Origin of the sequence: Parabacteroides sp. PFB2-10, assembly GCF_029893085.1 — a bacterium.
Lineage (GTDB): Bacteria > Bacteroidota > Bacteroidia > Bacteroidales > Tannerellaceae > QVMG01.
In genome coordinates, this window is the sequence record NZ_JARXWI010000018.1 from 1 (window position 1) to 57,671 (window position 57,671).

General features: G+C 45.3%; 54 protein-coding genes and 2 pseudogenes (1 of these 56 running past the window's edge). 41 read left to right on the forward strand and 15 right to left on the reverse strand.

All coding sequences use genetic code 11. The features are described from left to right. The first annotated feature begins 434 nt into the window (after positions 1-434). From M2137_RS12710 to M2137_RS12790, 17 genes are all read left to right on the forward strand, one after another. Positions 435-1,913, forward strand: a complete 1,479-nt coding sequence (locus tag M2137_RS12710; RefSeq protein ID WP_280766882.1) for a family 10 glycosylhydrolase — start codon at positions 435-437, stop codon at positions 1,911-1,913. A gap of 12 nt (positions 1,914-1,925) precedes the next feature. Further along, a complete protein-coding gene (locus tag M2137_RS12715) occupies positions 1,926-2,780 on the forward strand; it encodes an AraC family transcriptional regulator (RefSeq protein WP_280766827.1) in 855 nt (284 codons plus the stop codon). A gap of 132 nt (positions 2,781-2,912) precedes the next feature. Then, positions 2,913-3,800 (forward strand): DUF5119 domain-containing protein, encoded by an 888-nt coding sequence (locus M2137_RS12720; RefSeq protein ID WP_280766828.1) that lies wholly within the window; start codon positions 2,913-2,915, stop codon positions 3,798-3,800. A gap of 71 nt (positions 3,801-3,871) precedes the next feature. Further along, the gene (locus M2137_RS12725) at positions 3,872-4,294 is read left to right on the forward strand and encodes a PH domain-containing protein (RefSeq protein WP_280766829.1); all 423 of its coding nucleotides are present in this window, start codon (positions 3,872-3,874) and stop codon (positions 4,292-4,294) included. Continuing rightward, the gene (locus M2137_RS12730; RefSeq protein ID WP_280766830.1) at positions 4,291-4,692 is read left to right on the forward strand and encodes a hypothetical protein; all 402 of its coding nucleotides are present in this window, start codon (positions 4,291-4,293) and stop codon (positions 4,690-4,692) included. The genes M2137_RS12725 and M2137_RS12730 overlap by 4 nt, the downstream gene beginning before the upstream one ends. Positions 4,693-4,706: 14 nt before the next feature. Next, on the forward strand, positions 4,707-5,444 hold the full coding sequence (locus tag M2137_RS12735; protein ID WP_280766831.1) for a DUF4271 domain-containing protein: 738 nt from the start codon (positions 4,707-4,709) through the stop codon (positions 5,442-5,444). Beyond that, the gene (locus M2137_RS12740) at positions 5,441-6,190 is read left to right on the forward strand and encodes a uroporphyrinogen-III synthase (RefSeq protein ID WP_280766883.1); all 750 of its coding nucleotides are present in this window, start codon (positions 5,441-5,443) and stop codon (positions 6,188-6,190) included. The genes M2137_RS12735 and M2137_RS12740 overlap by 4 nt, the downstream gene beginning before the upstream one ends. Continuing rightward, positions 6,187-6,576 carry a ribonuclease P protein component gene (gene rnpA, locus M2137_RS12745; protein WP_280766832.1) on the forward strand — a complete coding sequence of 130 codons (390 nt, stop codon included), beginning with the start codon at positions 6,187-6,189 and terminating at the stop codon, positions 6,574-6,576. Before M2137_RS12740 ends, rnpA begins: the two co-directional genes overlap by 4 nt. Further along, complete coding sequence (gene yidD / locus M2137_RS12750; RefSeq protein WP_280766833.1) at positions 6,573-6,794, forward strand: membrane protein insertion efficiency factor YidD; 222 nt, start codon at positions 6,573-6,575, stop codon at positions 6,792-6,794. Before rnpA ends, yidD begins: the two co-directional genes overlap by 4 nt. Continuing rightward, complete coding sequence (locus M2137_RS12755) at positions 6,778-7,452, forward strand: TatD family hydrolase (RefSeq protein ID WP_280766834.1); 675 nt, start codon at positions 6,778-6,780, stop codon at positions 7,450-7,452. Before yidD ends, M2137_RS12755 begins: the two co-directional genes overlap by 17 nt. A 453-nt stretch (positions 7,453-7,905) precedes the next feature. Then, positions 7,906-9,075, forward strand: coding sequence for a 6-bladed beta-propeller (locus M2137_RS12760; protein WP_280766835.1), 1,170 nt, complete (start codon positions 7,906-7,908; stop codon positions 9,073-9,075). Between the two features lie 281 nt (positions 9,076-9,356). Further along, positions 9,357-10,322: a BF3164 family lipoprotein gene (locus M2137_RS12765; protein WP_280766884.1), complete on the forward strand. Its 966-nt coding sequence runs from the start codon at positions 9,357-9,359 to the stop codon at positions 10,320-10,322. A gap of 172 nt (positions 10,323-10,494) precedes the next feature. Then, positions 10,495-11,793, forward strand: a complete 1,299-nt coding sequence (tyrS, locus tag M2137_RS12770; RefSeq protein ID WP_280766836.1) for a tyrosine--tRNA ligase — start codon at positions 10,495-10,497, stop codon at positions 11,791-11,793. A 137-nt stretch (positions 11,794-11,930) separates the two neighbouring features. Further along, the gene (locus tag M2137_RS12775; RefSeq protein WP_280766837.1) at positions 11,931-12,530 is read left to right on the forward strand and encodes a hypothetical protein; all 600 of its coding nucleotides are present in this window, start codon (positions 11,931-11,933) and stop codon (positions 12,528-12,530) included. A 158-nt stretch (positions 12,531-12,688) separates the two neighbouring features. Further along, the gene (gene ychF, locus M2137_RS12780) at positions 12,689-13,792 is read left to right on the forward strand and encodes a redox-regulated ATPase YchF (protein WP_280766838.1); all 1,104 of its coding nucleotides are present in this window, start codon (positions 12,689-12,691) and stop codon (positions 13,790-13,792) included. An 11-nt stretch (positions 13,793-13,803) separates the two neighbouring features. After that, positions 13,804-16,200, forward strand: a complete 2,397-nt coding sequence (locus M2137_RS12785; protein WP_280766839.1) for a TonB-dependent receptor — start codon at positions 13,804-13,806, stop codon at positions 16,198-16,200. A 5-nt stretch (positions 16,201-16,205) separates the two neighbouring features. Next, entirely contained in the window at positions 16,206-17,183 is a 978-nt protein-coding gene (locus M2137_RS12790) for a DUF4249 domain-containing protein (RefSeq protein ID WP_280766840.1), read from the forward strand. A gap of 1 nt (position 17,184) precedes the next feature. Here M2137_RS12790 and M2137_RS12795 read toward each other — a convergent pair whose 3' ends face one another. Next, positions 17,185-19,506 carry an amino acid permease gene (locus M2137_RS12795; RefSeq protein ID WP_280766841.1) on the reverse strand — a complete coding sequence of 774 codons (2,322 nt, stop codon included), beginning with the start codon at positions 19,504-19,506 and terminating at the stop codon, positions 17,185-17,187. A gap of 314 nt (positions 19,507-19,820) precedes the next feature. Here M2137_RS12795 and M2137_RS12800 point away from each other — a divergent pair, with 314 nt between their 5' ends. From M2137_RS12800 to M2137_RS12815, 4 genes are all read left to right on the forward strand, one after another. Continuing rightward, on the forward strand, positions 19,821-20,633 hold the full coding sequence (locus tag M2137_RS12800; protein WP_280766842.1) for an SDR family oxidoreductase: 813 nt from the start codon (positions 19,821-19,823) through the stop codon (positions 20,631-20,633). Positions 20,634-20,712: 79 nt separating this feature from the next. Beyond that, positions 20,713-21,891, forward strand: a complete 1,179-nt coding sequence (uxuA, locus tag M2137_RS12805) for a mannonate dehydratase (protein WP_280766843.1) — start codon at positions 20,713-20,715, stop codon at positions 21,889-21,891. Positions 21,892-22,000: 109 nt separating this feature from the next. Further along, on the forward strand, positions 22,001-23,044 hold the full coding sequence (locus tag M2137_RS12810) for a sugar kinase (protein ID WP_280766844.1): 1,044 nt from the start codon (positions 22,001-22,003) through the stop codon (positions 23,042-23,044). A gap of 96 nt (positions 23,045-23,140) precedes the next feature. Then, the gene (locus tag M2137_RS12815) at positions 23,141-23,809 is read left to right on the forward strand and encodes a bifunctional 4-hydroxy-2-oxoglutarate aldolase/2-dehydro-3-deoxy-phosphogluconate aldolase (RefSeq protein WP_280766845.1); all 669 of its coding nucleotides are present in this window, start codon (positions 23,141-23,143) and stop codon (positions 23,807-23,809) included. Here M2137_RS12815 and M2137_RS12820 read toward each other — a convergent pair. From M2137_RS12820 to M2137_RS12835, 4 genes are all read right to left on the reverse strand, one after another. Then, positions 23,793-25,025, reverse strand: a complete 1,233-nt coding sequence (locus M2137_RS12820) for a hypothetical protein (RefSeq protein WP_280766846.1) — start codon at positions 25,023-25,025, stop codon at positions 23,793-23,795. The genes M2137_RS12815 and M2137_RS12820 overlap by 17 nt on opposite strands. Beyond that, complete coding sequence (locus M2137_RS12825; protein WP_280766847.1) at positions 24,997-27,036, reverse strand: DUF349 domain-containing protein; 2,040 nt, start codon at positions 27,034-27,036, stop codon at positions 24,997-24,999. The genes M2137_RS12820 and M2137_RS12825 overlap by 29 nt, the downstream gene beginning before the upstream one ends. A gap of 129 nt (positions 27,037-27,165) precedes the next feature. Then, positions 27,166-27,723, reverse strand: a complete 558-nt coding sequence (gene ruvC, locus M2137_RS12830; protein WP_280766848.1) for a crossover junction endodeoxyribonuclease RuvC — start codon at positions 27,721-27,723, stop codon at positions 27,166-27,168. Further along, positions 27,716-28,036: a DUF4286 family protein gene (locus M2137_RS12835; protein ID WP_280766849.1), complete on the reverse strand. Its 321-nt coding sequence runs from the start codon at positions 28,034-28,036 to the stop codon at positions 27,716-27,718. Before M2137_RS12835 ends, ruvC begins: the two co-directional genes overlap by 8 nt. A 678-nt stretch (positions 28,037-28,714) precedes the next feature. On the opposite strand from M2137_RS12835, the gene nadB reads away from it, so the two are divergent. The 5 genes from nadB to M2137_RS12860 all read left to right on the forward strand — a co-directional run bounded on the left by nadB (position 28,715) and on the right by M2137_RS12860 (position 32,999). Further along, on the forward strand, positions 28,715-30,286 hold the full coding sequence (nadB, locus tag M2137_RS12840; protein WP_280766850.1) for an L-aspartate oxidase: 1,572 nt from the start codon (positions 28,715-28,717) through the stop codon (positions 30,284-30,286). Positions 30,287-30,583: 297 nt separating this feature from the next. Beyond that, a complete protein-coding gene (locus tag M2137_RS12845) occupies positions 30,584-31,102 on the forward strand; it encodes a sigma-70 family RNA polymerase sigma factor (protein WP_280766885.1) in 519 nt (172 codons plus the stop codon). Next, positions 31,089-31,592: a hypothetical protein gene (locus tag M2137_RS12850; protein WP_280766851.1), complete on the forward strand. Its 504-nt coding sequence runs from the start codon at positions 31,089-31,091 to the stop codon at positions 31,590-31,592. Before M2137_RS12845 ends, M2137_RS12850 begins: the two co-directional genes overlap by 14 nt. Before the next feature lie 18 nt (positions 31,593-31,610). After that, a complete protein-coding gene (locus tag M2137_RS12855) occupies positions 31,611-32,075 on the forward strand; it encodes a hypothetical protein (RefSeq protein ID WP_280766852.1) in 465 nt (154 codons plus the stop codon). Positions 32,076-32,096: 21 nt separating this feature from the next. Next, entirely contained in the window at positions 32,097-32,999 is a 903-nt protein-coding gene (locus tag M2137_RS12860; RefSeq protein ID WP_280766853.1) for an outer membrane beta-barrel protein, read from the forward strand. Between the two features lie 74 nt (positions 33,000-33,073). On the opposite strand, the gene M2137_RS12865 is transcribed toward M2137_RS12860, so the two are convergent. Beyond that, a complete protein-coding gene (locus M2137_RS12865; RefSeq protein ID WP_280766886.1) occupies positions 33,074-33,271 on the reverse strand; it encodes a HAMP domain-containing sensor histidine kinase in 198 nt (65 codons plus the stop codon). Positions 33,272-33,275: 4 nt separating this feature from the next. Beyond that, a pseudogene (locus M2137_RS14835) lies at positions 33,276-35,039 on the reverse strand (HAMP domain-containing sensor histidine kinase); the annotation flags it as partial. 200 nt (positions 35,040-35,239) lie between these two features. On the opposite strand from M2137_RS14835, the gene cysK reads away from it, so the two are divergent. Continuing rightward, positions 35,240-36,199 (forward strand): cysteine synthase A, encoded by a 960-nt coding sequence (gene cysK / locus M2137_RS12875; RefSeq protein ID WP_280766854.1) that lies wholly within the window; start codon positions 35,240-35,242, stop codon positions 36,197-36,199. 167 nt (positions 36,200-36,366) lie between these two features. Here the strand turns inward: cysK and xerD are convergent, their stop codons facing one another. After that, positions 36,367-37,275 carry a site-specific tyrosine recombinase XerD gene (gene xerD / locus M2137_RS12880; protein WP_280766855.1) on the reverse strand — a complete coding sequence of 303 codons (909 nt, stop codon included), beginning with the start codon at positions 37,273-37,275 and terminating at the stop codon, positions 36,367-36,369. 87 nt (positions 37,276-37,362) lie between these two features. Between xerD and aroQ the strand changes: the two genes are divergently transcribed. The 5 genes from aroQ (at position 37,363) to M2137_RS12905 (ending at position 41,571) form a co-directional block, all read left to right on the forward strand. Continuing rightward, positions 37,363-37,791, forward strand: coding sequence for a type II 3-dehydroquinate dehydratase (gene aroQ / locus M2137_RS12885; protein WP_280766856.1), 429 nt, complete (start codon positions 37,363-37,365; stop codon positions 37,789-37,791). 109 nt (positions 37,792-37,900) lie between these two features. Continuing rightward, positions 37,901-39,376: a pyruvate kinase gene (gene pyk, locus M2137_RS12890; protein WP_280766887.1), complete on the forward strand. Its 1,476-nt coding sequence runs from the start codon at positions 37,901-37,903 to the stop codon at positions 39,374-39,376. Continuing rightward, positions 39,377-40,003 (forward strand): O-methyltransferase, encoded by a 627-nt coding sequence (locus M2137_RS12895; RefSeq protein WP_280766857.1) that lies wholly within the window; start codon positions 39,377-39,379, stop codon positions 40,001-40,003. It abuts the gene before it with no gap. Between the two features lie 11 nt (positions 40,004-40,014). Further along, a complete protein-coding gene (rbfA, locus tag M2137_RS12900; RefSeq protein WP_280766858.1) occupies positions 40,015-40,350 on the forward strand; it encodes a 30S ribosome-binding factor RbfA in 336 nt (111 codons plus the stop codon). A 6-nt stretch (positions 40,351-40,356) separates the two neighbouring features. Next, the gene (locus tag M2137_RS12905) at positions 40,357-41,571 is read left to right on the forward strand and encodes an FtsX-like permease family protein (RefSeq protein WP_280766859.1); all 1,215 of its coding nucleotides are present in this window, start codon (positions 40,357-40,359) and stop codon (positions 41,569-41,571) included. Positions 41,572-41,627: 56 nt separating this feature from the next. On the opposite strand, the gene M2137_RS12910 is transcribed toward M2137_RS12905, so the two are convergent. Further along, complete coding sequence (locus M2137_RS12910; protein ID WP_280766860.1) at positions 41,628-42,710, reverse strand: mannose-1-phosphate guanylyltransferase; 1,083 nt, start codon at positions 42,708-42,710, stop codon at positions 41,628-41,630. A gap of 398 nt (positions 42,711-43,108) precedes the next feature. Between M2137_RS12910 and M2137_RS12915 the strand changes: the two genes are divergently transcribed. Next, positions 43,109-43,888, forward strand: coding sequence for a radical SAM protein (locus tag M2137_RS12915; protein WP_280766861.1), 780 nt, complete (start codon positions 43,109-43,111; stop codon positions 43,886-43,888). Here the strand turns inward: M2137_RS12915 and sulP are convergent. Beyond that, the gene (gene sulP / locus M2137_RS12920) at positions 43,859-45,562 is read right to left on the reverse strand and encodes a sulfate permease (RefSeq protein ID WP_280766862.1); all 1,704 of its coding nucleotides are present in this window, start codon (positions 45,560-45,562) and stop codon (positions 43,859-43,861) included. The two genes, M2137_RS12915 and sulP, sit on opposite strands and share 30 nt — an antisense overlap. A 245-nt stretch (positions 45,563-45,807) precedes the next feature. Between sulP and rbr the strand changes: the two genes are divergently transcribed. Then, a complete protein-coding gene (rbr, locus tag M2137_RS12925) occupies positions 45,808-46,389 on the forward strand; it encodes a rubrerythrin (protein ID WP_280766863.1) in 582 nt (193 codons plus the stop codon). 164 nt (positions 46,390-46,553) lie between these two features. On the opposite strand, the gene M2137_RS12930 is transcribed toward rbr, so the two are convergent. The 5 genes from M2137_RS12930 to M2137_RS12950 form a co-directional block, all read right to left on the reverse strand. Next, on the reverse strand, positions 46,554-47,345 hold the full coding sequence (locus M2137_RS12930) for a gluconate 5-dehydrogenase (protein ID WP_280766864.1): 792 nt from the start codon (positions 47,343-47,345) through the stop codon (positions 46,554-46,556). 82 nt (positions 47,346-47,427) lie between these two features. Continuing rightward, positions 47,428-48,270: a 5-dehydro-4-deoxy-D-glucuronate isomerase gene (kduI, locus tag M2137_RS12935; RefSeq protein WP_280766865.1), complete on the reverse strand. Its 843-nt coding sequence runs from the start codon at positions 48,268-48,270 to the stop codon at positions 47,428-47,430. Positions 48,271-48,430: 160 nt separating this feature from the next. Continuing rightward, on the reverse strand, positions 48,431-49,096 hold the full coding sequence (locus M2137_RS12940; RefSeq protein ID WP_280766866.1) for an ATP-binding cassette domain-containing protein: 666 nt from the start codon (positions 49,094-49,096) through the stop codon (positions 48,431-48,433). Next, the gene (locus M2137_RS12945; RefSeq protein WP_280766867.1) at positions 49,075-49,410 is read right to left on the reverse strand and encodes a hypothetical protein; all 336 of its coding nucleotides are present in this window, start codon (positions 49,408-49,410) and stop codon (positions 49,075-49,077) included. The genes M2137_RS12940 and M2137_RS12945 overlap by 22 nt, the downstream gene beginning before the upstream one ends. Positions 49,411-49,412: 2 nt before the next feature. Next, positions 49,413-49,589 carry a hypothetical protein gene (locus M2137_RS12950; RefSeq protein ID WP_280766868.1) on the reverse strand — a complete coding sequence of 59 codons (177 nt, stop codon included), beginning with the start codon at positions 49,587-49,589 and terminating at the stop codon, positions 49,413-49,415. Between the two features lie 579 nt (positions 49,590-50,168). On the opposite strand from M2137_RS12950, the gene M2137_RS12955 reads away from it, so the two are divergent. The 7 genes and pseudogenes from M2137_RS12955 to M2137_RS12985 form a co-directional block, all read left to right on the forward strand. Then, positions 50,169-50,540: a hypothetical protein gene (locus M2137_RS12955; protein WP_280766869.1), complete on the forward strand. Its 372-nt coding sequence runs from the start codon at positions 50,169-50,171 to the stop codon at positions 50,538-50,540. Positions 50,541-50,599: 59 nt separating this feature from the next. Then, positions 50,600-51,625, forward strand: coding sequence for a class I SAM-dependent methyltransferase (locus tag M2137_RS12960; protein WP_280766870.1), 1,026 nt, complete (start codon positions 50,600-50,602; stop codon positions 51,623-51,625). Positions 51,626-51,631: 6 nt separating this feature from the next. Then, the gene (locus M2137_RS12965; protein WP_280766871.1) at positions 51,632-52,663 is read left to right on the forward strand and encodes a DNA/RNA helicase domain-containing protein; all 1,032 of its coding nucleotides are present in this window, start codon (positions 51,632-51,634) and stop codon (positions 52,661-52,663) included. Between the two features lie 3 nt (positions 52,664-52,666). After that, on the forward strand, positions 52,667-54,850 hold the full coding sequence (locus tag M2137_RS12970) for a hypothetical protein (protein ID WP_280766872.1): 2,184 nt from the start codon (positions 52,667-52,669) through the stop codon (positions 54,848-54,850). Then, on the forward strand, positions 54,843-55,895 hold the full coding sequence (locus tag M2137_RS12975; RefSeq protein WP_280766873.1) for a DUF1848 domain-containing protein: 1,053 nt from the start codon (positions 54,843-54,845) through the stop codon (positions 55,893-55,895). The genes M2137_RS12970 and M2137_RS12975 overlap by 8 nt, the downstream gene beginning before the upstream one ends. Continuing rightward, a pseudogene (locus tag M2137_RS12980) lies at positions 55,896-57,230 on the forward strand (site-specific integrase); the annotation flags it as partial. A 181-nt stretch (positions 57,231-57,411) separates the two neighbouring features. Then, on the forward strand, positions 57,412-57,671 hold the 5' end (the start) of the coding sequence (locus M2137_RS12985; RefSeq protein WP_280766874.1) for an RNA-binding domain-containing protein. 1,225 nt of this gene lie beyond the right edge of the window; the window shows 260 of its 1,485 coding nt (coding positions 1-260); it begins with the start codon at positions 57,412-57,414; the stop codon falls past the right edge of the window.

Sequence of the window (57,671 nt, forward strand, 5' to 3'; positions counted from 1 at the left end):
TGATATAAAAAGGGATATGTAAAGTGGAACGAGAAATTCTTGTGTATATTGAAAGACACTACTGCCTAACTAAAATCTAAGAGCTAAAAGAGGGGAGCTACATCCATTGCGGTTTCACCCTTTATGAGCAATTTGGATAGTTTGTCCACTTGGAATGAAGAATAATCCACCTGCTTCCTTTGTGCATGCCGATCATACGGTTACGTTTCGTTATCTACTGCCCAACGCTAAGGAGGCAAAGGTTGACTCTCAGTTTATGGAGGGCATGGGTCGTATTGGCTTTGATTTACGTTTTTGCTGTAAATCCTTTGTTATCTGCTCAAAATCTGTTACTTTTGTTGATGCTTTTTAAGTTTTTCATGGAAAAGGTGCATAGGATGTGTCAACGATTTACTCCGGAGCGACTGGGGATTTTCTTGCTTTTTCTAACATGGATGTCCTGCTCGACGCAGCGTGTGATCCGACCGAACCTGTCGGATGAGCCTGCCAAACGGGAATTCCGTGGCGCATGGATACAGACAGCACACCAAAGTGAATATGCCACTATGACGGTGGATGAGCTTAAAAAGGATTTTATACGTAAACTGGATGTCCTGCAGGCGTGTGGGATAAACGCTATCATCTTTCAGGTACGGCCCGAAGCGGACGCATTTTATCGTTCCGAGTTGGAACCATGGAGCCGCTTTTACACAGGTGAGCAGGGACGTGCGCCTGAGGGAGACTTTGACGTGATGGAGTTTCTCATTACAGCGTGTCACCATCGCAACATGGAGTTTCACGCTTGGCTGAATCCGTACAGAGCATGCACTAATCACACAACCGTTGCTTTGGCCGAAGAACATTTGTATCATCGCGAACCGGAACGTTTTGTTGTTTACGACAAGCAAATTCTTTTCGACCCGGGTATTCCGGCTAACCGGCAGCACATCTGCCGCGTGGTGCGCGACATTCTGCTTCGCTACGACGTAGATGCGATCCATATGGACGATTATTTCTATCCCTATCCGGTGGTCGGCCTTCCTTTCCCTGACGACAGGAGTTTCCAGCGTTACGGACTGGCAAAAGGCTACAAGGAAGAAGAACGTGGAGACTGGCGGCGTGAGAATGTCAATCTTTTGATCAGCGAGTTGAAGCGAACGATTCTATTGGCAAAGCCCTGGGTGAGATTTGGCATCAGCCCTTTCGGCATATACCGCAACCAAAAGAGTACACCAGATGGTTCGGGCAGTGCCACAAACGGACTGCAAAACTACGACGACCTGTATGCGGATGTGCTTCATTGGGTGCAGCAAGGATGGATCGATTACAATATGCCTCAGGTATATTGGGAGATAGGACATACGGCGGCCGACTATACGACGCTGGTTCGTTGGTGGGATAAACAGGCCGGCGATCGCCACTTGTATATCGGACAAGACGTGGCCCGTACGATGAAAGCCGATCAGCTAACCCTGAAAATGAAGGAAGAGAAATCGCTGCCGCATGTAAAAGGACATTGTTTCTGGCCGGCCAACGAATTGTTGTGGAACAACGAAGGAGTGGCCGACAGTCTGCGGGTTCATTACCAAAAATACCCGGCTTTGATACCGCCTTACAGCCATTTACACGACCGTGCGCCCAAAGAGGTAAAGAAGCTAAAGGCCGAATGGACACCTGAAGGATACCTGTTGCATTGGGATGCACCCCAACATACGGCGAACCCGGAAACAGCTTCCTATTTTGTGGTTTACCGTTTTAAGAAAGGAGAAACAACAAACCTGGATGATCCTTCACATATCGTGGCCATCACAAGAGAAAAACAATATCAACTACCTTATCATAAGGGAACGGATACCTATATATATGTTGTAACAGCTGTTGATCGCTTTCACAACGAGAGTTTGAAAGGGAAAAGTAAAAAAGTAAAATTATAAGTCGATCAAGGTATGCTTGACCAGATCAGATGTACGAAATATACCGACTGTGCCTCTTGTTCGTTCTATCAGAAGCACATTTTTAAATATCGCTCTTACCCCAAAGGAGTGCTTATTCCGCAGGAGCGTGTTTTGCAAAACACGATGTATTTCTTGCTCAAGGGAGAGGTACGGGTAAACAGCGAAGAGCATCCCGACACCATATTCCGGGAAGGGCAGTTTATTCTGCAACCGGTAGGGTCGCGCGTCGAGTTTCAGATTCTGGAAGCAACCGAAGCCATTCTTTATCTGTTTGAACGCCCCCAAAACGTATGTAACGAACGATACAACAAAAGTATCTCTATGGCATCGGCCGGACATGTCGGCCCGGTGGTGATGGATACCGTCCAACCGTTGCATAACTTCCTCTACGGGATGAAAAGCTTTTTGGACAGCGACCTGCGTTGCTCTGTGTTCCTGCAGGCAAAACAGACGGAGTTGTTATTTCTGCTCAACTGCTATTACCCCATTAAGGATTTGGCGGCTTTCTATTCAACCATCTACCGTTACAGCAAGAGCTTCCAGTATTTCATATTACAGAACTACCAAAACGTCAAAGATGTGGAGGCCTTTGCCCAGTTGGGAGGCTACAGTGTGCCTACTTTCCGCCGGTTGTTTAAGGATACGTTTGGCGAACCGGCCTATCAGTGGATGCTGAAACGCAAATGCCAGGACATTCATGTCGACCTGCTTACGACCGACCTTTCCATCTCGGATATATGCTACAAATACGGATTCGAGTCGCTCTCGAACTTCTCCCACTTCTGCCGCTCGAACTTTGGGCAGTCGCCCCGTGCTATCCGTGCAGAACGGGAAGAGGGTGAATAAAAAAACGGGTATTCATCATTTACTATCGGACATTTAATATTTACAACTTATTGAACAGAATTCTCAATAAACGCAATTTAACTTCTGAATACCTTTGCTTCGAGTGAACTAATTTATTAAACCAGTTGGGGAATGTGCAATAATAATGCATACAGATGGTATGTTATTGCGTGTTGTTTGTTGGTATGCCTGCTCTTCTTTAGTTGTAAGAAACAAGCTGATAACTCCTCTTCTTCTCGCCAGTATGGTACGGTTACCTTTACCATCAACTGGGAGAGCATTGGAGTGGAATATGCTGAGCAGAATACGCTTTGTTACTGTTTTTATCCGTTGAATAACGGGCCGATGATACAAACCGAAAGCAGTACCGGGACATTGAAAATAGCCTTACCGCCGGGTAAATACGGCCTTTTGGTCTACAATAGTAATAACAACACCATTAAACTAAGAAACCGCAGTCAGTTTGACCATGCGGAAGCTTATTTTAACATTAAAGAAGAGGACGACGCTTCGTCGTCTCCGCTTTATGGCACAATCCATCATGATTTGCTTGTTGTTGCCGATAAACATGAAACAATCACCCTGACCCCCACCTACTTCACCAAATGCGTCTTGTTTGACATCAAACTGGACGAGAAGGATATGGGCAAAATCAAGGGATGTAAAGGCGTATTAACCGGGGTTACCCCGGCGCTGCACGTGTCCAACCGGAAAATGAACCGGACATCGACAACACAACTGCCTATCTTTTTACAAAAAACTTCCGACGGATTCGAGGGAAAGCTCTTCCTTTGGGATGGCGATACAAGTCAACAGGTGTCGCACGAACTGATCCTTACATTTACCCTTTTCGATGGTCAAAAAATGTCTTCCACCTTGGGAATTGGGCCGGCGCTTTTCGATATCAAAAAGCAAGATATCCGGATGAAGGTGAATGCCTCTGTCGACTCCCAGAGTTCCGCCGCACAAATACAGCTGAGATGTGACTCCATCACGCCTGAGCTGTTAAGTGCGAAATAATTGTATTCTTTCACTTTCTGCCCTTTTCAACTATTTTCACTAACTTGCGCCCTCAACTAATACAAGGTATAATGGATAGAGAGTTCCGCTCCAAAGTCGGTGGTTTATATCATATTTTTCTGCTTATTGTCGGTATCGGCTGCGTGGCTTCGTTCCTGCAATCGAACATCTGGTGGATGATCGGCATGACGCTGATTACGCTTATCACCATTCATGTGTTTCTGAACACCTGGTATCGAATCACAGCCGACGGAATATTGATTGCTCATTGCAGCTTCTTCCCGGAAAAGAAGATCGCCATCGCGGAGATCCGGACGATCGAACCTACGATCATGCCGGCCTGGAGTTATGCTCTTTCGTTCGACCGCTTATTGATCTTGACGGAGACCGGTCCCTGGATGATGCTTTCTCCCCGCAACAAAAAAGAGTTTATCAGCCTGTTGAAGAGTTTTAATTCCGATATAGAAATCAAAAAAGAAAGTTCGTTTATATGAAAGCAGCTTATGGTTTTGTAGAGTCTCGGGGAAACAAGATACTTATCGGGGTGGTCGTAGCGACATGGCTCATCTTGGTGGGCTCCCTCTTGTATAATAAGAATTGGGTGGGTGCAAGTTTCCAGCTGATCAATCTGGTGGCATTGTCGTATCTGTTCTATCAGAGAAGTCGCAATGCTATTCAGGTGACAGATAGTGACAAGCTGACTATCGGCTCCTTTCCTATTCCGATCAAAGACATTGTAGACCTGGAAAGAGTGGGTGAATACGGCATAAGAGTTCATTATTCCTATTACGGATCGCCTCGCAAAAGCCCCAAAGTGAATTTAAGAGAGGATGATATAACCTCTTTACTACTTGATCTGCAGCAAATAAATCCCGAAATAACGATTCGCTAAGTCATTTTTAATTCATGTTTGAAGGATATACAGGCATTCCTATAGGGCAGGAGCAATGGATAAACGATCTTATTTGGGGGATCATTTTCCTATTGTTCATATCCTTTTCTTTCATTTTCCATCGCTATTCCCCCGTATTCCTGCGTACGCTCAAAGACATTGTGCAGGTGAAGCACCGCCAAAGCCTGTTCGAAGTAGGGCAAGGGTCGAAAGGCGACGAACGGGTGTTTCATGTGTTTATGACCTTTCAGACCCTGCTTCTCTCCACACTATTTCTATTGATCTGGTGCGGAAAAGAGGGATGGATGCCGGATCATAACAGCGTAAATAGCGCAAAAATTCTTTTCTATGCGGGATCTTTATTCCTGTTATTGCTCCTGTTTTATTTCTTTAAAAGGGGCATCTACGCACTGATCGGGTGGACATTCTTTGAAAAAGAATCTTATCGGCTTTGGCAAGTAGGCTATCAGGCATCACTCGATCTATTGGGCGTGCTTTTTTATATTCCTCTTTTATGGATATTATTCATTGATACCGACCCAATCTATCCGTTTTGCCTGTTTTCCGCATTCTATCTACTGAGTCGTTGTGTTATTATTTATAAAACGATACGAATATTTCAAATCAAAAAAGGTGATTATCTGTATTTGTTTTTGTACCTTTGCGCCCAAGAAATAACGCCCTTGTTCCTATTCACTAACGGGGCAATATTATTGTATAATTTTATCGAGTTGAGTGCTTTATGGCGTTGACTATTAAAAAAATGCTGGTCTCACAACCGAAGCCTGCATCCGAGAAATCTCCTTATTTTGATATTGCTCAAAAATATGGAATCGATATTGACTTTCGCCCTTTTATTAAGGTTGAGCCTTTAAGTGCGAAAGAATTCAGACAACAAAAAATATCTATTCTGGATTTTTCAGCGATTATTTTTACGGCTCGTACAGCTATCGACCATTTCTTTAACTTATGCGAGGAGTTGCGGGTGACAGTGCCTGAGACTATGAAGTATTTCTGCACAACAGAGCAGATTGCTGTTTATTTGCAAAAGTATATCGTTTACAGAAAGAGAAAGATTTTCTACGGTTTAGGTAAGCCGGAAGAATTGGTAACTGTCGTTGCCAAACATGCAAAAGAAAAGTATTTGATTCCTGTTTCCGATGTGCATAAGAACGATTTGTTTGATATGTTGGATGCAAAGAAAATCGACTATACCAAGGCGGTGATGTACCGTACGGTGAGTAATGAATTCTCTAAAGACGAGACATTCGACTACGATATGTTGGTTTTCTTCAGTCCTTCCGGGATTTCTTCCCTGTTGAAGAACTTCCCTGACTTCAAACAGGAAGATATTAAGATAGGCTGTTTTGGCCCGACGACGGCCAAAGCAGTGAAAGATGCCGGGCTTCGCTTAGACGTGGAAGCCCCCACGTCTGAAGCCCCTTCCATGACAGCCGCTTTGGAGCAATATCTGAAGAAGGCGAATGGCAAGAAATGACAACTAAGAGGTATACCTTTACAAAACAAGAACGCCTGTCGTGGAAACGTCACATCGACCTTCTCTTTGCAGAAGGCAGTTCGTTTGTGGCATTTCCACTACGGGTTATTTTTTTGTTTTCAGAAGAGCCGATGCCGGTTCGCTCCTCGATCCTGATCAGTGTCCCCAAGAAAAAGTTTAAACGAGCCGTCAAACGCAACCGTATCAAACGGCTTGTGCGCGAGAACTACCGCTTGCAGAAAGAGCCGCTGATCGCCTCTTTGGAAGAAAAAGACAAACACCTATTGGTCGCTTTCCTCTTTATTGACCAGGAAGAGCCGACATTTCAATCGACCGGCAAGGCTATGTCGAAAGCAATCCGTATCTTGCAAGAGAAAATCGGATGAGAAAGTTTTTTACGACAATCCTACTCCTGCCGGTCTATTTCTATAAATATTGCATCTCCCCCCTGACACCGGCCTCCTGCAGGTACACGCCTACCTGTTCGGAATATGCCGTGCAAGCGCTCAAAAAACATGGTCCGATAAAAGGCCTCTGGCTGGCCGTGAAACGCATCGCCAGCTGTCATCCCTGGGGTGGCAGCGGATATGACCCCGTTCCCTAACCTCCATATGCCGCACCAGATGCTTTATTACAATATCCATACCCACCAATCGCCCTCTTCTCCCGACGAGGTTGCCATCCTGAACAGGATAATCCGCGAAGGAGAGCCATCGACCGATGCCCCTTTCCGCTCCTACGGCATCCACCCCTGGTATATAGAGGATAAAGACAAGCAATTGGAAGAGCTGCAACAGCGCCTATCGCAGCCCGAAACAGTCGCCCTGGGCGAAGCGGGGCTCGATAAATTAGTCGCAACTGATATGCGGCTTCAACAAGAGGTGTTCTATCAGCAAATCGAATTAAGCGAGACCTTTCAGAAACCCCTGATTATCCATTGCGTCAAGGCATGGCCGGAACTGCTGGCTGCTAAAAAGGAGTTTTCGCCCCACATACCCTGGATTATCCATGGTTTTCGTGGGAAAAAGGAACTGGCGGAGCAATTGATCGCCCATGGATTCTACCTCTCGTTCGGCGAAACTTTCCAAGCGGAAGCACTACGCGCCGCCTGGCCTTCACACGCCTTAGCCGAAACCGACGAAAGCCCCACCGGCATCCGCTCAATATACAATCGGATCGCCCAATCATTACGCCTCCCTATCGAGCAGGTCGCCGACACCTTAGCCAAAAACAGCCGCACTCTTTTCCCTTTCCATAAATAAAGTGGTATCCAAAAACTGCCATTACGTCAGCCGTCGCATCCTTCTCCAAACCGGATAAAACCCCAAAACGAAGTGTAAGCAATCGCTTCTTGTTTTCTAACTAAATGACCTATTTATACTTACTATTCGGAGTGTTAAAAAGTGTTTCTCCCGGGACTTTATCAAAATACTCCTTGCCTTTTGGCGAAATTCTCCTGCCGAAATATCAAAATGACAATTTGGGTTTCCGGGGGAAAGTTGCTCTTTGGCAATTAGACTACTATATTTTTATGTCAGAATGGCAGGAGATTGATGATCTGTTTCTCTCTGTGCATCCGTAGCTTTTAGAAGGTAAAAACGAAAACGATGGGGGAAGGGAATTCGTAAATTTCTTAGAGAAGGACATTCTTCAAATAGAAGAGTTGGTATTATGAAAGTAAAACATTATGTTTACGAAGCATAATAGTTAAATCTATGAAATTTAAATTTCTAATACTGTCGATGTTACCTCTGTTCGCATGTACTCAAAAAGAGGATACAGATCATGCTTTTGACTATTTAGATATAGATGACCATAAAATCGAAACTATATACAACATTTCCAACATATTTGAATCCGTAAAAATAGTAGAGTTGGAAACTACACCAGAATCATTGATTGCAGAGATTACCTCTTTGATTATTCATGAAGGGAATATTTACATATTAGACATCATTACCGAGTCGGTATTTGTGTTTGATCGAGATGGGAATTATGTTTCTAAAATACAAAATGTAGGTGAAGGCCCCGACGAATACCTAAACGTAAACAATTTTGATATTGATGCTCAAAAAAGACTTTTAGTGCTTTTCTGTGGAAACAAAATACAATACTACGATCTTGACAATTTGTCGATGGTTAAACAAGATCGGGATTCTTTCCCTGCCGCTCAAAAAAAGTACATAGGGAATGACGCTTTTGCAAGTTACGCTGCCAATATGCAGACTCGAAACAATGACAAAAATCTATTATTAGTAAAAGATAATAAAATAATAGACAGTAGCTTCCCGATAGAAAAAAACTTAACAGGATACAACCTCTCTCAAAACTACAATTTTGGAATGAAAAACGATATGAACTACACTTGGTTTGTTACTCCTTTTAGCAACGAAGTGTACTCGATAAACGATAAATCAATCAATAAAAATAAAAAGATTACGTTTACGTCAGGAGAGTTGCCAACTAATATTTTTTCAGAAAACCCCAAAGAAAAATTTACAGAAAAATTATTCTCTACTAATTACAGTTTTCTTATTGACTCATACTATGAATCGAAAATAAACAATATGGTATATTTCAATTTTAGAAAAAAAGAGAATATAGTCACCTGTTTTCACAAAGATAACGTTACCCATCTTGCTGCAAATTTGTTAAATGACCTAAACGGAGTGCCTATAAACCCTACCACCTTTTTGTACACAATGGAAGAAGAACGGTGTTTCGTTAATTACGGCTACTACCACTATGTCTACGAGATGCTCTCTCACATGGATATTTCCTCCGGTAGTATCGCAGAAACTATACTGAATGTAATTCCCATTTCGTTGGAAGAGGCTGATAAAAAGCAGGAAGATAATCCGTTTTTATTGTTTTTCTACTATTAGGAATCATGAAATATTGGGCTAAACTGTCACGCCAGATAAGAAAGAAAACTAAAATACACTAATTTTGATCAAATAATCGTCAGTTCTTTTTTATTATTATAGTTTTGTGGGAGGGAGCAAATCCCTCCCGTAATTGTAACGATAAATATATGAAATACTCATACATCCTTTTCCTTTTTGTGTGCATATCTTGTTCGTATAGCGAACGGGGTTCTTCTTTAGATAAATTAAAGAAGTTGAATAACACCAAGATCAGCTCTTCTATTCTGGAGTGTGATTCTATGATCTTGAGTGACTATTTGGTTGAGATGATAAACGACAAACTGATCGTTCAAAACTTTAAAACGGATCACGCTTTTACCATTTTTGCTATGAATGGCAATAAGCTGGTAAAAGAGAACGACTTGATACGGATAGGAAATGGTCCTTATGAAATGGTCTATCCTTCTTGTTTTGTGGATAAAGCCACACAGGATATTTATTTTTATGACTCCAAAGACAACAGCGTGGATTATTATAAAATAAACGCAGAATCAAGTAACCTGTATCAAAAAGAAAACTGGACAAAGTTTAAAAGCTCTTCTTTTAATGATTATTTCTTAGGAACCAATGGAGGTTTTGCAACAATGGGTGATAGCGCTTATGTTATAGTGGGAGGCGGTTTAGATAAAACCAATATGCTCTCCGTAGTGCATAAGGAGAAAGATATAATTATAGACACAAACGCTTCTTTCCCAGAAGATAACTGTTATGCGGAGATTATTACTAAAAGAGTAATATACAATAATGGTGGGATAAGGAGTAGAGGGATAGGAAATCAATATCTATACTACGGTTGGTCGGGTAATTATGCTGAAATTTTTTCCTTCAAAAACGTACATGAAGTATCTCGAAAATCGGTAGTAAATGACTTTACAATCTATACAACCTCAGACGATGGGATGAATCCAAAAGGGGATATTGAAAATTTAAGAGGATTAAAAGCCTACACAACGAATAAGTACATCTATCTCATGCCCTACCCCCTAAGGAATAAGGATTTTATTGATAAGAACGATTACAAGGGGTATCCCAATTTTTATAATGAAGATATTTTTGTTTTTGATTGGGAGGGTAACTTTGTCAAATCATACACATTAGACAAGTTGATAAACACATTTGTCATAAGCGAAGATGATTCATCCCTTTTCGGTATTACAGCAGATGAAAACGGCGAGTATCAGATTTTGAAATGTAATCTCGATTAGCAAATGTGGAAGCGATTGCAATTACAGAAAGGATTCCAGACGAGGTGAACGTGTTTTAAAGAGTATTATGATGATTTGGTGTTAACTCCCTTTCTAACAAACTACTTTGCGGTATTAGTTTTAAGTCGTACCTTTGACGCCATTCTTTTAGTAAAAAATAATATTTAATTCGATGAATTTTGTAGAAGAACTTAGATGGAGGGGCATGATCCATGATATGATGCCCGGAACGGAAGAACAGTTACAAAAAGAGATGACTTCAGCTTATGTTGGTATCGACCCAACAGCCGATTCGTTGCATATCGGCCACCTGGTGAGCGTGATGATGCTTCGCCATTTTCAGCGGGCTGGCCATCGTCCGATCGCTTTGATCGGTGGGGCAACCGGTATGATTGGCGACCCTTCGATGAAGTCTGCGGAACGTAACTTGTTGGACGAAGCAACACTCCGTCACAATCAGGAGAGTATCCGGAAACAGTTGGCGAAGTTTCTTGACTTCGATTCGGACGCGCCTAACGCGGCCAAGTTGGTAAACAACTACGACTGGATGAAAGATTATTCTTTCCTTGGCTTTATTCGTGATATCGGTAAGCACTTGACCGTGAACTACATGATGGCCAAAGATTCTGTAAAGAAACGCCTAAGCGGCGAGTCGAACACCGGGTTGTCTTTTACCGAATTCTCTTATCAGTTACTGCAGGGATACGACTATCTTTTCCTCTATCAGAATGAAGGCGTGCGCCTGCAAATGGGAGGTTCCGATCAATGGGGTAACATCACGACCGGAACGGAACTGATTCGCCGCAAGCTTGGTTCCGAAGCGGAGGCTTTCGCTTTGGTTTGCCCGTTGATTACCAAAGCCGACGGGGGTAAATTCGGCAAAACGGAAACAGGCAATGTATGGCTCGATCGCCGTTATACCTCTCCTTATAAATTCTATCAGTTCTGGTTGAATGTAAGCGATGCAGACGCGGCTAAGTATATCCGTATCTTCACGGCTCTTTCGCGGGAAGAGATCGAAGCGCTCGAAGCCGAACAGGCGGAAGCTCCGCACCAACGTGCCTTACAAAAGCGTTTGGCCAAGGAGATTACCGTGATGGTTCACTCCGAAGAGGATTACGAAATGGCGGTGGAAGCCTCCAATATCCTGTTTGGAAACTCCACGTCAGAGACATTGAAGAAATTGGATGAAGAGACGCTGTTGGCTGTTTTCGAAGGAGTTCCTCAGTTCGAGATCTCGTTCGATGAATTAAACGCGGGAATAAAAGCTGTGGATCTTCTTACGGAGAAGGCGGCCGTGTTCCCCTCCAAAGGCGAGATGCGTAAGTTGGTGCAAAGTGGCGGTGTAAGCCTAAACAAAGAAAAACTGGCGGAAACCGACGTTGTGATCAACGCTTCCTCGCTGTTGAATGGGAAATACCTGTTGGTTCAACGAGGCAAGAAGAATTACTTCCTGTTGATTGCTAAATAAAGATCATCAGATACTATTCAAAACGTCGTGAGTTACTTCACGGCGTTTTTTTATTCCTATGTAGCACCTGTTTGAATGATTCTTTTTAAGTTTGCGACCGAAAATGTAATATCAACCAACTAACAAACAACTCTTTTATGAAAAAGTATTTTATCATGAGCTTTCTATGCTGCCTGAGCCTATCCGTTTTTTCACAAAGCATAACGCTTTCTTCCGGATCTCTTCCCCCGTTTCAAGAGGAGCGAATGGTTGAATTTGCCTATACATACGATAATATGTCGGTAGGGAAAATGACAGAAGCGGACTATATCGACAAAAAAGTGGGCGATTATAACGAAAAAGAGGCAGGTCGGGGAGATGCTTGGCTGGAGGCATGGATAGGCGACCGTCAAGAACGCTTTGAGCCTAAGTTTGAGGAGTTATTCTCCAAACACATGGAAAAATATGACTTCTTCATTGATCCGCAAGAGGCAAAATACCTGATCATTATCAATACCGACTTTACCGAACCGGGATTCAACGTCGGAGTTGCTCGGAAAAATGCCTCCATCAACCTTACCTGCCGTATCATTGATAAAGCCACACAGGAGGAGATAGGGGTTATTAAAATCCGCAATTCATCCGCTAATGACTTCTGGGGTACAGACTTCGAGGTGGGCTACCGTATTCAGGAATGTTATGCCAAAGCTGGACGTGAGCTTGCCAAGTTCCTCGTGAAAAAGCTGAAGCTAAAATAACCAAGTTTGGCTCTGTATTCGACTTTCACTCTCTTTTCATAAGATAGGATGCGCCTCGGCAATCTTCAGGTAAAATGAGTTTTCCCTTCCGATTGCTCTCAACTTTCACTATCTTTGCACCCGCAATAAAAGGTTATAAATTAAATACATAAAAATAGATGGCATTACAATGCGGTATTGTGGGCTTGCCTAATGTAGGTAAATCCACTCTTTTCAACTGCTTATCCAACGCGAAGGCGCAATCGGCTAACTTTCCTTTCTGTACAATCGAACCCAATGTAGGTGTAATCACAGTTCCCGACGAGCGACTGAACAAGCTGGCCGAACTGATTCATCCGCAAAGAATAGTTCCTACCACCGTAGAGATTGTCGATATTGCCGGCCTGGTGAAAGGAGCCAGCAAAGGGGAAGGTTTGGGGAATAAGTTTCTGGCCAATATACGGGAAACGGATGCCATTCTGCATGTATTGCGCTGTTTCGACGATGAGAATATCACTCACGTAGATGGTCATGTGGATCCGGTACGCGACAAGGAGATCATCGATGCCGAATTGCAGATAAAAGACTTGGAAACGATCGATATGCGTATCTCCAAGGTGCAGAAGCAGGCACAGACCGGCGGTGATAAGCAGGCCAAATTGGTGTATGATGTCTTGTTGAAATTCAAAGAAGCTTTGGAGCAAGGGAAAAGCGCCCGCACAGTCACGTTCGATACGAAAGACGAACAGAAGGCGGCTCGTGAATTGTTTCTGTTGACCAGCAAGCCGGTGATGTATGTCTGCAATGTGGATGAAGCCAGCGCCGTAAGCGGCAACCATTATGTAGAGGCCGTACGCGAAGCGGTCAAAGAGGAGAATGCGGAGATTCTGGTCGTTGCCGCCAAGATCGAAAGCGAGATTGCCGAGTTTGAGACCTACGAAGAGCGCCAGATGTTTCTGGAGGAAATCGGTTTGGAGGAATCGGGTGTGGGTCGTTTGATCAAATCGGCTTATCGCCTGTTGAACCTGGAGACCTACCTCACGGCCGGGGTACAGGAGGTGCGCGCCTGGACCTACCTGAAAGGCAGCAAGGCGCCTCAATGTGCCGGTGTGATCCATACCGATTTCGAAAAAGGGTTTATTCGCGCCGAAGTGATCAAATACGAAGACTTTATTAAGTTGGGTTCGGAAGCTGCCGTCAAAGAGGCCGGTAAAATGAGCGTAGAAGGCAAGGAATATATCGTTCAGGATGGCGATATCATGCACTTCCGGTTTAATGTATAACGCGTATCAATATGCAAAAATCTCTTTTGCTAACCTTCCTGTTACTCTTACATTTTTATACTCTACAGGCACAAAACCATAAAATAAGCGGTTATATCCGGGAATCGGGTAGTAGCGAAAGTCTGGTGGGCGCCGCATTGATCGACCTCGGAAGCCACCAAGGGGCGGCCTCCAATTCGTATGGATTCTATAGCCTGACACTACCCCATGGAGAGGTGGTTCTGCAATGCTCTTATATAGGATATGAAACACGGCGAGTCTCCTTCCGCTTAGAAAGGGATACGGTTCTTGAGATCCTGCTCAATCCGTTGAGTACGCAATTGAAGGAGGTGGTGGTCAGCAGTCGCCGCTCTAAACTGGAAAGTACTCAGCTGGGCACGATCAATGTGCCGGTGGCGCAACTGACGGCTATTCCCTCTTTGTTAGGAGAGACCGATATCATGAAATCGATGCAGATGCTGCCCGGTGTGGAGGCAAGCGACGAGGGAAAGAGCGATTTCTCGGTGCGTGGTGGCAGTCCCGACCAGAACCTGATCCTATTGGATGGCATTCCGGTGTATAATACCAGCCATGTGTTTGGGTATCTCTCGATCTTCAACTCGGATGCGATCAAGAATGTCAATCTCTACAAAGCCGGATTCCCGGCGCGCTTCGGTGGACGCCTCTCGTCGGTAGTCGATATCCGCACCAACGACGGCAATATGGAACAACTGCATGGAACGGCCTCTGTCGGGCTGATCTCGATGAAGGCAGCGCTTGAAGGGCCGATCGTGAAAGACAAAACATCCTTCAACCTCTCATTCCGACGCACCTATATCGATTTGTTTATGGGCACGATACTCGACAGACTCCGCCGGCTGGACGACCAGATATCGGAACACGACGATTACAATTTCTTTTTCTACGATATCAACGCCAAGCTGCAACATAAATTAGACGATAAGAATAGTCTCTTCTTCATGTTCTACAACGGGCGGGATAAGCTCGATACCCAATACGATACGCGCGACGGTTATTCGGGAGAGCTAAACGCCCTTACCACACAGGACTGGAAATGGGGGAGTACGATTGCCGCGGCAAAATGGAATCATATCTTCTCGGGCAACCTTTTCCTCAACACCAAACTGGCGTACAACAATTATATGTATGATACGCATATTGCCAAAACTTATGAGTCGCATTATGATTATGATATGCAAAACAGGAGTTATGTCGGAGCAAAATATAATTCGGGCATTGTCGATTACAGCCTGACATCCGACCTGGACTTTATCCCTTCGCCGCAGCATTATGTGCGGATGGGAGCGGCATTCACCTTTCATAATTTCAAACCCGAGGTGCTCAGTCAGCAATCGTCTGAGGAACGTGATGACTTCTTCGGCTACGACTTTCAACAGGGAAGGCGCATCCTTGCCTACGAAGCGGCGCTCTATGCCGAAGACGACTGGGCGATCACACCGCGCTTTAAGATCAACCCGGGATTGCGCTTCTCCCTGTTTCATGTCGAAGGCAAGACCTACGCGTCGGCCTCTCCCCGGTTCTCGTTGAACTATCGCCTGAACAGCAACCTGTCGTTTAAGGCGGGCTACACCCATATGAAGCAGTATATCCATATGCTGTCGAGTAATATCATGTTTTTGCAGACCGATCTCTGGGTGCCTGTCACCAAGAAGGTGAAACCGATGGATTCGCATCAGTATTCGATGGGCTTGTTTGCCAATCTGCCGCACGGTTTCGATCTCTCGGTCGAGACCTATTACAAGGATATGCAGCATGTGTTGGAGTATGAAGACGGAGCCGACCTGCTCAGCCTCTCGGCCGGATGGGAGAATAAGGTGGAGGCGGGCCAGGGACGCAGCTACGGGCTGGAGGTGTTCCTGCAACGCATGACGGGGAAAACGACCGGGTGGATCGGCTATACCTGGGCGAAGACGGAAAGACGTTTCGAGCAGATCAATTTCAATGAGTGGTTCCCCGCCAAATACGATCGCCGCCATAGCATCAACATTTCGCTTATACAGCAACTGGGCAAACACTTCGAGTTCTCGGGCAACTGGGTGTTCAATTCGGGTAATGTGATCACCCTGCCGATGAAAGAGATCAAGGCGGCCGAGATACCCGATGCCCCTTTCGGCAGCTATTTCTTAGTTGAGCAGTTCGATCACCGCAACAACTATCGCCTCGACCCGTATCACCGCTTGGATCTCGGCATCTCCTATTATACCAGCCGCACGAAAAAGCGTTACAGCATCTGGAACCTGAGTGTATATAACGCCTACAACCAGATGAATCCTTTCCTGATCACCACCGATTATGCAGAAGATTCCTACGGCGACGAGCACCGGGTATTGAAGAAGATCACGCTCTTCCCGATCGTTCCTTCTCTTTCGTACACCTATAAATTCTGACCCATATGAAGAAAATAGCCATCCTATATTGCCTTCCGGTCGTCTGTTGCCTCCTGTTCTTTACTGCTTGTGAAAACATTATCGAGTTCAAAGGTAAGGACAAAGCCAACAAACTGGTTGTGAATCATATCGTCGATACCCGCCAGGAGGAACAATTGCTCGACTTTTCCACCAGCTATTTCCTGTTCGAAGATATGGAAGACTGGAAAGAATGGGGTGATCCCTCTTCCGAATGGAAAGACGAATGGGAACTGCCACCGGGCGGCTTGCAGGATCTGCCGCTGGAGATAACAGTGAATGGTGAACCGCAGACCTATTATGCTGCCGGGGGGAACTACCTTGCGTACAGGCCGGGAGAGTTGAAGGCGGGCGATAAGATAGCCATTGAGATCAACCATGAGTTGTTGGAAAGGGTCTATGTTGAAGAGACTGTTCCCGAATTGCCGGTGATTCTTTCCGTAGATACCATACGTTTCTTCGATTTCGAGAAGTACTCCCTGTTTATGCGTTCATTGATCACCATCAAAGACCGTCCGAACGAGCGAAACTACTACCGCCTGCTTATCCGCCGGAAGATATTGTATGACGAAGGCACCAAATGGGAATACCTGAGCGAGGTGACCGACTATTACATCAATCAGGATCTGGCACTGAGCAGCTTGGTCGATCAGGGCGTGGAGGACTATGAAGGGAACATCTGTCGCATCTTTTCCGACGATATTTTCGACGGTGGGGAATATACCCTCAATGTCTATTTCCCGTTAAGCTATGGATCAAACGAATTGAAAGAAAAGGTCGATGTAGAGATCGAACTCTACTCCATTACCGAATCGCTCTACCTCTATATGCGTTCCATCGAACAGAAATGGAACAGCGACACCTTCTCCCATCCGGTACGCATCTATTCCAATGTTAAAGGAGGCTACGGCATCCTGGGCATCCAACATCCGCTGATCTATCGGTTTTCGGTAGCCAGGGAGTAGGTTAGTTAATCTCTTTCGATTGCGAAGCATTGACAAACAGGATATCGCCAATATCCTGGAAGCCGGTAAAGAACTTCATCGGTTCGTGTTTTAAGATCTCTTCGCGGAAGCCGATCAGCGTCAGGCCGGCATGTTTGGAGCGTGTCTGGATGGCATCGCTTACGGTTTGTTTTTCATCCAACAAGACGATTTCGATATTCGCCAGGGTGATCGGCAGGCGACCTTCGGAGATCCGTTCCTGCAGTTCCTCTTTCACCACTTCCATTTCGGGGTTGGTACTGGTGATGAATATCTTTATCTGGCTCTTATGCCAATCGGGATGGGCCATGATGATATAACCCAAGAGGATCATCAGGTTGGTATTCTTCTCGTCGGTGGCCCGGATCCATACGTGAATGCCGTTGCGGGTGCGCAGCGGATAATGCGATCCGGCGAAGATGCAGATATCGAAGTTGCCCGCCTTGGCCATATTGATATTGTCTAATATCCGGCATAGTTCATCGGGCTGGTTTTTATCGAACTCATAGACCACCATATTGTTCTCCATCCCCGAAATAGAAGGGGTCTGAATCACCTGGGCAATGGCTGAGGTATAGGAGGGCGAGATCATCGTGTCGATATACAACGCGCTGTCGTGCTCGCGCTGGTTGTTGATCAGTTGGCGCAAGATCTCTTGTGATTCGGCATGTGTCTGCTTGCTGTAATAGCCCTCGATAAAATGGAAATAGGTGCCGAACCCATGCTGATGGCTGATCCATTTCATCAGTTCCAACACCTTATCGCGCTCAAAAGAATGGGGAGAAATACATATCGCCGACGGTCGCCACTCTTCATTCTCCATCACCGACTGATGTTTTTGCATAAACACCCGCAACCGGCGGTTGAGCTGGAACAAGGCCCCTTCGAAAATATCGCCAAGCCCCTTCTGGTCTTTGTTGTAATGCTCGATAAAGAGGTAGAGTACAATAATCACTAAGTAGGAGAGGATGGTGTATAACGGATTGATCATAAACATCACCCAGACCGACAACAGGAAGCCGCCTAAGGAGAAGTACCATTTGGAACGGAAACGTGGACGATAGGAGGGGGGCGACCCAAAGTGGTTAAGGAATGAGATCAGGCACAAACAGCCGTAGGTGATCAGGAAAAACATAGAGATAATACCCGCAACGCGGTCGATACTGCCCATCAATACAAAGACTAAGGCGATAAAGAAGGTAACGATCGTAGCGTTAAACGGCTCATTGGCTTTCCCTTTTCCGCGCGCCAGGAAGCGGTTGACCTTCTGAAACGGCAGGCTCTTGTCGGAAGCGAGCGCCTGCATGGTGCGGGGAGCCACCAGAATGGAACCCAGTGCCGAAGAGAAGGTGCAGGCTGCCAATCCCAACGGAATCACAATCGGCCCATACAGCGCGATGCGCGACATGATCAACTGGTCTTCCAATAGGTCGGCTTGCGGTGCGGAAACAGCCAGTTTCCAAACAATCAGTATGTAGACAATCAGCCCGGTAAGCGTGCCTGCCAGGGTACCTAACGGAATCGATTTGCCGGGGTTCTTTAGGTCGCCGCTCAGCCCTACCCCCGCCGTCATACCGGTGAAGGCCGGAAAACAAATGGCAAAGATGACAAAGAGGCTGTCGGTATTGAAAAATCCGAAATTCTCTTTTGCCAGAAAGGCTACCTCGCCCTCCGCTTCAATGGGTTTCCCCATGAAAAAGAGAAATAAGGCGATGAAAAGAATAATATTCACCACATAGAGCAATTTCATGCCCGAGCCGGCTCCTTTCTGCAAAATGCTTAAGGCCAACAGGATCAATGCGGGAATACTGATCACCTGCCGGGGAAGATCGAAGCCGAACTGCCCCGTCCACCAATCGAAAAGCGGCGCAAAAGCCTCGGTAAACGCAATGATATAGAATGCCACACTGATTGCCTGAGAAAGATAAAGGGTGATCCCGATGGTCGATCCGATCTTCAATCCGAACGAACGCGAGATAATAAAGTATTCCCCGCCACCCTCTACCCGGGTATTGGTCGCGATCTCGGAAATAGCCAAGGCAGTGGGAATGGTGATCAGATGCCCTAACACAATGATCAGGATGCCACCCCAGAAACCCAACGTGCCGACGGCATAGCCGAAACGCAGGAAGAGGATCGCGCCCAAGATGGTGGATATAGCGGTGAAATAAACGGGAGCGACGCCAAAGCCTCCTCCCTTTTGTTGTTGTATAGCTGACTTCATAATCTCCACTTTAATGGCTGCCGCACGAATCATGCCGACACCCAAGTCTTCCAAAGATATAACAAAATATGTATGGTTCATCCGAAGAATGGCTGTTTTTGTTATGCATGAACCCAAAATCACAAGTGTAAGCAGGAAGAGCCATTTTCTAACGGATTAGCACTCTTTTGCTTACACTTCGAACTGTTAAAAAATGTTTCTCCCGGGAGTTTGTCAAAATACTCCTGCCTTTTTGCTGAAATTCTCCTGCCGAAATATCAAAATGACAGATTGGCGTTAAAATATGTGTTCGCACACATATTTTCAGAAAGAAATGTATTACATTTGTCGCAGGGGGAATTATACTCCTGATATGGAGAGCCTAAAAGAGACAACAATTCTAATAATACGAAGCTATGAACGATTTATTTAGTGTAAAAGATCAGGTAGTGGTCATCACCGGTGGCGGCGGTATTCTGGGGCGCGGCATCGGGAATTATCTGGCGGAGCAGGGTGCCAAGGTGGTTATCCTCGACAGAGATGAAGCTGCGGGCAACGAAATGGTAACCAATATACGCCAAAAAGGGGGCGAAGCTCTTTTCCTGGCGACAGATGTTATGAACAAAGAGGTTCTGGAAAAGAACCGGGAAGATATTGTGGCGCAATACGGCCGGATCGACGTCTTATTGAATGCCGCCGGTGGCAATATGGCGGGAGCGACTATTCCGCCGGAAAAGACCATATTGGATCTGGAAATCGACGCCTTCCGCAAGGTGGTCGACCTGAATCTGTTCGGGACCGTGATTCCTACGATGGTTTTTCTCCCCGAAATAGCCAAACAGCCAAAAGGGAGTATTGTGAATTTTGCCTCCATCTCCTCCTTGCGTCCGCTCACGCGCGTCGTAGGTTATGGCTGCGCCAAAGCGGCTATCGCCAATTTCACCAAATACCTGGCGGCCGAGCTGGCACAGAAATTCGGCAATCACCTGCGCGTCAATGCGATTGTGCCGGGCTTCTTTATCACGCAGCAGAACGAATCCCTGTTGTTGCATCCGGACGGTTCATACACCGACCGCTCGAAGTCGATTTTGGGACATACGCCGTTCAACCGCTTTGGTGAACCGGAAGAACTCTTTGGCACGATTCAGTACCTGATCAGCGATGCCTCGAAGTTTGTGACCGGCACATTGGCCATCGTAGATGGAGGCTTTGATGCCTATACCATTTAATTGATAATTGATAATTGATAATTGACAATTGATAGTTGATAAAAAATTCATAATTCATAATTCATAATTTATAATCACCATGTTTCTATGTGAACAATCCTGGCGGTGGTACGGGCCGAATGATCCCGTTAGCTTAGCCGATATTTGCCAGGCCGGGGCAACCGGTATCGTAACCGCCCTTCATCATATTCCGAACGGAGAGGTTTGGACGGTAGAAGAAATCATGAAACGCAAACAGGAGGTCGAAGCCTATGGTTTGAAATGGGTCGCTGTTGAAAGCGTGCCTGTTCATGAACATATCAAAACCCAAACGGGTGACTTCCAAAAATACATCGACAACTACAAAGAGAGTCTTCGGAACTTAGGCAAGTGCGGGATCGATGTGGTGACCTACAACTTTATGCCTGTCCTGGACTGGACACGTACAGATCTACTCTATGAGATGCCCGACGGATCGAAAGCGCTCCGCTTCGAACGGGCGGCTTTCATGGCGTTCGACCTGTTTATCCTGAAACGCCCCGGTGCGGAAGCAGAATATACCGATGCCGAAAAGGCGAAGGCTAAAGCTCGTTTCGACCAGATGACGGATGCCGACAAACAACTGCTCACCCGCAACATCATTGCCGGACTGCCGGGATCGGAAGAGAGTTTCACGGTGGAACAATTTCAGGAAGCACTCGACCGCTATCAGGACATCGACGCGGAACAACTACGTGCCAACCTGATCTATTTCCTACGTGAGATTGCTCCGGTAGCCGATGAGGCTGGCGTTGTGTTGGTGATCCACCCCGACGATCCCCCTTATCCGATCCTCGGATTGCCACGTATATTGAGCACGGAGGATGATTTTCGCCGGATCGTGGAGGCAGTGCCTAATAAGAGCAATGGCCTTTGTCTTTGCACAGGTTCCTATGGCGTACGCGCCGATAACGACCTGGCAGGCATGATCACCCGTTGGGGCGAACGCATCTATTTCGTTCATTTCCGCAGCACGAAAGGCAACGAAGAGGGCGACTTCTTTGAAGCCAACCATCTGGAAGGCGATGTTGATATGTATGGTGTGATGAAAGCCCTGTTGGAAGTAGAACAGAAAGAGGGCCGTAGCATTGTGATGCGTCCGGATCATGGCCACCTGATGATCGACGATCTGCATAAAAAGACCAACCCGGGCTATTCCTGTATAGGGCGTCTGCGCGGCTTGGCCGAGTTGCGTGGCCTGGAAATGGGGATTGCCAAGTCGATGGAGTTGAACAAGTAGTTAGATACAAAAAAATAAAATAATTACATTTGCACCTTGAAACAGCGTGGTTCCGCATGGCCTGGCTGTTTCAATAGCTTGGTTACTTACAACTAATAGAACAAATAGAATGGAAAAGAAAGTTGTCACTTTTGGGGAGATCATGTTGCGCCTGGCAACTCCCGACTACCTCCGTTTCAATCAAACGGATAAACTGAATGCTACTTTTGGAGGAGGAGAAGCGAATGTTGCCGTGTCATTAGCCAACTATGGCCTGCCGGTGGAGTTTGTTACCCGTCTTCCGAAGAATGATATTGCCCGTGCCTGCGTACAGGATCTGCGCAAATATGGCGTAGGAACCGACCGCATTGTCTACGGAGGCGATCGTTTGGGTATCTATTTCTTAGAAACAGGAGCGGTGGCTCGCGCCAGTAAAGTGGTGTACGACCGTGCCTATTCATCTATCTCACAGATCGAACCGGGTATGATCAACTGGGACGAGGTGTTGAAAAATGCCTCTTGGTTCCACTGGACCGGTATCACACCGGCTATCTCGCAGGGCGCTGCCGACGTATGTCTGGAAGCGGCTCAGGCGGCTAATCGTTTGGGTGTGCCGGTAAGCTGCGACATCAACTACCGCAAAAACCTTTGGAAATATGGCAAAACAGCTTCTGACGTGATGCCGGCATTGGTGGAATGTTGCGATGTGGTATTGGGAAATGAAGAAGATTGCGAGAAGGTATTTGGCATCAAACCGGAAGGATTCGACGTAACAGCCACGCACGGAGAGGTGAACGCAGCCGAGTTTGAATCGGTTTGCGAACAGATGCAGAAACGTTTCCCACGGGCTAAGAAGGTGATTATCACCCTGCGTGGTGCGATCAATGCCAACCATAACACCTGGGGTGGCGTACTTTATGCCGACAAAACGCTCTATCAGTCGAAACGTTACGACATCACCCATATCGTTGACCGCGTAGGGGGTGGCGACTCTTTCATGGGTGGCTTGATCTATGGCTTGATCACCTGGCCGAACGACAACCAGAAAGCGTTGGAATTTGCCGTGGCAGCCTCTTGTCTGAAGCATACAATCTATGGCGATTACAATCAGGTGACTGTTGACGAAGTAGAAAAACTAATGGCAGGCGACGGCTCCGGCCGCGTTTCACGATAAAACGCATAAATGCGAATTATGAATTATTAATTATGAATTATGAGGGTTTCCTTCTCAATTCATAATTCATAATTCACAATTCATAATTAAGATAGTATGGCTAAATTTAATAAATTGCAGACGCTTGAAGCGATGCGTTCCACAGGTATGGTGCCTGTGTTCTATCATGCGGATATCGAGATTGCGCAACAGGTATTGAAAGCTTGTTACGCGGGCGGGGTACGTGTGTTTGAGTTTACCAACCGCGGTGATTTTGCGCAGGATGTTTTTGCCGCCCTTGTCAAGTATGCACAGAAAGAATGTCCGGAGATGATCCTGGGTATCGGCTCTATAGTCGATCCGGCTACGGCTGCGTTGTATCTGCAGTTGGGTGCCAATTTCATCGTTGGTCCGCTGTTTAATCCGGAGATCGCGAAGGTGTGTAACCGCCGCCTGATCCCTTATATTCCGGGATGTGGATCGGTTAGCGAGATTGGTTTCGCGCAGGAAGTGGGTTGTGATGTATGCAAAATATTCCCCGCGGGCAATGTAGGCGGTCCCTCTTTCGTGAAAAATGTGAAGGCGCCGATCCCTTGGTCGATGCTGATGGTAACGGGAGGGGTTGAACCTACCGAAGAAAACCTGACAGCCTGGATGAAAGCGGGTGTGACCTGTGTAGGTATGGGCTCGAATCTCTTCCCCAAAGAGGTGATTGCCGCCGGCGAATGGGATAAGATCTCCACCTTGTGCCGCTACGCACTGGATATTATCAAGCAGGTAAGATAAGGACAAACGCCCGGTAACGGGTTGAGGAAATAACCGGAGTAAGCGGGAGATATCCAGACAGGATACTTCCGCTTTTCCATTTCAGGGGGAAGGAACGCTCCATTTCCTGGTGATGCTGCCAGGCATCCGGATCGTAAACGACCCGAAAAATACCCTTGGCCGAAGGATCGACCAGGCGTTCTGCCAGGCGGATCGCGACCATGCCCATCGTATAACGCATATTGATCTCCACACAAGGGTGGATGCGATGATTGCCTTCTTCGTCTGTATAGACCATCATATCGACACCCAGGTAACCGGCGTACACGCCACCAAACAGCTCTTGCAACACCTCCGGGGTAATGGTTTTGATCTCTTCCAACGCCTCTCTGCCCACAAGGTCGGCTATTTCTCCCTCCATCTCCGCCTGTCCGGCCAACAGATTGCCACAATAGGTCTTCCAACCGGCCGTTTCAAAGAGGGATATGCCGTGGTAAACAATGCCTCCGGTGGCATCCAACTGATACTCCAAGGCAAAATCCCTGACCTTCTGAAAGCGCTTTTCAATGCTGATACTGCCCTGTTTGCGGAGGGCTCCGCTTATCCATTCCCCCTCTTTTTCCGGGATGGTGTCGTCTAATCGCAGTAGTCCGCGCCCCGAAGAGGAGAGAGGCATCTTGAGTACAAAAGGCGGCGTATGGGTAGTAATATACGCTTTCAATTCCTCCACGGAAGATAAGAAACAGGGTATTTCGGGCAAAGGCTGCCTGGCTCGCTGCCGCATTTTATCCAAACAATGGGCAGCCGTCTGCCGTTTGGCAAGAGTAGCATAGGCCTCCTGCCAGGGCGGTACGACGAGATCCCTGCCGGGCACCTCGGCAAGTTCTTCCAAAAAATGAATACTCTGCGAAGAAAGACCCCAGGGCGCTGCTTGAAGAGGCGGCAGCGAAGTCGCGCCTTCCCAGTCACGGCGGGAAACAGGAGTGGCTCGCCGGAAACACTCTGCCGGTAATCCGGCCAGAAAATCCAACGAGCCACTATGTTCTATCCAAACGTAATCATATTCTTCTGCATACCACAAGGGCAACAAGGCCAACTCTTCCCGCATACGGCACACGTTTTTGGGTGCCATATAATATTGACTTCCGGGAAGAAGCCCCGGTTCATAGCCCGGGTTAAACAGGTGGAGAGACGGACGATCGGCGGTGTCAATCCAGGTTTTCGTCGATGGCTTCAATCTTTTTAATGGTGAATTCCATTTCTTCTTTCAGCTTCTCGATCTTGCGCTCCATCTCTTTCAACAGACCGCCTCCGCCTTTTGAGGAAACGCTCAAAAAGCCGATATTGTTTTCGTAAGTCTGCAACTCGTTTTTCATCCGGTCGTAGATGCGCATCAGCTTCTCACGTTCGCCATACAATTTGTTCTTTCCCCGTTCGCCGGTAGAGATATCGCTCAATGTATTGCGGAACGACTGCATCTTCCGATCGTTTTTGTCCACCTTCAGACGGTCGAAATGTTTATCGACTGCTTCGTGGTATTCTTTGTAGATCTTGTCTTTTTCCTTGAACGGCACGAAACCGATATTGTTCCATTCCGCCATATATTCGCGCAATTGCGTCAGCGCCTCCTCTTCTGCCATCGCTGCATCCAGTGTGTTGATCTTCTCGATCAATTCTTTCTTGGCAGCCAGGTTAGCCTGTTCAACGCTCTTTTGCGATACGACATTCTTATTCTTCTGTTCGAAGAAATAGTCACAAGCCGTGATAAAGCGCTTCCAAACCGCATCGGAATGTTTGCGGGCTACCGGCCCGATCTTCTTCCATTCCTTCTGCAAAGCGATCATCTTATCGGTAGTTTCCTTCCAATCTGTATTGTCTTTCAACGCCTCTGCCTGTTCGCAAAGCGCTTTCTTCTCTTCCAGGTTCTTCTCCATGTCGTCTTTGACGCCCTTGTAGAATTCCCCTTTCTTCTGGAAATAGACATCACAGGCAGCGCGGAAACGCTCGAATATCTTCACATTGAATTTTTTCGGAGCAAAGCCAATTGCTTTCCATTTATCCTGGAGCGCGATCACCTCCTTGTTTTTCGCTTCCCAGTCCTTGAAGGTCTTCAATAGCTCGTAGTCAATGCTTTCGATCTCTTCGCAGATAGCGGTCTTCGCATCCAGGTTTTCCTGTTCTTTGGCTTTCAGCTTTTCAAAATGATCCTGGTGACGTTTGTTGATCACGGTAGAAGCCGCCTTAAAGCGTCCCCATACCTCTTCGCGCAACTCTTTGGCCACCGGCCCGATCTCACGCCATTGTTGGTGCAGCTTCTGCAACTGATGGAAGGCAGAGATCACATCGGTTTCTTCCTGCAACTTCTCAACCGTTTCGCAAAGAGCGGTTTTCAGTTCCATGTTCTTCTTGAAGTCGTAATCGCGGAACTGATTGTTTATCTTGATGATATCATAGAATTTTTCGCTATGCAGCTGATAGCTTTTCCAGAGTTCGTTGGCATGTTCCTGGGGGACATTCTTCACCTCTTTCCAACGTTGCTGGATATCTTTAAACTCATTATAGAGCTTATTGAAGTCGTCCTGGCTTTCGGTCAACGCTTTCAATTGGTCGATCATCTGCAGTTTCAGGGCGTAATTGGCCTCTTTCTGACGTTCTTCCTCTGCCAACTGGCCGGCGCGTTTTTCCCGATAGGTAGCCAACAGCTCTTTCAGCTTCGCTTCCGTTTCGTCTTCCGGCGCTTTAAACTCAGCCTCTTCGCCTCCTCCTTCGATGAATACCTTCTTCAATTCATCGATTTCGGCACGACGCAATTTATAATAAGCCTGTTTGAGTGATTCTATTTCCGCACGTGATTTTTCAACAGCATCTTCTACCAGCGTACTCAATCGTTCGAGGATCTCCTCTTTCGACAACTGGTCTATCGATTTGACCGGAACCTCCTCTGCCGCTACCGCTTCTGCCACAGGAGCCTCCTCTTCTTTTTCTTCGGGAGCAGGAGCTACTTCTTCTGCGGAAACCGGCGCCTCTTCTACAGGAGCCTCCGCCACCTCTTCCTCCGCAGGAGCAGGGGTTGCTTCTTCCGTTGTTTCTACTACAGCAGTCTCCTGAGTGTCTTCAGGTTTTGTCTCTTCGATCTCTTTTACTTCTGTTGTTTCTTCTTTACTATTTTCCGTCATTTCGACCGGAGCCTTAGCATCTTCCAACTTGCCTTCTTCGTTTGGCAAATTAGTGTCCAGAGTGTCCTTCATATTCAATCACGTTTAGAAAAAGGGATAATTCCCGATAATATTAATCCACAAATTAAACTAAAATATTTTGGATTGCACCATTTGAAGGGAATTATTTCAGTAAACTACTGAAAAGTAACAGAAATCAACTCATTTTACCTTCCCGGGGTTTCGGGCGATATAATCTTTCCAACCGGTATATTTCTTATCGGAAACCGGGTTGTTGGCCTGAAGGTAATGGCAGACAGCCGCTGCCAGGCCATCGGTCGCATCCAATTCAGCAATCATCGATTCGTTGGGGATATGCAGGATTCGTTGCAACATAGCCGCCACCTGCTCTTTGGCGGCTTTCCCATTGCCGGTAATAGCCATCTTTATTTTCAGCGGGGCATATTCAAAAATAGGAATATCCTTCGCCAGGGCAGCCGCCATGGCTACGCCCTGCGCGCGGCCCAGCTTCAGCATACTCTGTACATTTTTCCCGAAAAACGGCGCTTCGATAGCCAGTTCGTCGGGGTGATACTCTTCAATAAGCGCCGATACGCGTTCGAATATCTTACGCAACCGCAGGTAATGGTCGTCGTATTTATTAAGCTGAAGCACCCCCATCACGATCAGTTGTGGACGGTTGCCGGTCACCTTCAGTAAGCCGTATCCCATCACAATCGTTCCCGGGTCGATGCCTAATATGATGCGTTCCTTACTCATGCGCCCAGTCTATTTCATCCAACAGGGTGGTAAAGCCGACTATCTTGCTGCCAAAACGTTCGATCAGTTTTTGGTGCAACCGATTGCCTTCCCCTTCCAACCAATAGTGCAGGGTTTCTATATTTTTCACATGAAACTGAACGGAGTAACTCTCGCCTTCCCCCTCATCACTCCTCTGTATCACCCGGCGCAAACAGGGGGAATGGAGGAAACCGCTGGCAGCCGCTTGTGGGATGTATATCTTCCGGAGGTGCAAAAGAGCCTCCTCCAGCACCTCTTTCTCTATATGGAAGGTCGTATTATAGACTATCATCTTTTTCTGTTATTATCTTCACACAAATATAGTGAGAATTGAAGGAAATAGGAAATAGGATCTTCAGATAATGTAATGTGTGAAGATAAAAAGGGTATGCCCACAGGCGTTGAACTCCTAATAACCCCCAGTGAAGAGAGCGAAGCGAACGACTGGGGGGTGAGCGAATGTAGAAACAAACCAACGCCGAAAGGTGTTGAATTAAACAATTGAACCCTTTTCGGGTTCATGAGATGTTAGATCCTTTTATGCATACCCCCAGTCGTTCGCTCTGCTCTCTTCACTGGGGGTTATTAGGAATTAAATCCCTTTCGGGATTTTCCTGAAACATCTTCAAATTCTTTCCGATTTGAAGATCCTACCGCCTGTTCTCGCACCTCACCCTCCGGAAATGTTAAAATCGCGATTGTAAGCAAAACGCCTGTTTTACTTACAAATCCATACGTTAAAAAGTGTTTATCCCGGGAGTTTGTCTCCGAAGTCCCTCGTTTTTGCGCGCAAAGTCCCGCTGAAATTACAAATCGTAAATTGGGGGTTTTGTTGAAAACGGGTAAATTAACGTTTATTTACATTATTACGGAATACCTGAATCGCTATAACCCCTCTTCAATAACTATTCGCTTTTGAATTCTCTGCTAAAGATTAATTCCTACCTTTGAGGCCAAAATCAAAACAGAGATGGTACACAAATATGACTTCCTCGTGATAGGTTCCGGCATTGCCGGTATGAGTTTTGCCCTGAAAGTGGCTCATAAAGGGAAAGTAGCGCTTATTTGTAAATCGGGTTTGGAGGAGGCCAATACCTATTTTGCCCAGGGGGGCGTTGCTTCGGTGACCAACCTGATTGTCGATAATTTCGAAAAACATATAGAAGACACCCTAATCGCAGGCGACTGGTTGAGCGATCGGGCGGCTGTCGAGAAGGTGGTGCGCGAAGCTCCTGCCCAGATCAAGGAACTGATTAGCTGGGGAGTCGATTTCGACAAAGACGAAAAAGGCAACTTCGACCTCCACCGCGAAGGGGGGCACTCGGAATTTCGCATCCTTCACCATAAAGACAATACCGGGGCGGAGATACAGGACAGCCTGATCGAAGCCATCCAACGCCATCCCAATATCGATGTGTTCGAGAATTATTTTGCCATCGAGATACTGACACAACATCATCTGGGCGCCACCGTGACCCGCCAAACACCCGATATCGCCTGCTACGGCGCCTACATTATGGATCTGGCATCCGGACGTATCGACACCTTCCTTTCCAAAGTGACCCTGATGGCGACCGGAGGGATCGGCGCTGTTTATCAGACGACCACCAACCCGCTGGTGGCTACCGGCGACGGGATTGCGATGGTCTACCGTGCCAAGGGAACGGTGAAAGATATGGAATTTGTGCAGTTCCACCCCACGGCGTTCTATCATCCGGGCGATCGCCCCTCGTTCCTGATCACCGAGGCGATGCGTGGCTACGGAGCCGTGCTTCGCACACAGGACGGGCAGGAGTTTATGCAGAAATACGACGAACGCCTGTCGTTGGCTCCGCGTGATATTGTGGCGCGCGCCATCGACAACGAGATGAAGAACCGGGGCGATGATTTTGTCTACTTAGACGTCACCCACAAAGAGGCGGAAGAGACGAAAAAGCATTTCCCCACGATTTATGAAAAATGCCTTTCCTATGGCATCGATATCACCAAAGAATATATTCCGGTGGCTCCGGCGGCTCATTACCTCTGCGGTGGCATACTGGTCGATCTCGACGGCTGCTCTTCCATCAAGCGCCTCTATGCCGTAGGCGAATGTTCCTGCACAGGGCTTCATGGCGGCAATCGTTTAGCGTCCAATTCATTGATCGAAGCGGTGGTCTATGCCGATGCGGCTGCTAAACACAGCACTCATTTCTTAGATCAATACGCTTATCAGGAAGATATTCCAGCCTGGAACGACGAGGGGGTGCAATCACCCGAAGAGATGATCCTGATCACCCAAAGCGCCAAAGAGGTGGGGCAGATCATGAGTTCGTATGTCGGGATTGTGCGTTCCGACCTGCGCCTGAAGCGTGCTTGGGATCGCTTAGACATTATTTATGAAGAAACCGAAAGCCTCTTCAAGCGGTCTGTTGCCTCGAAAGAGATCTGCGAATTGCGTAATATGGTGAATACCGGTTACCTGATCATGCGCCAGGCGATGGATCGCAAAGAGAGCCGCGGGCTTCACTACACACTCGACTATCCGCCACAGGGAAAATGAAGAGGGTGTATCAAAAGCCTACGAGTTCTAAATTACAAATTACAAGTCATTACCCCGTCAGGGGTAAAATATGGATAACCCCGGGTGCAACCCGGGGTAGCGGATCACTCTTCTCTCTGAACCCCGAAGTGGGTTCAACCCGCTTCGGGGTTACTTTGAGTTGGATGGACACCCACCCCGGGTTGACACCCGGGGTTATCAACATTAAAGCCCTTTCGGGCTTCTCCCTTCCTCCCCATTCCAGAAAAAAGCAATCCCCATGTTATACTTTCCCCACTCTGTCGTCTTATGGATAGGATGGAACTCGACGCGTTTAAAGAAACAGTAGTATCCCTTCGGGAAAGATTGTTGCATATCTCGCTCCGGCTGATAGAGAATGAAGCCGATGCCGAAGATGTGGTTCAGGAGGTGTTCCTGAAACTCTGGCAGATGCGCGATGCGTTGGATCAATACCGGAGTGTCGAAGCATTGGCCGTCACGATGACAAAAAACCTGACGCTCGACAAGATCAAACTCCGCAAACCCCAGGGGGATGAACAGGATCTATTGCGCATAGAAACGGAAACGCGCAACCCGGCACTGTTATTGGAACAGCAGGATGCGGTCGCCTGCATACGCCGATTGATCGAACAGCTACCCAATCTGCAACAAACGATTATCCGCATGAAAGATGTCGAAGGGTATGAACTGGCAGAGATAGCCGACATCACCGGGACACAGATCGAAGCGGTTCGCTCCAACCTATCCCGGGCCAGGAAGAAAGTCAGGGAACATTATTTGGCAATACATACATACAACCATTATGAGAATAGATGATTTATTAGAAAAATATTTCGAAGGGGAGACCACAGCTGCCGAAGAAAAGGAGCTGCGCACCTTCTTCTCTTCGGGACCGGTAGCGGAACATCTCGCGCCTTACCAGCCACTTTTTGCCTATTTCGATGAAGAGATAGCCCGAAAAGAGGAAAAGGAAGAGGCGGTTGTCCCGGCAGTCGCAGAACGGTCAGCGCGGCGCAAGGTCTATTATATGGTTTCAGGCATCGCGGCCGCTGTATTATTATTGCTCGGCATCGGACAGATCTTCTTTTCCGAAGGGCGGCGCTACTGTTCGGACAACTATGTGATCATCAACGGACGCTGTTATACCGATGTAAAGACCATCCGCGAACATGCCTTCAGGGCATTGGAAGAGGTGGCGACCACACCGGATGAATTGATTCCCGCACTCGATCGGGATGAGGTGGATCGTCGGATCATCGAAGAACAACTAAACGACTTGCGAAGTCTTTTTGACGAAGAGGAATAAATTAAAAACGAAAATATAATGAAACGGATTATCAGTACAATCACCTGCCTATTATTTGTTTGCCTAGCTTTCCCCGCGGAGGTCCATGGCAAGGAAATGCAGAAAGACCTGCGGATACAAGAGGTGTTCCAGCGTTATGGCAAGAAAAAGAATGTGACGATGGTAGAGCTTTCTATGGAGATGCTGGAGACCTACGGCATGGCTCACTATAAGAGTATCAAGATCAAGAACGACCCCGACGCCTTACGCTTCATCCGTCGCTGCCTGGAGGCCGATCAAAAGGGTGCCCGCAAGATAAAAGAGGTGACCGATGATGGGGGTATCGTCTCGGCCTATTACCAACTACCGGTCGTACGGGAGGATATGAACCGCTATATCCTTTTCAATGTGAATAAAAAGGGTGAGATTAACCTGGTCTATATCGAAGGGGATCTCGACAGCGATGATTTGATTACCCTCCTGTTTAGGGGAAGTGATTTATAACAAACAAAAAATAAAACAGCAATGAAAAAATTATTTTTGATCATGGCCGTAGCCATTCCTTTTGGGCTGTCGGCAACAGGCGTTGTTTCTCCCGACACGACACTCTTTATCGAAGGGAAAAAAATTGAGATCCGTGAAAACGAAGAGCGTATGAAGGTGCGGGTGTACGACCGAACCGGACAGGGCAATTATGTGGAAGACGAACTGGTGTTTGAAGGGCACTACAAAGACGGACAGAGTTATGAAAGGCGTAAACAGGCGAAATCCATCACGATACCTCTTCCCAAGTGGTACAATTATGGAATAGATCCCCACTGGGCGGGTATCAATCTGGGCTTTGCCAACTTTGCCGATGCCGACCTGCATGTGAATGATATCAGTGGCGTGTCGTTGCGCAGCAATAAGTCTTGGGAATTGAATCTCAACTTCTTCGAGTACGACTTCCGCTTGTCGAGAAGATATGGCTGGGCCTTGGTGACCGGGGTTGGGATCCGTTGGAACCGTTATCGCTTAGATGATAATAAGCATTTCAAACGCTTAGACGGAAAAACAATCCTCGAAGCAGCACCTGAGGGTATTCATTATACCAAAAGCCGGTTGAACACGACGAGCCTGACCATCCCTCTTTTATTGGAATGGCAGCCGGTGAGAAGACATAGTGATTTCTTTATCTCGGCAGGCGCGGTGGGCGTGATCAATACGGCGGCCACTTCACGGATAGAATACCGCAATGAGAACGATAAGAAGGTGAAACAAAAGGTTGATGATGGGTTGTATATCAAACCGATAACCGTTGACTTCCTCTTTCAGATGGGATTCGACTGGATTGGTATCTACCTGAAGTATTCCCCCATGGAGCTATTTGAAAATAAGAAGGGACCTGCGCTTCATCCGGTATCGGCAGGGATTCAGTTGCATATTTAATAATACAAAGCGTATATATCAAAAGCTCCCTTCCTTGCTTAAGGAGGGGAGCTTTTGATATTATATACAACTTCTTAATGATTTATCGGGATAGAAACGTAGAATACAGAGCCTTTTCCCTCTTCTGATTCTACCCATATATCGCCTTCCATTCGGGTGACCAATCCATAGCAGATGGCAAGACCCAATCCGACACCCTTTTTCCCGTTCTTCAGTTGTACGAAGCGGTTTCTGTTGTTCTTTAGGGATTCCGTCGCCTGTATCTTCCACATAGAAAACAACGCGGTTGCCCTCTTGGCGATAACCGAGGCGAATGTGTCCTTCGGGGGTATGCTTTATGGCATTGGTCAATAGATTGGTGATTACCTGCACCAGGCGGTTGCGGTCTGTCAGAAACGTTAACGGGAAGGTTTCGTCGAGGATCAATTCCACACCGGGTGGCATACGCAATAAAAAGGTATTGTATATCTCGTGCATGATTCGGGCAATATCCTGCTTGGAATTGATGAGCGACATGGAGTTGGATTCGATCTTAGAGAGATCCAATACATCTCCGATCAGACGTTGCAAGAGTTCATTGTTTTGTTCAATAATATGGGCGAACTCAGCCCGGTTGCTGTGGTCTTCTTCGTCGATAAGCACCTGCGAGAAGCCGACGATCGCATTCAGCGGCGTACGGATCTCATGGTTCATATTGGCCAGGAAGGCTGATTTCATTTTATCGGCCTCCTCGGCTTTTTCTTTTGCTTCCGTCAGGATCTTTTTGTTTTTGTTTATCACCCATACCATATAGGTAAGAGCTAAGACCAGCAGGATCAATAGCATGCATCCACAGAGCAGGAAGGTGGTTTGCAGCTTGTTCTGCCGGGCCTCCATCTCCATCTGTTGGTTTTCCAACTCCAATTGTTCTACTTCATGGCGCGTCCGCATAGCGGCCAAGCTTTCATGATAGCTGGTCTTGTTCAGGGTGTCGTTGAGCTGAATCATTTCATCTTTCACATGCAGCGCCTCCCGCAATTGTCCCATTTCGACAAGCAGATCTGCTTTTGTTTTAAGATATGAATAGAGATTGAAAATAATCTTTTTCTCCCGGCAATACTCCTCTATTTTCTCTAAGTAATACAAGGTGTGTTCATTGTCTTTCTTTCCCACATAATAGGTCACATAAAGCTGATAGAGATTAGGCAGGTGTGAGTCCATTTCCTGCTCATATAATACCCGTTCATAGTTCTTTATATGTATCAATGCCTCATCCTCCTTATTGTCTGCCAGAAGACATTCGGCATAATTCCACTCGAGGGACATATCGTATTGATAAAGCGGATTTTCGTTTTCCAAATATTTTACTCCCTCTTGCTTCAGTTGTTCGACAATCCTCTCTGCCTGGTGAATCAGTTCCAGCTGTCGTTCCTTATTCTCCACACAGGAGAAGAGGTTGATATATACAGGTAATTGCAATGAAATGGGAACAGAGCGGTTTTCAAACCGTTGTAACACATCCATATATTGCTCTTCCGCCTCCCGGAGCATATTATTGGCCAGATAGAAATAAGCAATTTCCTGATCGATCATTTCGTTTGCTTCGGGGTAATGCAACTCTTCGCTTCGCTTTTTTAATTGCTGAACAAGGGAAAGCATCTGTTGATTCTTGCCTGTACGGGTCAGTATACGCAGGTGCCACATCTCCACCTGGAAGTAGCGGCGGATATTTTTGCTTTCTAACAGCAACGGTTCTAATTCGCCAAGCACCGCTACAATGCCGTCTAAACTGTCGGGATAGTAATAATAGGCTTCCCGGTAAAGGGCATTTTCGAAATGATCTTTATTGGCTTGCTTTTCCGCTTCTGTTTTGTACAGAACGATCACCTCCTTTTCTATTTTATCCCCTTGAGTTATCTCTGCCAGGTAGGATAGGCGCTCGTGGGGAGACAAGGTCTCCAGTTCATGTATTATGTCATCCGTTTTGAGTGATGAACAATACAGATGCCCTGGAAAAAGCAGGAGTAGACACCAATATAGTATATTCGTTTTTATAGACATTTTTTCCCTTATTGACACACTTTGATTTAGGTAACACACAGAACACTTTTTCTTTTCTCACGAATATAAACAATCATTCCCCCTAATTGTTCGTTTTCGGGAGTCCTTAATTATCAGCCTTTAGCATCATTTTCTTTCGAATCTCTTATTTATCTTCTACATTTGTTACAGAAATGACGAACCGATAAAAAGAAAAAATTATGGCAAAGATAGTAAAAAAGCTGACCGAACTGGTTGGCAACACCCCCTTGTTGGAATTGCAGGCTTTTGAAAAACGGCATATGGTGGAGGCTCATCTGATAGGGAAGTTGGAATATTTTAATCCGTTGGGTAGTGTGAAAGATCGCATTGCCCTGGCCATGGTGGAAGAGGCCGAACGGAAAGGGGTGCTTGCTCCCGGCGCAACTATTATCGAACCGACAAGTGGAAATACGGGAATCGGACTGGCTTTTGTGGCGGCGTCGAAAGGGTATCGCCTGATACTGACCATGCCGGAAACGATGAGCCTCGAACGGCGTAATCTATTGAAGGCTTTGGGGGCTATCCTGGTATTAACTCCCGGCGCTGAGGGGATGAAAGGGTCTATCGCAAAAGCCGAATTGTTGCAGAAAGAGACACCCGGCTCCGTTATCCTGCAGCAATTTGCGAATCCTGCCAACCCTGCGATACACGAAAAGACGACTGCTGAAGAAATATGGCGGGATACGAACGGAACGGTCGATATCCTTGTGGCCTGCGTCGGGACAGGCGGTACCGTGAGCGGCGCAGGCAAACGGCTCAAGGAATTGAATCCGGACATACAAGTTATTGCCGTTGAACCGGCAGAGTCGCCCGTGCTGTCGGGTGGATCCCCGAGTCCGCACAAGATACAAGGCATCGGTGCCGGATTTATTCCTGACAACTTCAACAGAGCAGTCGTAGACGAAATCATCCGCGTAGAAAGCGACAACGCTATCCTCACCAGCCGCGAACTGGCTCAAACGGAAGGTCTCTTAGTCGGTATCTCCTCAGGGGCTGCAGTGTATGCCGCCCTTCAATTAGCCCGGCTACCAGGAAACAAAAATAAAAATATCGTGGTCATACTTCCCGACACCGGTGAGCGCTACCTCTCCACCCAGCTTTACGCCTTCGACGAATATCCGCTGTCGAAAGAAGGGTGATTGTTTTTGACCCTGTAGAACTAATTTAGGAGAAGATTACTATTTCTGTTAACGGTATTGCCGTTTCTGTTTGCCTGTGACAAGGACATTCTCTTTGAAAAGAAGGATAAGGAGTAGGTGGATATGTTGTTTTCGTTGTTGTGAGACAGAACGAGGTGATCACTCCCTTATCTTCGGCTACGCGGATGGTGTTCGAGGATCTCACGGCGGAGGAATTCGCGGTCGATATGGGTATAGATTTCGGTAGTAGTGATTTTTTCATGGCCGAGCATTTCCTGGATGGCACGCAGATTGGCTCCACCTTCCAGTAGGTGGGTGGCGAATGAATGACGGAAGGTATGCGGACTTACGTTCTTATGAATACCCGCCATCTCCGCCTGCTGCTTGATAATATGGAAGACCATGATACGCGAAAGGGCGGTTCCCCGGCGGCTCAGGAAAAGGATCTCTTCATGTCCCTTTTTGGGGGTGATGCGGTTGCGGTCGTACAGGTAGTTTCGAATCTCTTTCAACGCCGTCTCCGAGATAGGTACAAGCCGTTGTTTATTGCCCTTTCCCTCCACCTTGATAAAACCCTCCTCAAAATAGACATCGGCATAGCGCAATCCGGTCAGTTCCGAAACACGCAATCCGCAGCTGTAAAGCACCTCCAGCATCGCCCGGTTGCGTTGACCTTCAGGCAGTGAGAGGTCGATGGTGTCCAACAGGCTGTTGATTTCGTTCAATGTCAGAACTTCCGGTATTTTCATACCAATCTTGGGCGATTCCAATAGTTCCGTTGGGTCATTCTCTAAGTATTCTTCGAGCAACAGGAAATGGTAGAAAGAACGTACACCGGAAAGGATACGTGCTTGCGAACGGGGGTGAATGCCTATATCATGCAAGCGTGCGACAAACTGTTGGAGATCACTATATGTGATATCCAATAGTTTCAATTTCTCCTCCCGGGCAAAACGCAATAGCTTCTCCAAATCGGTCATATACGCGTCGACAGAGTTGGGAGAAAGTGATTTCTCGAGCCTGAGGTAGGTATTGTATTTTTGAATTATCTGATCCTCTTGCGGTAATGTCTTCACCTTGTTTACGATTATGAAATAAAATATGTACCTTTGCCGCACATTTCACGGCGTCTTATCTTGTGTAAAGATACTAAAAATAAGTATATGAAGAGGTTTCAGATTATCAATGGCCCAAATCTTAATCTGTTGGGCAAACGCGAACCCGATGTCTACGGGAACCAGTCTTTCGATGATTATCTGGCAAAACTGCGCAACGCATATCCTCAATGCGAGATCCATATGTTCCAAAGTAATATAGAGGGGGAATTAATCAATAAAATACAGGAGGTAGGTTTTGATTTCGACGGTATCATCCTGAATGCCGGCGCCTATACACATACCTCCATTGCGCTGCATGACGCGATCAAATCGGTACCGGCTCCGGTCGTTGAAGTACATATCTCCAATGTGCATGCACGGGAGTCTTATCGTCATGTATCGATGTTGGCTGCCGCCTGTCGGGGGGTGATACTGGGATTCGGAATGGATTCGTATCGTTTAGCGCTGGAAGCAATGAATACAATTGACAATTGATAATTGTTAATTGATAATAAGGAAGAGATAGAAAAAAGGTTTTAAATAGGTTTTATTTATTGACAATTGCTAACTATCCATTATCAATTGTCCATTATCAATTAGAATAATTATGTTAAAGCATACAAAGATTGTAGCTACCATTTCAGATCAACGTTGCGAGGTTGATTTTATAGAATCGCTTTATAAAGCCGGTATGAACGTAGTGCGTTTGAATACGGCTCACTTACAGGCGGAAGGACTGACTAAAATCGTTACCAATACGCGTAAAGTGTCGGATCGCATCGGTATCCTGATGGATACCAAAGGGCCGGAAGTACGGACTACCTTCCTGAAAGAGCCGATCCCTTTGAAGACAGGGGAAACCATCCATATCACCGGCGACCCGGAGGGCGAAACAACCCGCGAATGTATTTGCGTGACCTACCGCAATTTTGTCAATGACATACACGTAGGGGATGATATCCTGATCGACGATGGCGACCTGGAACTGAAGGTGATCGACAAAAAAGAAAACTACCTCGTGTGCGAGGTATTGAATGATGCCGCGCTGAACAGCCGCAAAAGCGTCAATGTGCCGGGCGTACGCATTAATCTCCCTTCGTTGACGGAAAGAGACCGATTGAATATCCGTTGGGCGATCGAGAACGAACTGGACTTCATTGCCCATTCATTCGTTCGTTCACGCCATGATGTGTTAGAGATACAACATATCCTGGACGAATACAACAGCCCGATCAAGATCATTGCCAAGATAGAAAACCAGGAGGGTGTCGACAATATCGATGAGATCCTGGAGGTGGCATATGGCATTATGATCGCCCGGGGTGACCTGGGTATCGAGGTGGCAGCAGAGAAGATACCGGGCATCCAGCGCGTCCTGATCAAGAAGTGTGTGGAAGCCAAAAAGCCGGTGATCGTAGCCACACAGATGCTCCATACGATGATCAACAACCCACGCCCCACCCGTGCGGAGGTGACCGACATTGCCAATGCCATTTATTACCGGACCGACGCCCTGATGCTCAGCGGCGAAACGGCCTATGGCAAATATCCATTGGAAGCGGTGCAAACCATGACCAAGGTAGCGCGCGAAGCAGAAAAGACCAAGATGGCCAGCAACGATATCCGCGTGCCTATATCCAGCGACCTGGATGTGACCTCTTTCTTAGCCAAGCAGGCGGTGAAGTCATCCAATAAACTACATGTAAAAGCGATTATCACCGACAGCCATTCCGGCCGTACGGCGCGCTATCTGGCGGCATTCCGCGGAGCCGCTACGGTTTTTGCGATCTGTTACAACCCGCAGGTGATGCGTTTTCTCTCCCTCTCTTACGGGGTATGGGCTGTTCATCAGCCCTGGAACGATAGCCGACGCGGTTATTTCTTCGATGCCCTGGGGCAATTGATCAAGAGCGGACAAATCACACGCAACAATATGGTGGCCTACCTGAGCGGTAGCTTCGGCGAAGGCGGCGGAACCTCCTTCCTGGAGATCAACAATGTGGGTAAGGTATTGGATGCCGGAGGCGCTTATATGCTGCCGACCTTTCAGGAAAACGAGCAAAAGCCGGAGAATCCATAAATGACCGTCGAGGAGTATATCTTATCCCATAGCGACCCAGAGGGTGAACTTCTTGCCACGCTCAGCCGCGATGCCAACGTAAATCTGCTCCGTCCGCGCATGCTGTCGGGGCATTTGCAGGGGCGGATACTGAAAATGTTCTGCCGGATGCTCTCCCCCAAACGCGTACTCGAGATCGGCACCTACACCGGATATGCCACCCTTTGCCTGGCCGAAGGACTAGCCGAAGACGGACGGGTCGATACGATCGAGATCAACGATGAGATGGAAGACTTCATCCGCAAATACCTCGACCAATCGCCTCTTAGCGAGAAGATACGCCTGCATATCGGCGATGCCATGGAGATTATTCCCGGGCTACAGGAGACATACGATCTGGTTTTTATCGACGCGGATAAGCGATTATACACAAATTATTACGATCTTGTATTCCCGTTGATACGCCCGGGTGGCATTATCCTGGCGGATAATACGCTTTGGGACGGCAAGGTAGTCGAAGAAACCATAGCTTCCGACAAGCAAACGCAAGGCATATTGGCGTTCAACGAGAAGATAAAAAACGACGAGCGGGTGGAGAAGGTGATCCTTCCGCTGCGCGATGGACTGACAATCATTTGGAAAAAATAAAATAAAACAAGATGGAAAGTGTACGATTAAATAAAATAGGGCGCCTGCTCCAGAAGGAATTGGGCGATATGTTTCAGAAACAAACCCAGGGAGTTCCCGGCACGTTGGTATCGGTAAGCACCGTGCGCGTTAGCCCCGATTTGGGCATTGCCAAGGTCTACCTCAGCATTTTTCCGTCGGACAAGGGCGAGGAGTTGATCCAAGCGATCCGCACCAATACGAAAGCACTCCGATTCGAACTGGGGAAACGGGTGGGTAAGCAGTTGCGTATCATCCCTGAACTCACTTTCTTTATCGATGACTCCTTAGACTACATCGAAAACATCGACAAACTATTGAAAGAATAGTCCGATTTGAACCTCTCTTTCTATATCGCCCGCCGCTACCTCTTCTCCAAGAAGTCGCATAATGCCATCAATATCATCTCGATGGTATCGGTCTGCGGTGTGTTGATTGCTACGGTAGCCTTGATTTGTGCCCTCTCGGTGTTCAATGGATTCAACAGCTTAGTGGCGATGATGTTCAGCAGTCTTGATCCGGAACTAAAGATCATGCCCCGCACCGGAAAGGTATTCGACCCGCATGCGTCCGAGATAGAAGCTATCAGGCAACTGCCCGAAATAGAGATATTCAGTGAGGTCTTACAGGAAAATGCCCTGATCAAATGCGGCGACCGCCAGGTGATAGGCATTGTGAAAGGGGTCGACAGCCTCTACAAACACCTGACCGATATGGATCCGGCTTTGGTGGATGGAGAGTTCCGCCTGCGGGAAGATATTGTCAACTATGCCACATTGGGCATGGGACTGGCGTATACCCTGGGCACGCGGGTCGGTTTCATTACCCCGTTGGAGATTTATGCTCCGAAGCGCGATGAACGGATAAACATCCTAATACCCCAGAACTCATTCGATGTGGAGTATGCCTATACGGGTGCGATCTTCCGTATCAACCAGGCGGTCTACGACGATTCTTATATGATTGTGCCGATCGAACTGGCACGTAGCCTCTACCGCTATGAGAAGGAGGTTTCGTCTATTGAATTGAAACTGTCGCCTGAAGCCAACGTGCAAACGGTTAAAAAACAACTACGCCGTATCTTAGGCGACCAGTTCGTCGTGCAGGATCGCCACGAACAGCACGCGGATGCCTTCCGCATGATGCAGGTCGAGAAGATGGTGACCTATCTTATTCTTTGTTTTATTCTGGTGATTGCCCTGTTCAACCTCGTCGGTTCTATCTCAATGCTGATCAATGAGAAGAAAGAGGATGTCCGGACCCTGCGCAATATGGGTGCCGACAATCGCCTGATCAGGCGTATTTTTCTTTTCGAAGGCTGGTTGATCTCCGGTATCGGAGCCGTGGTGGGTATTGTGATCGGCCTGATTCTCTGCTGGCTGCAGATCAGTTTTGGCTTGATTACCCTGGGAACAGAAAGCGGCGCATTCATTATTGACGCCTACCCCATACAGGTTCTTTTGAGCGATGTCTTATTGGTCTTCGTCACCGTCATCACCATTGGCTTCTTAGCCGCTTGGTACCCGGTGAGGAAAAATTATGAATTGTGAATTATGAATTATGAATGGACAAACTCATAATTCATAATTCATAATTCATAATTTCTTTAATTATACTTGTCCCCGAACTTCAGCCGCGCGTCTGCCACGTATTGCTTGATGCGTTGTTCGTCTTCTTTCCGGCAGATCAATAAGACGTTGCCCGATTCGGCAATGATGTGATCGTCGAGCCCTTGTACAATCACTAAGCGATCCTGGTTTTCAAGCGATACAAGGTTTTTAGTACTCTCATACATCAAGGCTTTTCCATTTTTCAATACCACATTCTCTTGTTCGTCTTTATCGCCCAATTCATACAACGAACCCCAGGTGCCCAGGTCGGCCCAGCCGAAGTCCACACAAAGCATATACACATTGTCGGCTTTCTCCATAATGCCGTAGTCGATCGAGATATTGGGGCTATAGGGATAATGCTCCTGAATGAAAGCACGCTCTTCCGCGGTGTTGAACGTGGCGAGTCCCAGATCGAAACGTGCCGTCAGGTCGGGCAGAAATTTGTTGAAAGCCTCCAGGATGGTATTCACATTCCACATAAACAATCCCGAGTTCCAGAAAAACTCGCCGCTTTCGTAGAATATCTTGGCAAGCTCCAGATTGGGTTTCTCCGTGAAGGTTTTCACTTTCGAGAAGTCACCCAATTTCATTTCATCGCTCTGTATATAGCCGTAGCCTGTCTCCGGGCGTGTCGGCTTGATACCCATCGTGACAAGCGCCTGATGCTCGCGCACAAAATCAAGCCCTTGTTGCACATCGCGCAGAAACACATCCTCTTTCTGTATCAGGTGGTCGGAAGGCGCCACGACAATATTGGCATTCGGATTGCAGGCACGGATATGGTAAGCCGCGTACGCAATGCAGGGAGCCGTGTTCCGACGGTTGGGTTCCAACAGGATCTGTTTGTCAGCCAGTTCGGGCAACTGCTTTTTGATCAGATCGCCATACTTCTCATTCGTCACTACATAAATATTTTCTGTCGGGATGATCTTGTTAAAACGATCGAAAGTCATCTGTAACAAAGACCGCCCGGTACCGAAAAAATCAAGAAATTGCTTGGGATAACTCTCACGGCTGAAGGGCCAGAAACGGCTTCCGATACCTCCGCCCATGATCACACAATAATTATCTTTCATACGTCATTAGTTTATTTTCTATATTTTGGTCGTATGCTTCTCGCACTACACATTATTTACAAACATAACGAAAACTTTCTGTTTTTATTCCTTCTGCCCCCTACTAAATTGGTGAAAAATAAGAAAATAATAGTCCAAATGACCTCTTCCCTGTTTTTGCTGAGTTTTGCATTGATTGATAATTGTCAAACAACTAATTGACAATTGTAAATCAATTAAACCACAATTATCGATCAATTGATTGACAATTATCAATCAGTGAAAAACTCGGCAACGTTTCAGAGCTTTGGCAGATAATACAACAAATGTTCATGCGTTTACCCTGTCGGTGCAAATGGGCGTGCTGATTTATTACTACCTTTGTGAAGCCAAACAAATATATCTAAAATGTAAACAATATGCCTACAATCCTTTTCGATAGCATTATTTTCGGGCCGATACGCAGTCGCCGCCTGGGCATTTCCCTGGGGGTTAATCTATTGCCGGTAGATGGAAAGTTATGTTCCTTCAATTGCATTTATTGCGAATGCGGATTGAATGAAGAACGACGGACACGCACGAAAATACCGATGCGGGAAGCCGTGCGGAAAGCTTTGGAAAAGAAGCTTCTGGAGATGCAGGCCGAAGGGGTTTGTCCAGATGTGATCACCTTCGCGGGGAATGGGGAGCCGACGGTGCATCCCGAATTCGGTGGGATCATCGACGATACGATCGCTTTGCGTAACGCCTATTGCGGGAAGGCGAAGATCGCTGTACTCTCCAATGCGACGATGATCGACCGTCCGGAGGTGTTTGAGGCATTGAATAAGATCGACGATAATATCCTGAAACTCGACTCTGTACTCGACAGCCGCATTCGCCAGTTGGATGCGCCTAATGCGCCCTCCTTTACGTTTGCCTGGCTGTTGGAACACCTGAAGCGTTTCAAGGGGAATCTGATTATTCAAACCATGTTTATCCGGGGCGAACACAACGGGGAGTCCATCGATAATACAACCGAAGAGGAGATCGTTGGCTGGCTCGAAGCCCTGCAACAGATCGCTCCCCGGCAGGTGATGATCTACACCATCGACCGGGAGACTCCTGTCAAAGGATTGAAAAAGGTATCGAAAGAGGATCTGGAAGCGATTGCCGACCGGGCGCGCCGGTTAGGCTTCGATGTGAGTGTCTCCGCTTGAAATAACCCGTTCCTGTGCTTTGATAACGGCTTCGTTGATATCGCTACAGATATTCTCTTCGCCTATCTTATCGGCAAAACCAGATTTAACAAGCAGGTTGCGTACGGTTGGGTTTACGCCCGACAGGATCAGTTGAATCTCTTCCGCTTGTGAGAGGCGCAACAAGCTCTCCAGGTTATGCAACCCGGTGGAGTCCATAAAGGGCACTTTACGCATACGGAAGATACGCACCTGGGGTTTGTCACCCACACGCTGCATCACACTCTCGAACTTATTGGCTATACCAAAGAAGAAAGGACCGTCAATCTCATACACTTCAACGCCTTGCGGCAGGATTAATGTTTCCTCTTCTACCGCCACTTCGCTTCCTTCCGAGAGGTCGATCTGGTCGGTGGTGACAGATATCTTTGTCGTCTCCGTTACGCGTGTCATAAAGATAAACATGGCAATCAACAGGCCTATTTCGATCGCGATCGTCAGGTCGAATATTACGGTCAGGAAGAAGGTCACCAGCAATACCGCTACGTCGCCTTTCGGATTCTTCATCAACGAACGGAAGGTGCGCCACTCACTCATATTATAGGAGACAATAATCAGTACCCCCGCCAGGCAGGCCATGGGGATATGTTTCGTCAAGGGACCGAGGAATAATAGGATCAACAGTAAAACTACTGCGTGGATAATGCCGGCAACAGGCGTGCGTCCGCCGTTGTTGATATTGGTCATGGTGCGCGCAATTGCTCCGGTCACGGGGATCCCTCCGAACAGCGGAACCACGATGTTGGCGGCGCCCTGGGCAATCAGTTCCGTGTTGGAATTATGTTTGTCGCCGGTCACCCCATCCGCTACGGTGGCCGAGAGCAGCGATTCGATCGCCCCCAGCATGGCAATGGTAAAGGCGGAGGGCAGCAATCGGTTGATTGTCTCCAGGTTGAAAGAAAATCCTTCCGGCGTAGGCAGGGAGGCGTTGATAACAAAACGGTCGCCAATCGTTTCTATCGCAGTTATCCCCAGCCAGTTGCGGAGAACGAACACAATCAGGGTCATGACGATAATAGCCACCAGCGATCCGGGTACTTTGCGGGAGAGGCGGGGGGTATAGACGATAACCAGGATGCTCAGTAGCCCGATAAGTAGCGCCCACCAGTTGATGGTGTCGATATGTTGGAAATAAACCACCCACTTCGAGAGGAAATCGGCCGGCACTTTCTCGATCGAGAGGCCAAAGAGGTCTTTCATCTGTGTCGTGAAAATCGTCAGAGCAATACCGCTGGTGAAGCCAACAACGATCGGGTAGGGGATGAATTTGATCACTGTTCCGAGCTTTAATACCCCCATCAATACAAGCATAATACCGGCAATCACCGTGGCAATGGCCAGCCCTTCTACCCCGAAGTTCTGGATAATGCCATACACAATCACGATAAACGCGCCGGTCGGTCCGCCAATCTGCACATTGCTTCCGCCGAGGAAAGAGACAATGAAGCCTCCGATAATGGCGGTTATCAACCCTCTTTCAGGGCTTACACCCGACGCAATACCAAAGGCAATCGCCAGAGGCAGCGCTACGATACCTACGATAATACCGGCCATCAGGTCGGCCATAAACTTTTCTTTCGAATAATGCCGGAGGGCAGTGAAAAGTTTGGGCTGAAAATCAAATTTCTTCTCCACTTTTAACAGTTTTGTTATCTATTCTGATTCAAGCCGCAAAGGTAGGAATAAAATCATATGTAAACATTTTTAACGCTTTATTAGTTATTATAGTAGCGAAGAGCGGCTGGTTTATAAACAATATTTATCGATACGATAGATATTATTTAGCCTCCAACCCGGTGTGCTTCGCCGGGAAATGACTACATTTGAAACAACGATTATACTTATATCACAAATTTATCTTACATAAAACGATTTACAAGATGGAAAAAAGTATCAAAGGAACACGCACGGAACAGAATCTGCTGAAAGCATTTGCTGGTGAGTCACAGGCAAGAACACGTTACACCTTCTTTGCCAGTGTGGCAAAAAAAGAGGGATATGAGCAGATCGCAGGTGTATTTATGGAAACAGCCGAACAGGAAAAAGAACACGCCAAACGCTTTTTCAAATTCTTAGAAGGAGGCATGGTAGAGATTACTGCTTCGTATCCCGCGGGACGAATCGGCACAACGGCGGAAAACCTATTGGCGGCTGCCGAAGGTGAACTGGAAGAATGGGACGAATTGTACCCCGAATTTGCCGCGATAGCCGAAGAAGAAGGCTTCAAACAGATTGCAATTGCTTTCCGTATGATCGCCAAAGTGGAGGTAGAGCATGAGAAACGCTACCGTCAGCTGTTGGAAAATATTGAATTGAACAAGGTGTTTGAAAAGGATGAAGCCATCAAATGGCAATGCCGCAACTGCGGATATGTGCATGAAGGCAAGAATGCCCCGCAGAAATGCCCGGCATGCGAACACCCACAGGCCTTCTTTGAGCCGATGAAAGAGAATTATGCGTAATAAAAAAGCTACCCCGAAGGGTAGCTTTTTTATTAGTAGTCAGAGTAGTTAAAGTAGTTATCAGTTGCGTTGCAACTTAGTAGTTAAGTAGAATAGAAATTTCTTTGACTACTTTGACTACTCTGACTACTAAGTTGCAACACAACTGATAACTACTTTCCCCCTTACGGTTGCTTTCCAATATAAGCCAGAATTCCTCCGTCTACATACAGGATATGTCCGTTCACAAAGTCGGATGCTTCAGACGCTAAGAACACTGCCGGTCCGGCCAGGTCTTCCGGATTACCCCAACGGGCAGCCGGTGTCTTGGCGATAATGAACGAGTCAAACGGATGGCGTGAGCCGTCGGCTTGCTTTTCGCGAAGCGGAGCGGTCTGCGGAGTGGCAATATAACCCGGGCCGATACCATTACACTGGATGTTGTATTCGCCATATTCCGAAGCAATATTGCGGGTAAGCATTTTCAAACCACCCTTGGCTGCCGCGTAAGCAGAAACGGTTTCGCGTCCCAGTTCACTCATCATCGAGCAGATATTGATAATCTTTCCGGCTCCCTTCTTGATCATGCCGGGGATAACTGCTTTGGCTACAATAAACGGCCCGTTCAGGTCGATATCGATCACCTGGCGGAAGTCGGCAGCCGACATCTCAATCATCGGGATACGTTTGATGATACCCGCGTTGTTCACTAAGATATCGATCACACCTACCTCTTTTTCGATCTGCGCCACCATGGCGTAAACCCCCTCTTCGTTGGTTACGTCGCACACATATCCGTGGGCTTTGATTCCTTTTTCTGTGTAAGCGGCCAACCCTTTGTTGACCATATCCTGGTTGATGTCGTTAAAAACAATGGTTGCACCTGCCTCTGACAAAGCAGAAGCGATCGCGAATCCGATACCATACGAAGCACCGGTTACCAAGGCTATTTTGCCTTCTAATGAAAAATTTGCCATCTTATTTCTAATTATGAATTATGAATTATGAATTATGATGGCTGGGAACACCTCCTAATTCACAATTCATAATTCGATTTTATTATTTAATGTCCGTAATCGCTGAAAAGTCCTGATCGCCATAATCGAGATTCTCGCCTCCCATACCCCAGATAAAGGTGTAGTTGGAGGTGGCTGCTGCCGAGTGGATCGACCATTCGGGCGATAACACCGCCTGGTTGTTCTGCATCCAGATATGGCGCGTTTCGTCTATCTCGCCCATAAAGTGACAAACCGACTGGTCGGCAGGCACTTCAAAATAGAAATAGGCCTCCATACGGCGTGAATGCACATGGGGAGGCATGGTGTTCCATACACTACCCGGAGCCAGTTCGGTCATACCCATCTGCAACTGGCAGGTAGGCAATACCTGGTTTACCAGCATCTTGTTGATATTGCGGTGGTTGGATGTTTCCAAAGTACCCAGTTCGGCCACAACGGCATCCGCCTTCGTCACCTTTTTATCCGGATAATTGCGATGAGCCGTCAGTGAGTTGAAATAAAACAGAGCCGGCTTGGTACTGTCTTTGCTTTCAAAATAGACTTCGCGGTCGCCGCTTCCCAAGTAAAGCGCCTCTTTATAGTCGAGCTCAAATTTATCATTGCCCACATATACAATGCCCGGGCCGCCTACGTTGTAAATACCCATTTCGCGTGCATGCAGGAAAAAAGCCTGTTTCAACGGATCGATCGCTTCGAGATGTAATTTTTCGGCTTTCGGCATGGCGCCGCCAACAACCATACGGTCATACATCGAATAGACCATATTTACCTCATCCGGTGCAAACACCTTTTCAATCAGGAAGTCTTTACGCAGCCTTTTCGTATCATACGATTTGGCATCCTCGGGATGAGCCGCGTAACGTAATTCATAATTTGTTTTCATACCACTTTGTATTAATGATGTATAATTAATCTCTTTATCTGTTTTCCACAGGGGAAAAGTCATGCAAACATACGGCTTTTTCCCCATTCGCAGGGGTAATAATTGTTCAATCATGGGGGTCATTTGTCCAAAGAGAATGGGGAATAGACCCAAATCCTACCTATTCTTCTTCTTTGTAATAGCCGTACGGGATGAGCTCTTCCGGCTGGTTGATCGGGCGCAGATAACACTGGTCGAGCAATAGGATCCGGGTGACCGCTTTATGCACCTCCCGGAAATTATGATCGGTCAGGAGAATCCCTTTTGTCTGTGCTGCGTGGGCGATATGATGCCGTATGGCCTCGGCAGCAATAGGCGAGAGACCGTTGAACGGCTCGTCTAACAGAATGTAGGGCGCCTCAGAGAAGAGGATCAGTTTGATCTCCAGAAAACGCAGTTCTCCTCCCGATAACTCATGTACGTTGGAATGGCGTATCTTAAACAGATGCGGATCAACCAAAAATTCCCTTTGCCGCTCCCGGGGGATATAGAACTCAATCACTTGACTGACCTTCAAATGCATCGGCAAGAAGTTGTGCTGGGGGAGATAGGCGACCTGGCCGGATCGGAAAGCCTGTCGAGCGCATACCTTTCCATCAATACGAATGAAACAACGATCTCCCCTAAGTGTGCCGAAAATAATCTTCAACAGGGTCGATTTCCCGCTGCCGTTCCTGCCGAACAGACCGACCACCTCGCCCCGTTGAAGTCCTATATAGATATCAGCGAGAACCGTATGTTCGCCATACATCTTCAATACGCTATCTACTTCGAGGCCATGTTCCATAACGAATGAGCAAAAAAGGAAAGGAGATAAACCGAATAAGAGAGAAGAAAGGAGACGATCCATAATTCCAGCCGGGTGATCGAAAGATTATGGTAGAAGTAATACTCCTCCTTGCGAGACAACTCTTTGTAGAGGAAATCCAGGATTATAGCCACAGGGAAATAGGCCAAAACAGCCGATATCCAACCCAACACCCCCACAGGCATTTTGGCGGAAACGCCCAACCCGAGCCAGGCCAACACCCCCATCACCGGGATACTGAACGACAACGTGCTTTTGAAAAACACCCAATGAGCAGTGATCCGCCTGCGCATATCTATGGTGTAGGGGTTTCGCCGGTTGCCACCGGTTGATCATCAATCGTTATCTCCTGGGTGACCACACCCCAATCCTGCACCTCCGCCTCAACTGCTACCTGCTGCTTTTTCTGCCCACAGGAGGCCATAAGAGCCATAAAAAACAAGGAAAAGATAAAGATGTATTTCATTTTCATAACGGGCAATTATTGATAACAGAGGCTAAGATAATAGAAATCAGCTTCCCGTCCCGCCCCTTTTACATTAATAATAATTAAACACCACCCTCCCCAAAACAGCAACTGCCATTACGACAGGTGCTATGATCCGCCAAAAACCGTCAAAAACCCAAAACCAACCTGTAAGCAACCAACCCCTCTTTTCTAACTAAATGACCTATTTATACTTACTATCCGAAGTGTTAAAAAGTGTTTCTCCCGGGACTTTGTCAAAATACTCCTTGCATTTCGACAAAATTCTCCCACCGAAATATCAAAATGACAAATCGGGCATTTACAAAAAAGAGGTTGGGACGTTTCGGAAAGGGAAATGAATGCGACAAAATGGCAGGAAGCCATTTCGTTCTAATGAATTTAATTGGGAACAAATCCCCAAAAGAAAAGTACCCTTAAACGTCCTATTCTCGAACCAATTTTTAGCTGATTTGGATGCTATCTATGAGTTGAGGCATTAGATACCTAATCCATAACTTATTCTATAAATGTAGAGGCTTAAAAGGATATGTGCTAACCATACAACAAGAACATGAAACGACAATGGGTAAGTTAAAGCAGGAACTAAAGAAAATACATGATCTGTTCCCCCAAATTAAAGAGTTGCTCTGGATAGAGAAACTATTACTCGCGATGAGATTCTCTGAAGCCCTAATTAAGGAGATTCTAAAAATGAAACCAGTAGGATTCAAAGGGTCAGTATACTCCCCGGAATATCAACGGTACTTCAAGACAGAACATTCGGTGGCGGAGATAAAACCACATTCCAAAGAGCCGGACAAATATCAGCTTACTCTCGATGGAGTTAGCGATACAAACTGGCGTAGGCAGAAAAACGTGGAATTTCAGGAACCAATGGGAATAAAGATTAAGGAGGAGCCAGAAATAGGTGAAAGAAAAGGTTTTAGGATGTAATTAGAACTGTATCTTGAGAAAAAAATGTATTTTTGTGCTTGTTGTTTTTAGATGTTTCTATGGAGAAAAAATATGATACAAATTCATTTATGGATAGCACAGTCCTTCCGGACTGGTTAGATTCTTATATCTTCAAAGAACTTGGAGGTATATATTCTCCTGACTATATCAGATATGAATATAACTTGGATTTGTCTAAAGAAGAGGTGAAAACATACCTAGGAACATATTTCCCTAGAAGTTATGCTGAGTCATTTTGTATATTTGACAATTTGCTTAGTAATGGCAATTATTTCTCTGAAATACAACTAAAAAGAGAATTATCCATTCTCGATTTCGGATGTGGAACAGGGGGAGAAATTATAGGGCTTTTGATGGCTCTTACCAAATATCACCCTGATATAGAAAACATAAATATCTTGGCTCTTGATGGGAATCACTATGCTTTGCGACGGTTGGAATCCATAATAGATCAATTCAGACTACACTGCCAATATTCTATCAATTTGATTGTTGGTCCCATAGCGGTATCTGACAGTAGCGATATTGAGCTTATGAAAGATGTTATACAAGGATCATTTGACTATATATTATCATTCAAGGCTATATGTGAATTAATATCAAAAAAGCGAATTCCTGAGAATGCATACAAATATATTGCTGAAATATTAGCTTCAAAACTCACCGAAAAAGGGATAATGGTAATTCTTGATGTTACAGTGAAAAGCCCTGCGATAGGGACTTTCTATCCAATCTATATGAATAATGGGTTACGTGAATTTGTAAAGAAATCCAATAATTCCTTTAAGACTTTGATACCTCTTTCATGTTATCGGTATGAAAGGGCGTGTACTCAAGAGTGTTTTTCTCAACGACTTTTCAAAATAACTCACAGTCGAAAACAGAATGATTTAAGTAAAGTCTCATACCGGATTTTAGGGCGTAAGAACTTTGTCGAACTTATTATGCCAAAATTACTTATTGGAGAGCTAATCATCCAAGTGAAAAATGGAGAAAATATTTATTGTCCCCTTTCTAAAGGAGTAAGATGCCTTAGTTCTTTTGATATAAACAACTCAAACTAATATTTTATGGAGAATGAATTTTATATTGATTACGCAAAGTTGGATGACTTTCAACGTCAATTAGTTGACCGAAAAGTAAACAAATCAATGGTTATTACGGGTAGTGCTGGTAGCGGAAAGTCTGTGATTGCTTTACATAAAGCAAAACAAATCTCCTCATTAGGCTCTTACGCTGTAATTGTTTTCACTAAAACATTAAAAAAATATTTTAATGATGGACTTGAATCGTTAAATCTATCTAACGTATACCATTATAATGGCTGGCCTAAGAATAAAGTTGACTACTTAATTGTTGACGAATGTCAAGATTTTTCGCCATCGGAAATAGACGAAATGTGTGAACATGCCAATATTTGCTTCTTTTTTGGAGATACTGAGCAGTCAATTATGGGATTCCGAGGTCCTCTCCAAAAAGTAGAAGAAACAGCTCACAAATTAGGTATTTCTGCAACTCCTTTGTATTTTAACTATCGCTTGACCAAAGAAGTTGCAGCTTTAGCAGAAAAGGTTGGTAAAGTCGAAGATATAGTTGAAAAATGCAAACGAGAAGGAGAGAAACCACAAATAATACTTAAAAATTCTATAGATGAACAGTTGGATGAGATAATTCGACTCATAAGAAACAAATCTTTGACAAATGTTGGCATACTAATGCCATTCAATACAAAAGCAAAGGCTGCTTCTCGAATAGGCAATGAAAAAATATCCGTCGAATATGTGAAAGACTATTTTAGCAAACACGGAGAACCGAATGAATTTAAGTATAATGCTAATCAAAGTACTGAGATGGATTTAGATTTTCATTCATCAAACCCAAAGATTATGACTTGGTGGTGCGCAAAAGGATTACAATTCAAAGATGTATTCCTGCCCTGTTGTGAGATAAAATTTGAAGAAGAGAAGCGTTCGGCAATTTATGTAGCGATGACAAGATGTAGTGAGCATCTATATTTGTGTTATTCCAATACTTTGTCTCCTTTTTTTCCGAACCCAGATTCTGATCTATATGCAAATAACAATGATGACGAAATAATTTGAGTTATGAAATACTATATAGCTTTATCAAGTTTGAATATAGACAATATACTTTCTTCCGAAAGCATATCTCCGTATTCATTCTACTCTAAAAGAGATTTTGGTTATAGGACATTCCAAAAGCTGGATCACATATCAATCAACAATAGTCTTGTTCTTTTTTCAGAGATTCCATTTTTTGAAATTCGAGATTTGGAGAATGAAAATTATCCAATGGTGATTGAAATAGAAGATGATTATCAGTTAAATGAAAAGAATCGAATCCAAAAGATAAATTCAAATAATCCGATTTGTGATATTTATCTTTGTAGTAAAACAATTTATTTAACCCCATGGAATTGTAGAATATTCTTTTTCTCTTCGCAAGCGATGAGATTAGCTATCTTGAAGTGCGAGGATAGTCTCTGCAATAAAATAGGAAATTTATTTAGGATAGAATTAATTACACCAAACAAGTTTTTTGCTTTAACAGAAATATTAAATGAAAAATCTTTTTCTGATTTTGATTTTGAAATAAATGAAATTTCAAAAGATAATAAGATAAATAAAATAAAAGGTTTCTTGTATGGCTATTATTTAGGAGCCACTAAATCGTTACCTAAAGAAATTGGCCAGCTCTTGGGAATCCAAAAGCACATTTATAATCTTGTATCATCAATAATCAGCAATAAAGATGGGAATAATGAGCTATTTAAAATAAAAATAGAAGCCTTGGATAAAGAGTATGACAAAATTGATCCACACAAAAGAAAATTGAAAGAGTTATGGGAAGAAATGCTCTTAAAATTTTCTTCTGAAAATGATAAAAATGAATTCAATAATATTTTGAGAAATCTTAATGTTGCATATCAGGCGAAAATGAATTTTGCTAGTCAACACAATATTCCCATTCGAAGACATACTTATTTATCTACAGTAATCTCATCAAATTGGATTGATTATAGAGATGAATTATGTAATTACACAAAAAAAATCATTGATGAAGGCAAGAATTTAAGTTGTGAGCTTGACTTAATAAACAACATCCTCATTCAAGATGACTATTCTACAGTTTCTATACAAGGAGAAAATACAGAAATGTACAATAGCATTATGGCACAGTTCTTTTTTGATAGAGCCATAACTATAGAAGATTTGAGATTAAGAATACGTGACATAACAAAAGAAATTGTCTCTGAAATAAAATCAATAATAGAGATTAGGGGAGGCATCTGGGATGAAAGTATCAATAACGAAACAAAATATCTAAAAGATTTACAAAGAAATATGATAAAGAATGAGCCATTTAATTTGCAAACAGCTCCTGATGTGTGTTTGTTGTCAATCGCTGCATTTCTTCTCAAAGGGGATGATTACGAGGACTTAATGCGCTATTTGGAAGAAAATGGGGTTTCAGATTATAAATATGTCTTAGGACTATGGGGTGCGGCATGTGGATATGTGGATATGCCCAAAACGATCTTTAATCAGGTGTTAAAAAATAAAAATGTTTTCTGCGAAGCATTTAAGTCAATTTATTATTTGCTATTAAAAGAAAAACTTAATGGAGGATTTCCTGAGATCGATATAACACTAGAAACAGGAAGAAAGCAAGAAGAAAAAGGAGGTGACGTATTCTCTCCAAAAGTGAAAAAATCAACAAAAAATAAAGAAAAGAAGGTGGCAGGTATAAAGGAAGAAGATCCTGAAGAAAAGTGTATCCGAGAAAAATTGAAACAAGCAAAAATAACAGAAAAACAAATAGATTCAGTTATTGATGCTTGGAAAAATAATCATTTTTTAATAAACGAAAAATTGTTTTCCATTATTCCCAATCAAAGAAAAACAACTATTGAAAAAATTAAAACAGTTTTGTTACCAAATCAACAAAAAATACCCCTACAGCAAGAACCTACATTAGATTTTAGTTCCCTGCCAGAAAAAGAATTTTATTTAGATGAAAATGTATTGTCTTTTTTAGAAGTACCGAGCAATAAGAAAAAAGAAGTAAAAGAAGAAATAGATTGGATACAGAAGGTACACAAAGATGGAGGCTACAAAATAAAGACAGGTTCTTGGAAGTCGTTAACAGATCATTCAAACAAGGAAGTTATCAAACATTTTGAGAATAACTCAAAAGGTAGAATTGAGCCTAATCTTTTAAATCAAATAGTTGTCAAACTTAAAGAATTATATTTGTCCAATGAGTGATAAAATCCAAATAATGACCGACAATGGAACTAATGTTGAAGCTCAGGCTCCAATAATAATATCCGCGAGCAGAAGTACTGATATACCAGCGTTTTATGCTAAATGGTTTGTCAACAGACTGAAAGCTGGATACGTCATTTGGTACAATCCTTTTAACCAGCAGCCGACATACATTTCTTTTAAGAATTGTAAAGTCATAGTTTTTTGGACCAAGAACCCTAAACCTTTAATCCCGTTCCTGAATGAGTTGGATAAAAGAGGTATTAATTATTATTTTCAATATACGCTCAATGACTATGAGAAAGAGAGGTTCGAACCCAATGTGCCGAGTTTGGCAAGCAGAATAGGTACATTTAAGGAGCTTGCAACTTTGATCGGGAAAGACAAAGTTATATGGCGATTTGATCCTATTATGTTGACCAATGAAATTACCCCAAGAATATTGTTAACTCGCATTTGGCATATTGGGAATGCCTTAAAAGGCTTTACAAACAAACTCGTTTTTAGTTTTATAGATGTCAAGGCATATCGTAAGGTTCAAAATAATCTTATTAAAGAAACGAAGTCTTTCACTAAAGAAAACTTGAATATAGCGGAGCCAAGCCAAGAGCAAATAGCTGAAATTGTTGAGGGGCTTGCGAAAATACGCGAGGCGTGGACGAAAGATGGATGGAAGATCTCGATGGCTACTTGTGCTGAAGAAGTTGACTTAGATAAATACGGCATCGAACATAATCGTTGTATAGACGGAGAATTGATGAAACAAATCTTTTCCAGTGATGCTGATTTAATTTATTATCTCAATTATGGCAAACTGCCTGAAAAGACTTTGTTCGGAAACGAATCAAATATTTCGCTAAAGCTAGTTAACATGAAGGATAAGGGACAAAGAAAAACATGTGGTTGCATGACAAGTAAGGATATAGGAATGTATAATACTTGTTCTCATTATTGCGTTTACTGTTATGCTAACACTTCAAGAAATGTAGTTGGGGCGAATAAGGAAAAACTTAATGATATGAACGAAAGTTTGATCCCAAAATAGAAGGTTTCTGCATTTCTAAGAAAGACCGCTAAGAAGAATGATACGGATAGTCAAGCGACCATCTACTTCCGTTTGCGAGACAAAAATAAGGATTTCAAATCGGCAAGCGAATTGACGATTAACCCGAACCATTGGAGCCCGGAGAAGCAAGGCTACAAAGACCGGGTTGCCTTGATAAACGATGAAGTGAAAATGAAGTTGAGAAATGATATTCAAAGTATCATATCTCTCATCACTCAGAATTATACAGAAGATGCCGATGCTGAATGGTTGAGCGAAATGATCGACCGCTACCACCATCCCGACAAATACAAAACCCAAGAAGAGGTCGAAGCAGAAACGAAACTTACTTTTGGGCAGCTTATGGATGACTTCCTTTTGAAACATAAACTCTCTGAGGTAAGGCGGAAAAATTTCCGAGTAGTCAAGAGAGCATTGCTTCGTTATGAATTATATGTAAGAGCGACCAAGCGAGGACAGAAGTCGTTTGTGTTAGACATTGACAATGTAACACCTGATACGCTACAAGATATTTGGAATTTCTTTGAGAATGAGCACAAATATTACGAATTGTATCCGGCTATTTATGAGCAAATCCCAGAAAAACGGATACCGAAGCCGAGAGGACGAAACACACTGATTGATTGCTTTTGCCGGATAAGAACCTTTTTCCTGTGGTGTTATGAGAAAAAGAGAACCACAAACAGACCATTCGACAATTTTAGAATTGAGGAATGTACATACGGAACACCTGTTTACATCACATTAGAAGAACGTGATAAACTCTACGAGAAAGACCTATCAGAACATAAGCAAGTAGAAATCCAACGAGATATATTTGTATTTCAAAGTCTGATAGGTTGTCGGGTTGGTGACTTATATCGAATGACAAAGCAAAATGTAATCAACGGTGCAATAGAGTATATTCCCAGAAAGACAAAAGAAGGGAATCCGGTAACGGTAAGAGTCCCTTTGAACGACAAAGCAAAAGCTATATTAGAGAAGTATAAAGATCATGAAGGGAACAAACTCCTTCCATTCATTTCAGAGCAGAAATACAATGATGCCATAAAGAAAGCCTTTGAACTGGCAGAGGTAAACAGAATCGTTACTATTCTTGACCCACTCACAAATGAAGAAGTTAAGAAACCGCTATATGAAGTCGCCAGTAGCCACATGGCTCGGCGGACATTCATCGGGAATATCTACAAAAAAGTGAAAGACCCGAATCTGATCGGAGCGTTGAGCGGACACAAGGAAGGGAGCAAAGCTTTTAGCCGTTATCGGGAGATAGACGAGGAAATGAAAAAAGAATTAGTAAATCTGTTGGATTAATCGACGTTTTTTTGCTTTTCACTGATTATAATCGACGAAATTTTGCAATACATTGTCAACAGCTTTATATAATCGACGTTTTTTGACTATGCGGATAATAAAACGCAAACGATAATGTGAAGAAAGAATTAATAGGTATGTCAGAATAAAAATATACTTTTGTTTTAAATATCAGAATTTTATGATTTCAAAAGACCAGATAAAGGAATTACTTGTAGATATTGAGAATGAACGTGTTGAGCGAACGATTTCTACAAAGGACACGGAAAAATTTGCCAAAGCGATCTGTGCTTTTGCCAATGATCTTTCTAATAAGAAGCTCCCTGGCTACTTAATGGTAGGCACTCATGATGATGGCTCATTGAATGGATTAAAAGTTACAGACGAGTTGTTGAGAAATCTTGCCGGTCTTCGTTCCGATGGAAACATCCAGCCAAAACC

Bases quoted from the DNA above. Each gene is read 5' to 3' on its own strand.
- M2137_RS12710 (WP_280766882.1), top strand. From the start codon at position 435: ATGTCCTGCTCGACGCAGCGTGTGATCCGACCGAACCTGTCGGATGAG.
- M2137_RS12715 (WP_280766827.1), top strand. From the start codon at position 1,926: ATGCTTGACCAGATCAGATGTACGAAATATACCGACTGTGCCTCTTGT.
- M2137_RS12720 (WP_280766828.1), top strand. From the start codon at position 2,913: ATGTGCAATAATAATGCATACAGATGGTATGTTATTGCGTGTTGTTTG.
- M2137_RS12725 (WP_280766829.1), top strand. From the start codon at position 3,872: ATGGATAGAGAGTTCCGCTCCAAAGTCGGTGGTTTATATCATATTTTT.
- M2137_RS12730 (WP_280766830.1), top strand. From the start codon at position 4,291: ATGAAAGCAGCTTATGGTTTTGTAGAGTCTCGGGGAAACAAGATACTT.
- M2137_RS12735 (WP_280766831.1), top strand. From the start codon at position 4,707: ATGTTTGAAGGATATACAGGCATTCCTATAGGGCAGGAGCAATGGATA.
- rnpA (WP_280766832.1), top strand. From the start codon at position 6,187: ATGACAACTAAGAGGTATACCTTTACAAAACAAGAACGCCTGTCGTGG.
- yidD (WP_280766833.1), top strand. From the start codon at position 6,573: ATGAGAAAGTTTTTTACGACAATCCTACTCCTGCCGGTCTATTTCTAT.
- M2137_RS12755 (WP_280766834.1), top strand. From the start codon at position 6,778: ATGACCCCGTTCCCTAACCTCCATATGCCGCACCAGATGCTTTATTAC.
- M2137_RS12760 (WP_280766835.1), top strand. From the start codon at position 7,906: ATGAAATTTAAATTTCTAATACTGTCGATGTTACCTCTGTTCGCATGT.
- M2137_RS12765 (WP_280766884.1), top strand. From the start codon at position 9,357: ATGATCTTGAGTGACTATTTGGTTGAGATGATAAACGACAAACTGATC.
- tyrS (WP_280766836.1), top strand. From the start codon at position 10,495: ATGAATTTTGTAGAAGAACTTAGATGGAGGGGCATGATCCATGATATG.
- M2137_RS12775 (WP_280766837.1), top strand. From the start codon at position 11,931: ATGAAAAAGTATTTTATCATGAGCTTTCTATGCTGCCTGAGCCTATCC.
- ychF (WP_280766838.1), top strand. From the start codon at position 12,689: ATGGCATTACAATGCGGTATTGTGGGCTTGCCTAATGTAGGTAAATCC.
- M2137_RS12785 (WP_280766839.1), top strand. From the start codon at position 13,804: ATGCAAAAATCTCTTTTGCTAACCTTCCTGTTACTCTTACATTTTTAT.
- M2137_RS12790 (WP_280766840.1), top strand. From the start codon at position 16,206: ATGAAGAAAATAGCCATCCTATATTGCCTTCCGGTCGTCTGTTGCCTC.
- M2137_RS12795 (WP_280766841.1), bottom strand. From the start codon at position 19,506: ATGAACCATACATATTTTGTTATATCTTTGGAAGACTTGGGTGTCGGC.
- M2137_RS12800 (WP_280766842.1), top strand. From the start codon at position 19,821: ATGAACGATTTATTTAGTGTAAAAGATCAGGTAGTGGTCATCACCGGT.
- uxuA (WP_280766843.1), top strand. From the start codon at position 20,713: ATGTTTCTATGTGAACAATCCTGGCGGTGGTACGGGCCGAATGATCCC.
- M2137_RS12810 (WP_280766844.1), top strand. From the start codon at position 22,001: ATGGAAAAGAAAGTTGTCACTTTTGGGGAGATCATGTTGCGCCTGGCA.
- M2137_RS12815 (WP_280766845.1), top strand. From the start codon at position 23,141: ATGGCTAAATTTAATAAATTGCAGACGCTTGAAGCGATGCGTTCCACA.
- M2137_RS12825 (WP_280766847.1), bottom strand. From the start codon at position 27,036: ATGAAGGACACTCTGGACACTAATTTGCCAAACGAAGAAGGCAAGTTG.
- ruvC (WP_280766848.1), bottom strand. From the start codon at position 27,723: ATGAGTAAGGAACGCATCATATTAGGCATCGACCCGGGAACGATTGTG.
- M2137_RS12835 (WP_280766849.1), bottom strand. From the start codon at position 28,036: ATGATAGTCTATAATACGACCTTCCATATAGAGAAAGAGGTGCTGGAG.
- nadB (WP_280766850.1), top strand. From the start codon at position 28,715: ATGGTACACAAATATGACTTCCTCGTGATAGGTTCCGGCATTGCCGGT.
- M2137_RS12845 (WP_280766885.1), top strand. From the start codon at position 30,584: ATGGAACTCGACGCGTTTAAAGAAACAGTAGTATCCCTTCGGGAAAGA.
- M2137_RS12850 (WP_280766851.1), top strand. From the start codon at position 31,089: ATGAGAATAGATGATTTATTAGAAAAATATTTCGAAGGGGAGACCACA.
- M2137_RS12855 (WP_280766852.1), top strand. From the start codon at position 31,611: ATGAAACGGATTATCAGTACAATCACCTGCCTATTATTTGTTTGCCTA.
- M2137_RS12860 (WP_280766853.1), top strand. From the start codon at position 32,097: ATGAAAAAATTATTTTTGATCATGGCCGTAGCCATTCCTTTTGGGCTG.
- M2137_RS12865 (WP_280766886.1), bottom strand. From the start codon at position 33,271: ATGTGGAAGATACAGGCGACGGAATCCCTAAAGAACAACAGAAACCGC.
- cysK (WP_280766854.1), top strand. From the start codon at position 35,240: ATGGCAAAGATAGTAAAAAAGCTGACCGAACTGGTTGGCAACACCCCC.
- aroQ (WP_280766856.1), top strand. From the start codon at position 37,363: ATGAAGAGGTTTCAGATTATCAATGGCCCAAATCTTAATCTGTTGGGC.
- M2137_RS12895 (WP_280766857.1), top strand. From the start codon at position 39,377: ATGACCGTCGAGGAGTATATCTTATCCCATAGCGACCCAGAGGGTGAA.
- rbfA (WP_280766858.1), top strand. From the start codon at position 40,015: ATGGAAAGTGTACGATTAAATAAAATAGGGCGCCTGCTCCAGAAGGAA.
- M2137_RS12910 (WP_280766860.1), bottom strand. From the start codon at position 42,710: ATGAAAGATAATTATTGTGTGATCATGGGCGGAGGTATCGGAAGCCGT.
- M2137_RS12915 (WP_280766861.1), top strand. From the start codon at position 43,109: ATGCCTACAATCCTTTTCGATAGCATTATTTTCGGGCCGATACGCAGT.
- rbr (WP_280766863.1), top strand. From the start codon at position 45,808: ATGGAAAAAAGTATCAAAGGAACACGCACGGAACAGAATCTGCTGAAA.
- M2137_RS12930 (WP_280766864.1), bottom strand. From the start codon at position 47,345: ATGGCAAATTTTTCATTAGAAGGCAAAATAGCCTTGGTAACCGGTGCT.
- kduI (WP_280766865.1), bottom strand. From the start codon at position 48,270: ATGAAAACAAATTATGAATTACGTTACGCGGCTCATCCCGAGGATGCC.
- M2137_RS12940 (WP_280766866.1), bottom strand. From the start codon at position 49,096: ATGGAACATGGCCTCGAAGTAGATAGCGTATTGAAGATGTATGGCGAA.
- M2137_RS12945 (WP_280766867.1), bottom strand. From the start codon at position 49,410: ATGCGCAGGCGGATCACTGCTCATTGGGTGTTTTTCAAAAGCACGTTG.
- M2137_RS12950 (WP_280766868.1), bottom strand. From the start codon at position 49,589: ATGAAAATGAAATACATCTTTATCTTTTCCTTGTTTTTTATGGCTCTT.
- M2137_RS12955 (WP_280766869.1), top strand. From the start codon at position 50,169: ATGGGTAAGTTAAAGCAGGAACTAAAGAAAATACATGATCTGTTCCCC.
- M2137_RS12960 (WP_280766870.1), top strand. From the start codon at position 50,600: ATGGAGAAAAAATATGATACAAATTCATTTATGGATAGCACAGTCCTT.
- M2137_RS12965 (WP_280766871.1), top strand. From the start codon at position 51,632: ATGGAGAATGAATTTTATATTGATTACGCAAAGTTGGATGACTTTCAA.
- M2137_RS12970 (WP_280766872.1), top strand. From the start codon at position 52,667: ATGAAATACTATATAGCTTTATCAAGTTTGAATATAGACAATATACTT.
- M2137_RS12975 (WP_280766873.1), top strand. From the start codon at position 54,843: ATGAGTGATAAAATCCAAATAATGACCGACAATGGAACTAATGTTGAA.